We start from the raw sequence: 57223 nt of genomic DNA on the forward strand, positions 1-57223 counted from the left end.
TCAGAACAAGAGGGGTAAAGGGTGTAAGAGGTGTAATGGGGGTAATGGGGGTCATGTGGGCAACCTTAGATCGACTCAACTCCTCGGTGCAATAAGATCTTTGCTCTCGGTGCAATTTCGCCGGGACGGCAATTCGCTTCTGTACGGGGGTACTTGATGGACGACGACTACCGGCGTCTCGCCGACCGCATAGCCGACGACATCGCCAGCGGACGTCTCCGGCCCGGCGAACGGCTGCCGCCGCAGCGGGCGTTCGCGCGGCGGCGCGGGATCGCCGGGTCGACGGCCGGGCGGGTGTACGGCGAACTCGTACGGCGTGGACTGGTCGTCGGCGAGGTCGGACGCGGCACGTTCGTCCGGGCCGCGCCACCCGCGCCGAACGGGCGCGCGCTCGCCGAGCCGGTGGCCGCCACCGCCTTGGCCCCGAGGGTCAACATGGAGCTGAACTACCCTTCCGCGCCTGGCCAGTCGGAGCTGCTCGCGCCGGCCCTCGCGCCTCTCCTGCGGCCCGATGTGCTGACGGAGGCGCTGCGCCCGGCACCCGCCGACGGCACCCCCGAGGCCCGGAAGGCGGTCGCCGGATTGCTGGTCACCCCGGGCTGGCGGCCCGCCCCCGACGGCGTCCTCTTCGCGGGCAACGCCCGGCAGGCGATCGCCGCCACCCTCGCCTCCCTGGTTCGGCCGGGCGGCCGGGTCGGCGTCGAGGCGCTGACGTATCCGCTGGTCAAGGAGATCGCCGCCCGACTGGGCATCGTCCTGGTCCCGCTGGCCATGGACCAGGACGGCGTGCGCCCCGACGCCCTCGTCGCCGCCCACCGCAGCGCTCCCCTGTCCGCCCTGTACGTCCAGCCGACGCTGCACAATCCGACGTCGGTGACCATGGGCGAGGGAAGGAGGCGTGAACTCGCGCGTGTGGTGCGGGAGTTGGGCGTACCGGTGGTGGAGGACCGGATCTGGTCGTTCCTCACCGACAAGGAGGCGGGGGATCCCCTTGCCGCCCACGTCCCCGAACTCGCCCATGTCGTCGACGGGTTGTCCAAGCGGGTCGCGCCCGGGCTCACCGTGGGCTTTCTCGTCGTACCGCCGGACCGGGCGGAGGCCGTCGCGGCGGCCGTGCGGTCGGGTGGGTGGAGCGCGGGCCGGTTCGCGCTGGAGGCCGGGGTGCGGTGGATCGAGGACGGGACCGTCGCACGGCTCGTGGCTGCCAAGCGGCTGGACGCGGCGCGTCGACAGCGGCTGCTGGCACGGGAGTTGGCTGAGTTCGAGGGTGCCGTGCGGTCCGATCCGTACGCCTATTACGCCTGGTGGGAGTTGCCCGCGTCCTGGCGGGCGGACACCTTCACGGCCGCCGTCGCGGCGCACGGGATCGCCGTCACGCCGGGGGACGCCTTCGCCGTGGGGCCGCAGCGGGCGCCGGACGCCGTCAGGCTCGGACTCGCGTCGGCTCCGGAACCGGAGCTGGCCCGGGCGTTGCGGACGCTCGCCGCAGTCGCCCGGCGCGGCCGTACCGGTCGGTGACCCACATGCCCAGGGCGACGGCGAGACCGAGGGCGAGGAGCAGCCAGGAGACCGTGCGGAGGGTGGCCGTCAGGGCGTCGTAGACGGCGCCGGCGGCCGGTGCGGAGACGCCCGGCGGCAGGTCGGAGAGGGTGAGACGGCGGACGATCGCCAGCGCGACGCCGAGCAGCGCCCCGCCGAGAGCCGTACCGAGCGCGGTCGCCGTGATCGCCCGGCGGCGCTGGACGGCGAGCGCGATCCCGGTGACGGCGAGCACGCCGGCCGTCACGGGAAGCCAGAAACCGGCGACTTCGAGCACGCGAAAACCCTTCCGGAGCGGTACGAGATCCTGGGCGGGCAGCACCGCGACCTCGGTGTGCGCGACGGGGATGTGGCTCGCCAACGGCACGTGGTCGTCGGTGAGTTGGCGCTTGACCTGAGCGGTGACCGGCGCGAGGTCGATGGTTACGGCGCCCTCGCCGCCGTAACTGCCGTAGGGGCTCTGTGTGCTGGGGCCGTCGTTGCGCAGGGCGTCCAGGACGGCCTCGTGGGTGGCGCGGTTGGCCGTGTCCCAGGCCGCGCGGAAGGCCTCGGTGCGGGTGAACGAGTGCACCGCGTCCTGCACGAAGTGGCTGGCGCCGCTCTCGAACGGGCCGACATCCATGGTGTGCACGATCTCGGCGCCCAGGCTGTCCGCGATGGCGTCCTGGACGTACGGGTTCTCGGCGAGCGGCGCCATCGTGGTGACGTACCGGCCGGTGTCGGCGAGCCCGTACGCCGCCCAGGCCGAGAGCGCGCCGAAGGGCAGCAGCAGGCACGCGAGGGCGGTGAGCACGGCCGACAGGGCGCTCCGGAGACGGTGAGGCACTCTCCCAGGCAAGGGCCCGGGGGCGGGAAACGCGAGTCGGTTGACTGCATATGGGCGTGCGGGACAAGCCTCCGAGGTGGAGCCTCCGGTGGAGCGTTCACCCGAACGGGTGTTTCCTGGTTTTGGGGGTGCATCAAGCGGTTCGGGGAGCTTCGAGGAGTTCGGAGGCGGAACATGCGCACCACCCCGGCCCTGTTCACGGGCGGAATCCTGGCGGCGGCGGTATCGCTCCTGCCGGTCGGTACGGCGACGGCGGCCACGCCGGCCGGCGCGGACGGCTCCGGGGTCCGGGGCACCGTCGTATCGGCCGGTGACCTGAACCTGCGGAAGCAGCCGACCACCGACTCGGCCGTCGTCGGGCAGCTGTCACCCGGCAGCCACGGCCGTGTCGAGTGCTCGGTCGTCGGACAGACCGTGCGCGGCGACCCGCACTGGTACTGGCTGCCCGGCGTCAACGCCTGGGCGAGCGCCGCCTTCATCGACACCGGGGGCAGGTCGGTGCCCAGCTGCACCGACCCCTGCCCCGAGTGGAAGGACGACGACGGCCAGTGGAGCTTCTCCGGGACGTGGAGCTTCAGCTGGAACGTCACCTTCGGCTGAGATCACGGCTTCGGCTGAGATCACGGGTGGCTGGGACGGGCTCATTCCACCTTGTGACCGGCCGCGTCCTCGTGCGTGTAGTAGCGGTAGAACAGCACCGCCGTGACGAACCCCGCGACCACCAGCGCGTTCCCGCACGACCGCAGCACACTCGCCCCGGTCTGGCTGTACAGGAACCCGAACGCGATCCCGGCGAACGCGCCCCACGCCACCGCGTGCAGCTCGCGCTTCAGCCGCGGCGCCACCGCCCGTACGCCGATGAGCAACGCCATGAACGCCAGCGCGCTGACGAAGCCGAACAGGACGTTCCAGCCGGTGATGGGACCGCCGTCGCGCCGGTTGGCCGCGGCCCAGAAGCCGTAGACCAGGCCGAGCACGACGGGCAGCGCCCACTTCGTGGCCAGGTGGGTCCGGGCGCTGAAGATGTCGGGAAGGTGTGGCCTGCCGGGGCTACCGGGGACACCGGATGTCGTCTGAGCCATGAGAGTGCTCCTCTCGCCTCGCCCCCGCCCTCCAGAGCACACCTGTGAAAGGCCGCTGGCAAGTCGACAGGGGAAGGCGGCCGTGTTTCGCTGAGTTCCATGAAGCCGGTGGGCCGGACGGGCCCGGTGGGCAGGGTGGGCACGGACGAGGAGCCCGCCCTCCCGCCCGTCCCCGCCGGGCGCGGCCTCGGCTGGCTGCCGCCGCTGGTACTGCTCATCGGGATCGCGGTCCTCGACTGGAACACCACCGGCGAGTTCCGGATCATCTCCTGGATCGTGCTGGTGCCCGGGATCGCCGCCGCGCTGTGCGGAGTGATCGGCACGGCCGTCTTCGCGGCCCTCTCCCTCGCCACCTACGTCTTCGTCGACGGCGCCTGGCCGCACCAGTACCAGACCGGGCTGCCCGACTTCATCCTCGTCGCCCTCGGCGGGGTCCTGGCCGTCCTCGCCTGTGCGGTCCGGGTGCGCGGTGAGCGGCGCATGCTGCACATGCGGGACGTCGCCGAGACCACCCGCCGTACGGTGCTGCGCCCGCTGCCGCCCGGCTGGGGCGGCCTCGACCACGCGGCGGTCTATCTCGCCGCCGACGCCGTCGCCCGGGTCGGCGGCGACTTCTACGACATCCAGCCCGGCCCGCAGGGCACGCGGGTCCTCATCGGTGACGTCCAGGGCAAGGGGCTCGGCGCGGTCGAGGCGGCGGCGGCCCTCCTCGGCACGTTCCGGGAGGCCGGGTACCACGAATCGGCGCTCGCGACGGTCGCGGAACGGCTGGAGGTACGGATGCTGCGGCACGTCCGCTATCGGGCGGCGGTCGGGCGTGACGAGGGCGACCGGTTTGCGACGGCCGTGCTCATCGGCTTCCCACTGGAGCTGGAGCCGGCAGGGGCCGAACTCGTCATCGAGGTCGTCAACTTCGGGCACGAGCCCTCCCTGATCGTGTCCGCCGACGGGGTACGGAGTCTGCCGCCGGGGGACGGACTCCCGCTCGGGCTCAGCGAGTTGACGCTCGGCGGCGACGCGCTGCCGTCCGTGGCACGGGTGCCGCTCGCCCTCGGGGAGACCCTGCTGCTCGTCACCGACGGGGTCACCGAGGCCCGGGACGCCGACGGGGTCTTCTTCCCGCTGCGCGAACGTGTCGCCGAGGCCGTCGCCGACGATCCGCGTACCGCCGAGCCGCTGCGGTTGGTGGCGTTCGTACGGGACGGCACGCTGCTGCACTGCGGGGGTCATCTCGCCGACGACACCACGGTGTTCGCGGTGCGGGCCGTACAAGCCGACCAAAGAGGGTGATAGTCCTCCCGGCAATCCCCCTTCGCAGTCGCACCGGTTACGGTGCTGCTTAGGCATGTGACCGATGTGAGGGACGTGAGGGGAGGGACCATGACGGGAACAACCGGTACCGCGTTGTTGCTCGCCGCCTCGCCCGTGGGCAAGGGCTGTCTCGTGGACGCGGCGTCCGTGCTGCCGGTTCTCGCCGCCGTCGCTCCCGCCGTGCTGTCCGGCACCGACACCGCGAACGTCGTCGAACTCGCCGATCCGCTGGAGCCGCAGGCCGTCCTGACCCGGCTGCGCGCGGCTGCGGTGGCCCCCGGGCCGCTCACCGTCTACCTCACCGGCCAGCTCCAGCTGGACCGCAAACAGCACCTTCCGCATCTCGCGCTGGCGCGTACGACGCCTGCGACGGTTCGCTATACGGGGTTTCCGTGGCACTGGATCGGAGAGGAGCTGCGGCTGCGCGCGCCGGGGACGACGACGCTCTTCCTCGACCTGCACGCGGATGCCGCCGCGTGGCAGTACGTCACGGGGCGGCCGTTCGAGGTGGGGCGGGGTGTGAGCGTGTACGGGCGGGTGGCTCCGCCTCCGGGGCGGCGGGTGGTGGCCGCGCCGGCGTACATGCGGACGGTGGCGACGATTCTGCGGAGCGGGTATCGGCCGGATGCGGGGCAGTTGCATCAGCAGGCGCTGGGGCGGTTGTCGTCGGAGGGGGCGGCTTTGGGGGACGTGGTCCTGGCACGGGACGCGGGCGTGAACGGTGGAGTTTCCTCGCCCCCGCCGCCCCTACCCGTCCCATCCGTACCTGGGGGCTTCGCCCCCAGACCCCCAGAACGCGCTGAACGCGCTCGTCCTCAAACGCCGGACGGGCTGGAGAGGCGGGCCGGGGCCCCAAGGGCACCGCACGATCCGAAGCCGCCCACCGGATCCGAAAGGGTGCCCACCGGAGCCGATGAGATCCCGGACGTACTGAAGGTACTGACCGGAGCCGGTGAGGTGCCGGGCGAGCTGGAGGTGCTGGCCGGAGCGGATGGTGTGCCGGGCGGGCTGGAAGTGCTGGCCGGAGCGGATGGTGTGCCGGGCGAGCTGGAGGCGCTGGCCGGAGCGGATGGTGTGCCAGGCGGGCTGGAGGTGCTGGCCGCAGCCGAGAAGGCACCGAGCCGGGGAGACCAGGCACTGAGCCGGGGCGGCAAGGTGCCGGCCGGAGCTGGAATGGTTCCCGGCGGAGCCGATGAGGTGCCGCACGGGCTGAAGGTGCGGGCCGGAGCCGGAACGGCAGCGGGCCGAGGCGACCAGGTGCCGAGCCGGGGCGAAGCCGCAGCAGGCCGTGGCGACACGGTGCCGGGCCGGGGCGGAGTGGTTCCGGGCCGAGTCGAAGACGCACCGGGCCGAGTCGAAGACGCACCGGGCCGAGTCGAAGACGCACCCGGACCGGGCCGCAACGCCCCGCCCGTGCTGGGCAGTGACCCCCACTCCTTCATCACCTCCGCCGTTCAAGCCGGTCGGCACAGTGACGCCGATGCGCTTGCCGCTCAGTGGGAGCAGGCCGCCTATCTCTCTCACGGTGCCGCCTCCGAAGAAGCGCTGCACTGGACCGAGGTCCGGGCCGATCTCGCGATGTTCGCCGGGGATCCGGCCCGGAGTTGCCGGGCCTGGCTGGCCGTTGCCGGGACTCGGCTCAGTGCTGGTCAGGCTCCGGATGCACCCGCCGTCGAGGCGGCCGTCGACCGGGCCCACCACCAGTGGACGAGCCTCGGGGACAGTGCCGACGCTCGTGAACTCGGGCCCGTGGTCGTCGAGTTGAGGCGTCGAGTGCCGGGGCGGCGTGAGGGTGCCGTACGGCACGCTGAGCGGCAGCTGGAGAAACTGGGGTCGGCCCAGCGCGTGCCCGGTTAGGCCACCGTCAACACCGCGTGAGGCGCCTCGTGCCACCACGCCGAGCGCCGTACCGCCCAGCGCGTGCCCGGCGGGCGAGCCGCCGCCGTCGACACCGCTACGTCGCCACCGTCAGTACCGCCAACGCCCCCGACACCAGCGTCCGTACCCCCGGCGCCACCGTCGACAGATCCGGGGCGAACAGTGGGCTGTGGTTGCTCGGGACCGATGCCAGTTTTGCCATCAGGTCGTCGCCCCCCTCCGCCGCGTCCCACACCGCCCCCGGCGTCGTCGTCACGAACCAGTAGCTGTACGGGAGTTGGTCCGCCGCCAGGTGGGCGAAGTCCTCGCTGCCCATTGCCGGGCCGGGGTCGAAGACCGTGCCTGCGCCGAAGACCTCGCGGTGGACCTCCGCCACATGTTCGTCGAGTGTGGCGTCGTTGACCGTCACAGGGAACGTCGCGCCTACCCGGATCTCCGGCTCGGTCGGGCAGCCCGCCGCTACGCACTCGCCCTGCGCGATACGCCTGATCGCGGCCAGCATGCGGTCACGTACGTCGTTCGACTGGGTGCGCAGGTTCAGGGCGATGCGGGCCGTGGTCGGGATGATGTTGTGCCGTGTGCCCGCCTCGATCACGCCGACCGTCAGGACCGCCGAGTCACGGGCCGCCACCTCGCGCGCGACGATCGTCTGGAGGCGGGTGACCAGATAGGCCGCCGTCACCACCGGGTCCACCGTCGTCTCCGGGCGGGAGCCGTGGCCGCCTCTGCCGTGCACCACGATGTCCACGTCCGTCGATGCCGACATGATCAGGCCCGGCACGTGCGGATACAGGCCCGCCGGGCCCGGTGCCGCGTGCTGCGACAGCAGGGCGTCCGGGCGCGGGAAACGCTCGTACAGGCCGTCCGCCAGCATCGTCCGCGCGCCCTCGCCCGTCTCCTCCGCCGGCTGGCCGACCAGGATGAGGGTGCCTTGCCAGGTGTCCCGGCCTGCGGCGAGGGCTTGGGCCGCGCCCGCCAGCCATGTCACGTGCAGGTCGTGGCCGCAGGCGTGCATCACGCCGGGGACCGTGGAGGCGTACGGCAGGGACGTCTCCTCGTGCACCGGGAGCGCGTCCATGTCGGCGCGGAGCAGGACCGTCGGGCCGTCGCCGTTGCGCAGGACGCCCACGACGCCCGTACCACCGACCCCCTCCGTCGTCTCGTACCCCGACTTCCGCAGACTCTCCGCCAGCAGCCCCGCCGTGCGGTGCTCCGCCAGCGACAGTTCCGGGTGGCGGTGCAGGTCGCGGTACATGTCCTCCAGCGCCTGGACCGGGAGGTCGGCTGTCAGGTCGAGCGCTGTGCGGGCCGCGGGCGAGGGAGTCGTCGTCACGGGGGCAGCGTATTCCCCGGATGTGCAGATCCGGTTCACTCGTTCGGCCGCGCATCCACGGCCACCGTCCGCCCCCGCTGATATCCACAAGGAGAGGCGCCCCAAAGGGGCGCGGGGCTGTGACATTTGCGGCTCCGCCGCGTGGGCGCGACCAGCCCCCACCGGGCTGCAGACAGAACACGACGCATCCCGCGGAGCGCACATCACCTAACGAAGGAAGACCACCCCATGGTCACCACCCCCCACGCCACCACCGGCACCAGCACCACGCTCGCCATCGACTTCACCCAGGGCCTCGACGACGCCTGGTCGAAGATCGCCCAGTTCGTGCCGAAACTCATCGGCTTCCTCGTCATCCTCGTCATCGGCTGGTTCGTGTCGAAGCTGATCGCCCGCGTCCTCGACCGTGTCCTGCGCAAGGTCGGCTCCGAACGGCTGTCCGAACGGGCCGGTACGGCACGGTTGTTGCGGGACTCCGCGTACGACATGACCGGCATCGTCTGCCGGATCGTCTACTACGCGCTGATGCTGATCACGCTTCAGCTCGCCCTCGGCGTCTTCGGCGCAAACCCGGTCAGCACGATGATCAACGGCATCGTGGCCTGGCTGCCGCGCGCCATCGTCGCGGTCGTCCTCGTCGTCGTGGCGATGGCCATCGCGAACGCCGTGCGCGACATCGTCGCCGGCGCGCTCTCGTCCGTCTCGTACGGCCGTACGGTCGCCAACATCGTCTGGGGCTGCATCGTGGCGCTGGGCGTCATCGCCGCCCTCGGTCAGGCGGGCATCGCCACCGATGTGACCCGGCCGGTGCTGTACGCCGCTCTCGCCACGGTCGCCGGCATCCTGATCGTCGGGGTCGGCGGCGGCATGATCGGGCCGATGCGCCAGCGCTGGGAGCGGATGCTCACGACGGTCGAGCGCGAGACCGTGAACGCCAAGGGCAGCGTCAGCGCCTACCAGGCCGGCCGCGAGGACGCCCTCGCCAACCAGCCGGTCCGGGAGCGGACCGATCTGCCGCCTACCACGGACATGTAGGGAGTACGGAAGGAATGGGTGCCGCCGGTGGGACGGGGCGGGGGAGCTCTGGTCCCACCGGCGGCTGCTCATACCGGGCCGTGAGTCAGGAGTACGGACGTCACGGGCCCGGGGATCAGAACGCCGGGATCGCGGCCTTGGCCCGGCTGTCGGCCTCGCGGGCCTTGTTGATGTTGGCCTGGAGGTTGCCGGTCAGCGGGAAGTTGGCCTTGCCCCACTTGGAGTTCCACAGGGCGTTGCGCGGCGCGTCGGCCATGTTCTCCATGGTCACCAGGGCCGGGCGGTCCCAGGTGCCGTTGCCCCAGACGACCGGGCTCTCGCCCCACTTGGCGAAGCGGAAGGCGTGGGTGCTCGCGCCGTCCTTGTGGTAGACGATCTCGACGCGGTTGTAGTTCTGCTCGCCGTTCACCCGGCCCATCGGCACCTCGTTGATGGGGTGGGTGCTGTAGCCGCCGTGCCGGGAGGCGGACAGGAAGCGGGGGCTCTCCTCGCCCTGCTTCTGGAAGACGACGACGGACTCCCAGTCGTGGCGGTGGCCGAAGGCGTCGGCGCCGTTCAGCGTCTGGTCCTTCTCGAAGTAGAGGGCGTAGACGTAGGCGCACCAGCCGTTCTTGCACCAGCCCTGCGAGTACGTGTTGGCCTTGCCGGGGTGGCGGCAGCCGCCGGTGATCGACCCGGTGTTGTCGAGGCCGCCGTTGAGCTTTCCGCTCGCGTCGACCGCGGCGACGGGGAAGCAGCTGTCCGAGTCGTAGTCGAAGAGCGGCATGTACTTGTTCTGGAAGGTGCTCGCGTTCCACGGCAGCGGGTTCAGGACGGCGGCGTTGGCGCTGCCGGTCAGTCCGACGGTCAGGCCGGTGGCGCTGAGCGCGACGAGCGCGGCCTTCGCGAAGCGGGACTTCCTGCGGGTCTTGACCGCGGGCACTGCCGTGGCTGTCGTGCCTGCCGTGACTGCCTGGGTTGCCTGAGTTGCCTGAGACATGCGGGTGCTCTCCACTGGCTCGACTTGCTCGGTGAGGGGCGGTGCTGGACCGACACTGGCAAGCGAGAGGTTGACCGGCACCCCGTTTCATCAGGTCAATCAATTCCCGACGGGCCCGGCCCCGTGATTCCGGGGGCGGGCACCGCGTTGTTCGACAGCGCTTTCCATGGCTGTCATCCGTGCCACACCTGCACCACACAGTGTTTACGCCGCACGGGCGCCAAACATAGGTTGACCGCCCCGAACATCGTCGCCGTCCGCTGCGTGGGCGTGACCGAAGCGGACGAAAGTGGGTGGTCCCGTGGGGCGTCCAGAACGGCCCGTCGATCCCGAGGCCGGACCCGTACAACGGCTCGCCCATGAGCTGCGCGAACTGCGCAGGGCCGCGGGCGGACCGTCGTACCGGACGATGGCCGAGGCGGCGGGATTCTCCGCGACGACCCTGTCCGACGCGGCGGCGGGGAAGCGCTTGCCGTCGCTCTCCGTGGTCCAGGGGTACGTACGGGCGTGCGGGGGCGATCCGGGTGAGTGGGAGACCCGGTGGAAGGACGCCGACGCGGAGGCCGCGGGCGCGCTGCGCGAGGAGACGGAGGACACGGCGCCGCCGTACCGGGGGCTGGCCCGTTTCGAACCGGACGACCGCGCGCTGTTCTTCGGCCGGGACCGGCTCGTCGCGGAACTGAAGGAGCTGGTGTGCTCGCACCGGTTCGCGGTGGTGTTCGGGGCGTCGGGCAGTGGCAAGTCGTCGCTGCTGCGGGCCGGGCTGATCCCCCGCCTCCGGGAGGAGATCGCCGACCTCGGCTGCCCGGCCGTGCTGCGGGTGTTCACTCCGGGGGCGAGACCCGCGCAGACGTACGGGCAGCTGCTGACCCCGGCCGAGGGGGAGCCGGAGAGCTGGGTGGTGGTCGACCAGTTCGAGGAGGTCTTCACGCTGTGCCGGGACCGCGCGGAGCGGGACCGGTTCATCGACCTGCTGCTGGCGGCCCGGAACCCGAGGAGCAGGCTCAAGGTCCTCATCGCCGTGCGCGCCGACTTCTACCCCCGCTGCGCCGAACACCGCGACCTCGCGGACGCGTTGTACGGGGCGGGTCTGCTGGTCGGCCCGATGAGCGCGGACGAACTGCGCGAGGCGGTGGTCGGACCGGCGCAGGCGGCCGGGCTGCTGGTAGAACGGGAGCTGACCGCGCGGATCGTGGACGAGGTCCTCGACCAGCCCGGCGCGCTGCCGATGCTCTCCCACGCCCTCCTCGAAACCTGGCGACGGCGCCGCAGCCGCCTCCTCACCCTCAGCGCGTACGAGGCCACGGGCGGGGTGAGCGGCGCGATCGCCGCGACCGCCGAACAGGTGTACGGCCGACTGTCCCCGCCCCAGGCGCGCACCGCCCGCCGGCTCCTCCTCGGGCTGATCGAGCCGGGCCGGGGCACCGCCGACACCCGCCGCCCCCTCACCCGCGCCGAACTCACCGAATGGGCCGACCGGGATGTGCCGGCCGTCGTGGAACAGCTGGCCCGCAACCGCCTCGTCACCGTCGACGAGGACTGCGTCCAGCTGGCCCACGAGGCACTGATGACGTGCTGGCCGAGACTCTGCACCTGGATAGAGGAGGCCCGCGAACGAATCCGCCACCACCGCCGCCTCACGGAAGCCGCCCAAGCCTGGCTGGAACACGACCGAGACCCAGGAGCCCTCTACCGCGGCACCCACCTGACCCGCGCGGAGGAACTTTTCGCGGCGGAGGGGGCTGGGGGGTTCGGGGGAGCTGAGGGGGTCGGGGGAACTGGGGGAGCTGAACGAGCCGAGAGAGCTGAAGGAGCCAAGGAGGCCGGGGGAGCGGCTGAGGGGATCAGGGGAGTCGAGGGGCTCGGGGGAGCCGAGGAGGCCGGGGGAGCGGCTGAGGGGCTAGGGAGGTTCTGGGGAGCCGAGGGGTCCAAGGGAAGGGGCGGCTCTGAGCGGTGGCGGGGAAGGCGGGTGCGCGGTAGCGCCCCGGCAGGGGCGCGGGGAACTGCGCGACCAGCCCCCACCGGCCCGCAGTGGACCACCGAACTGACCGCCCTGGAAAGAGACTTCCTCACCGCCGCGCGAGACGCCCGCGAAGCGGAACACCGGGCCGAGACCCGCACCACCCGCCGCTCCCGCGCCCTCGCCTCCGCGTTCGCGGCAATCCTCTCGGTGTCACTGGTGATCGGCCTGACCGCCTGGCAGCAGAGCCGCGACAACGAACGCCACCGCGTCGACACCGCCGCCCGCCGCGTCGCCGAGGTCGCCGACGCGATGCGGACGACCGACCCGCACACCGCGATGCTCCTCGGCGTCGCCGCCTGGCGCATCTCCCCGCTGCCCGAGGCCCGCCGCGCCCTGCTCGGCTCCCTCGCCCAAGCCGAGCACGCCATCTTCACCGACCCCGCCCCGGGCGACGGCCCCTCCCGCTTCCTCGCCGACTCCGGCCGCACACTGCTCAGCGTCGACGGCCGCACCTGGCGTACCTGGAACGTCCTCAAGGGCCGCAGCACCGCCTCCGGACGCCTCCCGGCCGGGCAGGTCCTCGCGGCCGGCCCCGACGCCCGGGTCCTCGCGATCGCCGGGGACGACGGCATCCGCCTGTGGGACACGACCACCGCCCGCTGGACCGGAGACCCGCGCCCCCTCCCCTTCACCTCCGACGCCGACATCACCACGGGCGGCTACCTCGTGAGCGACATCGACGACGACCGGGTCCGGCTGCGGTCTCTCAAGGACGGCGGTGTGCTGTACGAGGGGCGGGCGGCGGGCCTGGTGACCCCGGCCGTGAGCACCGACGGCCGCCTGGTCGCCGTCTGCCCCGCCGGCGGCTCCCCGCAGGTCTGGGACACCGCCCGCCACCGCGTCCGCCCCGGCCCTTGGGAGCGGGCCCAGGGCCTGTGCGGCGAGGAGGAGGAGACGGCCCTGGTGTTCGGCGGCGCCGCCGGCGACCGACTCGCCGCGCTCTCGAAGTCCGGCGCGAAGGTCTGGAACGTCACGTCCGCCCGCGAGATCGCCGCCATCGACGAACCGGGCGCGGAACGGGCCGCGTTCACCAAGGACGGCACCTTCCTCGCGACCGCCGACGGCGAGGAGATCCGCGTGTGGCGGCTGTCCGACCCGGCGGTCCCCGTGTTCCGGCACCCCCTCAACAACCAGCACCTGTACGGACTTTCCTGGGACCCCGCCCGCCGGAACATCCTGCGGTACCTCGAAGGCGGCGCCGTCCACCGCCTGGAACTGGGCCCGGCGGTCACCCACTCCTGGCACGCGCACCCGCTGACGACGGTACGGATGAGCCCGGACGCCCGTACGTACGCCACCGCCGAACTCGTCGGCGACCGCTACCGTTTCGAACTCCGCGCCACCTCCGACGGCCACCTCCTGCACACCCTCCCGCCCCCGCCCCAGCCGGTCTCGACCGACCCCGCCGACCCGGTGATCCCGGAGCACATGGCGGCCCTCATAGCGTTCAGCCCCGACGCCAAGGCACTCGCGTACGGCGTATCGGCCCCCGGCAGAAATGCGACCCCACAACGCTTCACGCTCTGGGACACCACCCGCGCCCGCCCCCGAACCACCCTGGACCTGTCGACCGCCAAGTCCGCAGCCCCGGCGGTAGCCCTGGCCCTGGGCCCGCGAGGCGACACCCTGTACACGACCCGCCTCCCGGTCCTGGGCGACCCGACGAACGAGGCGTGGACCACCGGGACGAGTCCCCGGCCCACCCCCCTCACCGGCCTGACCAGCACCCACCTGGCCATCAGCCCCGACGGCCGCCTCCTCGTCGGCGACAACCGCACCGCCCGCCTGCCCGCGACGAATACGGGCACCAAGGCCACCGCCATGGCCACCGTCAAGGAGATGGTCCAGGGCGAGCAGATCGGCGCCCTGGCCTTCGCCGCCGACGGTTCACGCCTCGCGGCGGGTGACCAGACCGGCCGAGTCGCCCTGTGGGACGGCGAGTTGAGCCACCGTACGGGCATCCTGCGCAACGTCTTCCCGGCTCCCCTGGGCGAGGAACCGGAGTCGGTCAGCGCGCTGGCGGTCAGCCCCGACGGTGCCACCCTGGCCGTCGGCGGCAGCACCGGCACACTCCAACTCTGGGACATCGCCACCCAACAGCCCCTGGGCGGCCCGCTCACCACACCCGGCGAGCAGATCGACTCCCTCGCCTTCGGCGCCGACAGCGGCACGCTGTACGCGGCAAGCGCACACGCCCCGCTCCAGCGGTACGCGGTGGACGCGGACCGCGCGGCCACCCAGGTGTGCGCCCGGGCGGGCGCCGGCGCCGATCTCTCCCGGGAGCAGTGGGAGACGTACGTGCCGGAGGTGGCGTACCGCAAGGTCTGCGTCAGCTGAACGGGTCGAGCGTGATGTACGCCAGCTTCCGTTTCCCGTTCCGTTTCCCGTTCTCTGTCCTTTCCCTGTCCATTCCCTGTGGCGAGCACGTTCGTCCTCCTGCCGCGGTTTCTCTGAATATTCGATGAGGCCGCGAACTGGACCATTGTCTTCCGTATTCATGAATGGGGAAATGTTGAGGTTCTTCTGAGCCGGAATGGCTGAAAAGTGTCGGACGTAGAAGCGAAGCCGTCTTGTGGAGTCCTGATCGTTGCGGATACGTTCGCTTTCGCGCTGGGCGGCCGGGGAGTCGGGCGCCGGCCGTGGCAACCCATTTCACAGGGCACCATTCATCAGGAACAGGAGATCCGCATGAACCTCAATCACGAGACCGCGCAGGACTTCGACGTCGACGCCCTCCTTGCTCTCGCCGAGGCCGACGAGGCCCTCTCCGTCGAGGCTGTCACTCCGAACCGCCTCAACAGCAAGTACGCCCTTCTGCAGGAGCCCGGCAACAGCTGACCGACGGATTCACGCTTCGGCCTGACCGGCTGAAGCACACCCCGTCCGCGTTCTGATGGCCACACCCGACTCCCCATCCGGCATCGGACCTTCACGAGGGCTCATATGCGGCAGCCGCGAATACTTCTCGTCAACCCGCCCATCTGGAACGTATACGCGCCTCACCTCGCGGTACCACTGCTGGCCGCGGTCATGCGCCGGCACGGCTGGCAGGTGTCATCCCTCGATCTGAGCATTGAGCAGACGGACTGGCTGCTTTCCGCCGAAGGACTGCGGGCGCTGCTTCCTCGGGCCGAGCGCCGCCTGGGCGAGACGGCCCCCGATGAGCGGCGAGCGCATGAGGGGACCCTCGCCGTGTTCGGTGACACAGTGGCGCGCATCGACAGCGCCAGAGCCGCACTCAAATCCCGGGACATTCTGGTGGACCCGTTTGCCTTTACGAATGCGGCCACGGTCGTCCGCAATGGTCTCGCCTGTGTTTCGGCTTCATTTCCAGGTTTGAATTTCGACCTCCGGGGGAATTTCTCCTGCTTCTCTCACCGGCGCTCGGATTCCGTCCTGGAGGCAGCCAGGTCGGCGGACCGTAACGTCTACGGATGGGCGCTGGAACATCGTCCGATCCCTGAACTGGAGGACACCGACCTGGCGGTGGTCGGCATCTCGGTGTCCGCCGACACACAGCTGATCGCGGCCCTCACCGTGGCCCGCCACGTCAAGCGCCGACGGCCGGACGTTCACGTGGTCATGGGCGGCAACCTCACGACGCGCATGGTGAGCCGCTGGCAGGAGGAGCATCCCTTCTTCGAGTACGTGGACTCGTTCGTGTCCTACGAAGGCGAGGACGCTCTGCCCGCGCTGTGCGACCGGATCACCGGTGCCGACGACAGGGCCGTCCCGGGGCTGCTGGAACGCGACGGCCGCGGTGGGCTCCTGCGCACCCCGGCAGCCATGGTCGACGTGGCCGATCTGCCCACGCCGGACTTCGACGGTCTTCCGCTCGACCGGTACTTCGCACCCGGGCCCGTCCTGCCGCTTCAGGCCTCGCGGAGCTGTGCCTGGGACTGTGCCTTCTGCTCGATCCCGTTCGCCAGCAACAAGTTCCGTATCCGGCGCGCGGACCAGGTCGTTCGCGACATGGCCGCTCTCGCTGCCAAGCACGGCAGCGACACCTTCATGTTCGTCGACGAGATCATGACGCTCACCTCGTTGCGCGGGGTGTCACGGCAGCTGATCGACGGCGGGCACAGGCTCTCCTGGTACGGGGAGACCAGGTTCAGCAAGGGGCTTGACGAAGAGCTGGCGAAGGCCTTGCGGGACTCCGGGTGCCGACGTCTCGACCTCGGGCTCGAGTCGTACAACCAGCGCGTGCTGGACCTGATGCGCAAGGGCACCAAAGTCGCCGACATCGAGCCGTCGCTCCAGGCCCTCCTGGGGAACAAGGTGCCCGTCCACCTCTTCTGCATGACCGGGTTCCCCGGGGAGACGGAGGAAGAGGCCCTGCGGACCCAGGAGTTCGCCGCGCAGACACTGCGTCGCTCCACGGAGGAGTTCGGCGTGCCGTACTCCACGGCTGCCAACGGGCCGTTCATCCTGGACGTGCTCTCCCCGGTCGGTGAGCGTCCCGATCTGTTCGGTGTCGAGCTGATTCCGCCCGGCGAGGGCGAGGACCTGGCCTTCGACCTCGACTACACGGTCGCCGAGGGTCTCACTCAGGAGGATGCTGTCCGGCTCACCGCCGGCGGACCGGGTGGGGTCGCGGGAGCCGCGTTCCACCGGGGGACCTGGATCGGGGATGCGGAGGAGTGGTCGTTCCTGTGGGCGATGGCCGAGGCGGAGCTGCCGGCCCGAAGGGTGACCGCCCCTGCTGCCCCGCGCCCCGATGTGGCTGCCGCGACCATGGTGCGGCTCGCGGACGGTGTGCGTGCCCGACCGTCGGCCACCGGGCAGGGCATCCTGCTGCACGTGCCGTCGGGCGATGCCCTGCTGTCGGTACCGCAGGAGTGGAATCCGTTGCTCGACGGGCGGTTCCACGCGGTGGCCGACCTCTGGGAGAACTTCGCTTCGACCGGACCGGCCGCTACTGCTCTGGTGCGGCTCGCCGCCCACGGGGCCGTGACCTTCGAACCGGCCGACGCCTCCGATCAGAGTCGCCCGCTCTGGTACGCCGCTCACCCCCACGAAGTGACGGACAGCCGAGCCGATGGCAGTTGCCTGCTCACCTCTCCGGAGACGGGGAACCGGGTCAGGGTCTCCGCCGCCGGCCGACTCCTCTGGCTGCTTTCGGCCGACGGTGCGACGGCTTCCGGACTGTCGGCCCGGTCCCGGCTGCCGGAACAGCAACTGCGCCCGCTCCTGGAGGATCTGGCCAGGCATCATGTGATCGCAGTGGCCGCACTCCACCCCGAGCTTCTCGGGCCGCCCCTGCCGGCCGCAGCGGCGCAGCGTGTCCGCTGACGGACCGCCCGATGACGGACTGCCCGAGTGCACCGCCGAACTGCCGCGCGTCGCGGCCCGAGTACAGGAGTTCCCCTTTGCCTCACCCGGTCACTGTGGAAGCGGCCGAAACGGACCGCTTCTGGAAGGAGTTCGCCTCCCGTCACTGGGAGCAGCAGCCGCTCTCCCTTCCCGCTGCTCCCGTGCGGCTGGACGTCGGTGCCGAGGAGCTGCTTCGCGCCCTGGTTCGGGCGGCGGACAAGGCCAACCGTCCCAGGGGATCGGGACTTCCGAGGGTCGTGGTGACGGTGGACGGCCGGACGCAGCCGATCGATACGCGGCCCTTCCTCCCGCTGCCCGAGGACCGTTCCCTGGACGACTACACCGCCCGGGTCGACGAGCGGATGCGCGATCACGAGTGGAGCGTCGCCGTGTCCGGCCTGCACGCGGTCGACGCGCCGCTGTGGGACCGGGCCAAGCGACTGTCCGACGACGTCTACCGGTACACGGGAACACGCGTCGCCGGTCGTGTGGACATCGACACCTTCATCGGCCGCTACACCTCCACCAACGTCGGCGTGCACGTCGACCACGCCGGGAACTTCGGTTTCACCCTGCGTGGTCGCAAGACCCTCCTCACCTGGCCGCCGGAGCGCGCCGGACAGGTCCCGCAGCACACCGCCGACTATGCGTCGGCCCGTGACCTGGCCGATGTGCTGGTCGGCGTGCCCGGAGCGCTGACCTACTTCCCCTCAGAACAACTGCATGTGGGCGAATCCCCCGACGCCGTGGCCGTCAACGTCAACATCGCCTTCTTCACCAAGAGCGATCCGGCCGCCCTCGTCGTCGATGCCGTCGGCGGCCTGCTCGCACGGCGACGCGCCGACAATGCCGGCCCCGGCACACACGCCCCGGACGGCATTCCGGCCGCCGCCGCGGCCACGCTCACGGCTCTGGCGGAGCTGTCCGGTGGCGAGATCGAAGACGTCGTCTGGGAGCACCACATGCGTTCGGTGACGTCCGGCGGACTGGGCGTGGGCCGACCGGCCGGAGCACCCGCTCCCGTACCGCGCGACGCCCGGGTCCGGACACACGGAGACATCGTGGTGCGACAGCGGCTGCTCACCGACGGCCGCCGCGCCGTGGCCACACAGGGGCACACCCTGAAAGTCGCCGACCACCCGCAGGTCGAGGCAGCCATGACCACCCTGGCCGCAGGAGACACACTCGACCTCGCGGACTGGGAGCGCCGGGCGGACGGCGCGGCCGTCCCCTTGCTCCATGCCGTGCTGCTGAGGCTGCGCACGTGGCGGGCCATCGATGTCGAGGCCGCCGTTTCCACCCCCGCACATCAGACGGAGCCGCTCCAGTGACATCCCTGCGGCAGGGCAGAGCGGCGACACTCCTGGTGATCGCCGCCCTGCTGGTAAGCACGGTGGGCGACGAGGTCGCCCTGGTGGCCCTCGCTCTGCGAGGTGCCGACCGCACGGGGCTGACATCGGTGGTGTCGGCCCAGATGCTCGCCGGTCTGGTTCCCGGCATCGCCCTGGGCGGCCCCATCGGACGGATCGTCGACCGCTTTCGCGCGGACGCGGTCCTGGGCGTGACCCTGGCCCTGGAGTGCCTGATCGCGGCGGCCGCCGCCGCGATCGCGGACGGCGCGGTGCTGCTCATCGCCACGATGCTGCTGTTGGGTGCTCTGGGGGCCGTCGCACAGACCTGTGTGATGGCACTGGTGCCGCGGCTGTTCCCGGCCTCCGACGCCCAGCTGCGGGTGAACGGTCTCATGGAGTCGGTGCGGAACGCCGGGTACATCGTCGGCCCGCTGCTGGTGGGTCTGCTGACGGCGCGCGGTGGTACCGGGCTGGCACTGGCGGTCGACGCGGGTACCTTCGCCTTCGCCCTGCTGGCCGTACCGGTGATCAGCCGTTGGCTGGTCATGGCGGCCCGGGAGCATGCGCGGACAGCCGACGTTCCTGACGACCCCGCCCCCGCTGCCGGAACGGACGAAGCGGTCACGGACGTACCGCAGACCCCGGGGAAGACCCAAGGAGGTCTGCGGGTCGGCCTGGCTCTGCTCTGGGCGGGGACACAGCGTCGGACCGTGCTCGCCACGATCGTAGTCACCGTCGCGGCGACCTCGGTCGTCAACGTGCTGCTGCCCTTCTTCGCGGACGAGATCCCTGGGGGCACCGCTGCCTACGGCGTGCTGCTGGCGACCTGGAGCGTGGGTCTGGTGCTGGGGCCGTTCGCCCTGCGGGGCCGGCTCGGCCGCCGGCCCACCGCCGTCGTCGCCGTCGGAGCCGCGGCGATCATCGGCCTCAGTTATCTGGTGACCGGCGCCTACCCGGTCGTGCCGCTGATGCTGGCCGCCTTCCTCTGCGGCGGCATGGCCAACGCCGTACAGAACGTGGCGCTCCGCACGCATGTCATGGCCGACTGCCCACCGGACGTGCGGGGCCGTGTCGGCGCGGCGTACGGAGCCACGCTGCAGAGTTCGGTGGCTGTCGGCTTCGCCCTGGCGGGGCTCGTCGCTGCCGACTGGGCCCGCTGGGGCATCCTCGCCGGGGGCGGGGTCGCCTTCCTGGCCGGCTCGATCGGCTGGTTCCGTACGCGCGCGACGGCCCCCTCTCCGGGGCCGACGGAGGACGTGTCGGTGGCCGTCGGGCAGGCGGCGCGGGGAGGCACTCCATGAGCGGCCGGTGGACGGAACTCGATCCGGTCATCCCCCGTTTCTGCGCCCAGACAGGCGCCTCGCTGCCGCTCGCCTGGGAACTCGCCTGGTCGGAGCAGCCCGACGACGGCGCGGTCAGACTGATCCCACCGCCCGGTCCCCGTGCGGTCGACCGCGCCACCTGGCCCCGCTGTCTGTCTCCCGGCATCAGGCTCAGCCTGCCGTCCGGGGTGCGGCTCCAGAACACGCCTGTCCCGTTCCTGCAGGACGGAGGGCCCGTCGCGGTGTTGTTCGGGACGGATCCGCCGGCCTTCGCCGAGGTACCCGAGACGGTCGGTGACCTCCTGCTGCGCGGAGCCTCGGTGGCCGACGTCCGCCAGAAGTGGGGGCAGCCAGCGGAAGCCGTCGACCATGTGCTGGTGGGCATGATGCGATGCGGCCTGCTGAGCGGCGACACACTGCCCATGGCCCAGCAGGAGCCGGAGGGTCCGCGCGTACTGGTCCAGGAGGCGTGGGTGCGGGAAGTGGAGCGGGAATCCGGTGTCCACGTCCTCGCCCACACCGCGACGGGTAACTTCCTCAAGGTCGGCGCGGCCGCTCTCCAGCTGTGGCGGTGGGCAGGGCACGAGGACGGGATCGTCTTCGACCGGCTTCCCGCGAAGCTGCACGAGGTGGCGGACCGGCTGCTGTCCGCCGGCATGCTCCGTGCTGTACGGGCCTGACACCCGGGACGACAGGACAGCAGGACGGCTGAGGAGAGAACAGCCGAAGAGAGAACAGCCGAAGAGAGAACAGCCGAAGAAAGAGGACGATCGATGCACGATCCGGCCGACGAGGCGCTGAGCGCTCTCGCACGTCCCGGCATGGGAACCGAGAACGCCGGACCCGCGCTGCGCGTGCTGGCCAGGATGACGCGTCCGCGCACCGTGGTCGAAGTGGGGGCCGGTTCCTCGACGCTGCACCTGCTCCTCGGGTTGCGCGATGCCCGTTCGGACGCCGCCGAGGACCGGCGGATCGTCTGCGGAGAGGTCGCGGCGGACGAACGCGCGTCGGTCCTGCACCCGCGTTCCGTGCTCGACGACTACGCGCCGAGGCTCCTTGTCGTCGACGACCTCTCCGTGCCGGGCACGTCCGCGCACCAGGTGCGGGAGGCAGCCTGTTCGCTGGGCCTCGACGACATGCTGACCTTCATCGAGCGGGACTTCTTCGATCTGACAGCCCATGAACTCGACGCATGGGGGCCGCTGGACCTGGTGTGGCTCGACGCCGGCACACAGGCCGACGACGCGGGATTCCTCACGTCGCTCTGGCCGCGCGTGGCGCCCGGCGGCACGGTCGTGCTGCACGAGCCGTATCTGGCCACGACGGTCGAGACGCACCCCGGACAGGGCCGCGGCCGGGCGGCGTGCCGGGTGGTCCCCACACCGCTGTTGCAGGAGCTGCGCCGCCAGGCCGCCGTGCCGGCCGGCGAATTCGACGTGCTCGCCCTGGGCGAACCCCACAAGCACCGTCAGACGGGCCTGCTGCTGTTGCGCAAGCACGGTACGGGGGAGCGTGACCGGGGCGTCCCGTTCCCCGAGGAACTCAAGGCCCTGGGCGAGAGGGACTCCGCCGAGGCTCCCCGGCTGGGCCCGGTCCCCGAACGGGCGGCCGACGACACGGCGGACGCCGCGGCCGGGATCCTCGCGGCACTGGCCGATGACACCCGGCGCACCGTCTACAGCGCCGTCGTCCTCCGGGCCGACACCACTCAGGGCATCGCCGAGCGTCTGGGGATGGCTCCCGCGCGCTGCGCGAAGTCCCTCGCGGCGCTGGAACAGGCGGGACTGGTCGCGAACACCGAGCGGCTCTGGTCCACCGTCAACGATCTCTGGCGGCATGCGGCACCTCGCCGTCCGCGACCACGGCCGCAGGCCTCGATCCCCGCGAAGCAGAGCAAGCGCAGGGTGTTCCTGGAAGGGCTGGTACCGCTCTTCGCACTACAACGGCGTTACCCGGAAGCCGAGGTCAACGAAGTCCTGCGTGAGGTCCATCCAGATGTGGCCGCGCTGCGCCGGTATCTGGTGGAGGAGCAGCTGCTCGTGCGAGCCGATGGTCAGTACTGGCGGCCCTGACGGGTTCAGAGAAGGCCGTGCCGCTGGACCAGCCGGCGTGGACGACAGGAACCCCGCCGCTACGGATGGACGTAGGGACGTTGGCGTCGGGGAGGTCGGCCCGGATGACGGGCGCGGCCTCCGCCATGAGTCCGCGTCAGCTGAACGGGTCGAGCGTGATGTACGCCGTCTGCGGGTTGCTGTCGTTGACCAGCGACTCGTGGGCGCCGACATCGTCGAAGGCGAAGGCGTACGCCTTGCCGTCGGCCATCCGGTCGTGGATCGTCCGGGCGTAGTGGTTGGTCACCGAGTCCTGGTAGAAGCCGGCCGAACTCGTGTCGGGCTGGCTGGAGTTGGTCAGCAGGGTCGAGCGGTTGTAGCCGGCGCACAGGGTGCGGGAGATCGGGCCGCGCACCTGGTCGTTCGGGGCGTCCAGGAGCTTGTGGCAGCCGAAGACGCTGTCGGCGTCCGGCTTCTGGAAGGTGGTGACGACCGTGCCGGAGCTGTTGGTGAAGTTCATGACGTTGCCGGAGACCCTGCCGTAGTACTTGGTGCCGGGCTGGTCCGCGAACGGCGTCACCGTCAGCGTGGAGCCGGCGTACTTGCTCCACACCCGGTTGATGTAGTTGTCCATGACGGTGCTCGGGAGGGCGCCCGCCTCGATGCCGTGCCCGGGTGAGAGCGCGCGCAGGATCGTCCCGTCGGACCGGGTCCTGACGAGGCCCGCCCAGCCGCCGGACTGCGCCCGCAGGGCGTTGAAGACCCCGGCGTAGCCGCCCGCCTTCAGATGCCCGGTGTTCTTGACGGCCCCGGACGTGTTCTTGACGCCGACCGCGTACGGCGCCGAGAACATGTCGACCTGCGTGCTGTTGAGCCACAGACCGGCGTCGTTCAGCGTGTACTCGGTCCAGTTGAAGAGGATGTTCGCGTTGGGGTCGGAGGGATTCTGCACGGCGGGCTGCACGAGACCGCCGGTGGTCAGCTTGAAGACCAGTTTCTGGCCGTAGGAGAAGTAGACCCGCCCGGAGAACTTCGGCATCCGGAGCGTCATCGTCTGCCCGTTCGCCGGTCCGGCGATCGACGCGTCGGGCGCGGGGGTCGGCGGGTTTCCGCCGACGGGCCAGGCGTGGAACGTCCCGTTGGCGTCGGCCCAGCCCTGCTGCCCGGTCGAGAGCAGGGTCCCGATGTTGTAGACGTAGATCTGGTCGCCGCGCCCCGAGTTGTTCTTGAAGTCGAGCGGGATGGTCGTGGGCACGGCGGCCTCGGCGCGGGTCACGGGCCCGGCGGCCGTGAGTCCCGTGGCGACGGCCGCCGCGGCGACCAGGGGCACCAGCACCTTCCGAGTGGCAAACACGTTCGTCCTCCTCGTGTCGCGTGCTGCGGTTGCTGTCGCAGTTGCTTGAGAGCGCTCTCAGGCTGCTCCCATGAACGGGACACGTCAAGGTCTAGACCAAGATGGGCTGCTTCTCTACCTCACCCGTATGTCGTAGGGGATCCAGGCCCGCTCGCCCGCGTCGTTCGTGCCGTACCAGAAGTGCGGCATTCCCTCGATGCTCGTGGTGTGGAACGGGCGGCCGTGGTCGTCGACGCGGATCGTGCCGGTGCGGCCCTGGGAGGACCAGTCGAGTTCGAGGTACCAGCGGGCGTCGTACGTCTGTGTCGTCGCGTCGACCAGCAGCACCTCCGGGTCCTCGGCGGACACGCGGTACGGGAACCGCACGGCCGGGACGGTCCGTTCCCTGTCGGTGCCGTCCTTCGGGTGGGCGACGGGGCGGTCGACATCCAGGTTCACGGTGAAGCTGCGGGGCGTGAGGTCGCTGCCGCAGCCCTGGTCCATGGAGTACGCGTTCCCGGCGGCAGGGTTGCCACGGCTGACGACGCGGACGTGGAGCGCCTCCAGGACCACGGCCGTGGACGACCGCCCCTGCACCGAGATCTGGACTCTCGTCCGCCGCCCGTGCACCGCGCCCTGAGCCGCCGCCCATGCCCCGGCGTCCTGTTCCACCGGCGGCGGAGGCACTTGCGCGGGCGGCTTGTCGATGAGGTAGTCGTGGCCGCAGCCCTTGTCCCAGACCAGGGAGTCGGTGCTCCAGGCGAGGGGTGGGGGCAGGTCGGTGGTCGGCGTCGCGGCCGGGGCGGGGGCGGGGGCGCCTTGCTGCCGGGGGCCGGGTGAGGAGTGGTCGTCCGACAGGACGGACGTACTGCTCAGGGTGGCGAGCAGGGCGCAGGCGACAGCGAGGGGTGTCAGGAACCGTCGGCGGCGGTACCAGGGGTGGGGAGTGGGGGCGGGGGTGCCTGTGTCCGGTGCGGGTGCGGGTTCCGGTTCCGACGCCGAAACCGGAACCGCCGCACCCGCCCCCGCCACCCCCTCCTCCGCCGAATCGGCCATAGGCACCCGTTGCCGAGCCGCCACCGCCGACAGCCACAGGCGGTGGAGTTCGAGCCGTTCCTCCGGGGTCGCCCCGCAGAAGGCCGCGAGCCGCTCCACGGGCGCGAAGTCCTGGGGCACCGCCTCGCCCGCGCAGTAGCGGTGCAGCGTGGAGGTGTTCATGTGGACGCGGCGGGCCAGGGAGCCGTAGCTCCGGTCCGTGCGGTCCTTCAGCCGGCGCAGGAGCGCCGCGAGCTCCTGCACCTCGTCCGGAGTCGACACCGTGCTCCTCCCCTGTCGTCGGCCCGCGATCCCGTATCCCAGGCACCCATGTCCCTGCACGTCAGACGGGCCGGGATGGTTCCACCTCCGGCGGCCGTTGTGCCGGGCTCCGATGCCTGCGGATGCTCTTGGTGTCGCACCGACAACGAGCAGTTCCACCTGATCAGAGAAGGCAGACGTACATGAACAGCAAGTCCCCCGCACACCGTCGTCCGGTCCGCCGCGCGGCCGTCGCCGTCGCCGCCGGCCTCGCCCTGGCCGTCGGACTCGGTGTGTCGACACAGATGCAGGCGCAGGCGTCCGTCCAGGGCCCTGTGAAGGTGTCCGCCGCCGCCGTACAGCAGCCGGTCAGTGGTACGCCCGGCCAGGCGGTGACCCGGGTCGCGGACTTCTACGGCGCGTACGTCGACGCGAAGCGCGACTACACGGACCCGGACTCCGCGCTGGCCGCCGCGCTCCGCAAGCACTACCTGACGTCCGACTTCGCCAAGCGGCTGGCGGCCTGGGAGAAGAAGAACGGGGCGGACGGCGTCCTGCGGGCCCAGAACGTCCCGGTGCGCTGGAAGGTGACCGACAACGGCCCCGTGGGTATGGGCCGCGAGGTCATCGTCACCTTGACGTTCGGCAGCGGTCAGACGACCCAGAACATCAAGCTCTTCGTGCTGCTGGAGCGGTACGACCACGTCAGCGCCATCGAGACCACGACGGCCGGCTGACGGGGGAGCCGCCTCAGTCGGCGGGCGCGGCGAGGAGGTCGTGCCGCTGGACCAGCCAGCTGATGGCGGTCAGGCGGCACACCGCGTAGTCGTGCCCGACGGGTTCACGCCAGTCGAGTTCGTCGAGGGCGTCAAGGAACCCGAGGGCGTAGTCGGCGAGGTCCTCGCGGTGCGGTTGCCGGGGGACGAGCCCGGGGTGGTTGGCTTGCAGTCGCTCCCGTATCTCCGCGACGTGCTGGTCCACGGCGGCCGTGAAGGCGGGCTCGAACGCGAACTCCGCGAAACGGGGCGCGAACGCGCTGCTGATCCTGGCCAAGGGGGACATCGCTCCACGGTATGCGGGAGGAGGGGGCCGGAGGAGAGGGATATGTCATGGTTTCCATCACACCGGCTCCTTGCTCTCGCACTCGAACCAGACGGTCTTCCCGGTACGTGTGGGATGTGAGGGCAGGCTGTACCAGCCCCAGCGGTCGGTGACGGCCTCGACGATCAGGAGTCCGCGTCCGCGTTCTTCGTCCACAGCTGTGGAAAACTCCGGGCCGCGCGGCTCCGTGTCGGTGACCTCGACGAGGACTCCGTTGGTCCGCCGGATCATCAGTACGGTGGCACGCCGGTCGGGAACATGCCGTACGACGTTGGCGACCAGCTCGGTCAGGGCGAGCGTGGCGGAGTCGGCGAGGTCGGACATGCCCCAGGTGTTGAGGTACGCCCGCAGGATGCACCGCAGGTGCCGGGCCGAGTGGTCACCGAGGGTGAAGTTCATGCCGTACCTCGGGCCAAGTGGGCTTTCGTCATTCACGTCACCAGAGTGGAGTGTCGTGGTTACGCTGGGCTACGTCGTGAATCCAACGACGCGAAGCGTCTGCTTGGGGGTGGCCCGCTGTGCCCAACATCCGCGAACTCGACCCGAGTGCCTCTCCACTGGACTACTTCGGCTTCGAGCTGAGGAGGAAGAGAGAGGAAGCGGGCCTGAACCAGGGGCAGTTGGGTGCGTGCATCTTCTGTACGGGGTCGCTGGTGGGCCAGATCGAGACGGCGAGGAAGGTTCCGACCAGGGAGTTCGCGGAGCGCGTGGATGTGGCGCTGGGGACGGACGGGGAGTTCGGGCGCTTGGTGGGGCTGGTTCTACGGAGCCAACTCCCGCACTGGTTCCAGGCGTACGCGGAGATGGAGGCGAGGGCCACATTCATCTCCACGTACCAGGCTCAGTTGGTGTACGGCCTTCTACAGACCCCGGAGTACGCGCGGGCGGTGCTCGGCGTACGGAACGAGGCGGACCTCGACGCGAGGGTGGCCGCTCGGATGGAGCGGCAACGGGTCCTGGCGCGGGAGCAACCGCCGGTAGCGTGGGTGGTGTTGGACGAGGCGGTGCTGCACCGGCAGATCGGCAGTCGCGAGATCATGCACAACCAACTCGCGCGCCTGTTGGAACTGCCTGCGGACGGCTGGACCCAGGTGCAGGTGCTTCCCTTCGAGGCTGGTCAACACCCCGGATTGATGGGCTCGTTCAACCTCCTGCGCTTTGACGACGACCCCGACATCGTCTACACCGAGGACTTCGTACAGGGGCACATGACTGCCAACCCGGACACGCTGAGGGAAGGCTTCCTCCGTTACGATCATTTGAAGGCCGCCGCCCTCTCCGTGGAGGCTTCGGCCGAGCTGATCGCTCGTGTGATGGAGGAGCGTTATGGGCACCAGCCAGGACCTGTCGGCAGCGCGTTGGCGTAAGTCGTCATACAGCGGCGACACCGGCGGCGACTGCGTCGAAGTAGCCGCAATAGCCCCCCGTACTCCCCTGACCCCCCACATCGCGATCCGCGACTCAAAGGCCCCCGACCTGGGCGCTCTCACGCTCACGCCGGAGGCCTTCGCCGCGTTCGTCAATGGGTGCTGCTGAGGACGACGAGTTGCTGCGTCGCCCGAGTCATCGCGACGTAGCGATCCACCGCTCCCTCGATCCCCTCGCCGAACGACTCCGGGTCGATGACGACCACGAGGTCGAATTCGAGCCCCTTGGACAGCTCCGGGGTGAGTGACCGCACCCGGGACGTCGCTTCGTACCCGGGGTCACCGATGACGCACGCGATGCCGTCCGCGTGTGAGTCGAGCCAGGTGTCGAGGACCCCGTCCAGGTCGGACACCGAACCGTGGACGACAGGAACCCCGCCGCTACGGATGGACGTAGGCACATTGGCGTCGGGGAGGGCGGCCCGGATGACAGGCTCGGCCTCCGCCATGATCTCTTCAGGCGTCCGGTAGTTGATGCTGAGCGAGGCCATCGTGACGCGGTCAAGACCAACCCGTTCGAGCCGCTCCTCCCACGACTCCCTGAACCCGTGCCGGGCCTGCGCGCGGTCCCCGACGATCGTGAAACTCCGCGACGGGCACCGCAGAAGCAGCATCTGCCACTCCGCGTCGGTCAGTTCCTGCGCCTCGTCCACGACGATGTGCGCGAACGGACCGGCGAGCAGGTCCGGGTCGGCGGTGAGCAGTTCGGACTCGTCGACGAGGCTGACCTTGGCATCCTGGCCGCGCAACATCCGCACCAGGCCGACCCCCTCGTCCCCGTCGGCGCCGGAGGCGGACGCCGCGTCGATGAGGTTGTCGACGACCTGGTCCATACGCTCACGCTGGGCGGCGAGGACGGTGTCGTGGCGCCGCTTGCGCCGGGCCGCCTCGGGGTCGCCGAGCCGCTGCCGGGCCGCGTCGAGGTACGGCAGGTCGGACACCGTCCAGGCGTGGGCGTCCGCGCGCTGGAGGGTCCGTACGTCATCGGGGCTGAGCCAGGGCGCGCACATCCGCAGATAGGCGGGGACCGACCACAGGTCCCCGACCACATCGCTCGCTTCGAGGAGTGGCCACGCGCGATTGAAAGCGGCGAGCAACTCACCGTCCCCCGCAAGGGACTTGCGCAGCTGGGCGGGCGAGACGCCGAGGTCGTTGTCCGGGTCGGCCTCCTCGTGCTTCTCGGCGAGGATCGTGAGGAGTTCCTCCCAGACCTGGTCGCGGGCCTCGTTGTGGGGCACACCGGGCGCCGATTCGAAGGCGACGGCCCAGTCACCGGCGGTCAGCCGGATGTCGGACCAGGGGGTCGAGACCGTGAGTCCCCGGGTCGGCGGCTCCTCGTAGAAGGTGACCGCCTTCTCGATGGCCCTCACCAACTCCACGGACGACTTCAGCCGGGCCACGTCCGGATCGGCCTCGACCGCCGCCGACGCCCCCTCGTCGACGAGATCCCGCAGCGTGCAGGTCTGTACGCCCTCCTCGCCGAGGCTGGGCAGGACATCGGCGACGTACGCGAGGTAGGGCCGATGCGGACCGACGAAGAGAACCCCGCCGCCACGGCGCTGATGACCGAGACGGGGATCGGCGTAGAGGAGATAGGCGGACCGGTGCAGCGCGACGACCGTCTTACCAGTGCCCGGCCCACCGTCGACGACGAGCGCACCGCGCGACCCGGCGCGGATGATGGCGTCCTGGTCGGCCTGGATCGTGCCGAGGACATCACGCATGCGCGGCGAACGATTCCCGCCGAGACTGGCGATGAAGGCGGACTGGTCGTCGAGGGCGGCGGAGTGCTCGTCGAACTCGCCCGCCGCGAACACCTCGTCCCAGTAGTCGCTGATCCGGCCGTCGGTCCAGCGGTACCGGCGCCGGCTGGCCAGCCCCATCGGGTTGCCATGGGTGGCCCCGAAGAACGGCTCGGCGGCGGGCGAACGCCAGTCGAGCAGCAGCCGACGCCCGCTGCTGTCGGTGAGGCCGAGCCGTCCGACGTACAGGGGCTGCTCGGGATCGTCCGCACTGACCATGTTGCCGAGGCAGAGGTCGAGCCCGAAGCGGCGCAACGCGCGCAGCCGACTGGTGAGTTGATGGATCTCGGTGTCCCGGTCCATGGCCTCGCGCCCGGTGCCGCCGGGCGCCCGACGCACGATGTCGAGCCGATCGGAAAGCTCGGCGATCGTCTGCGCCAGACACTCCGCGACGGCGGCGAAGTGCCGCTCGTCGCGGGAGATCAGCTTCGGGTCGGCTTTGGCGGAGAGACGCTCGGGAAGGTCGAAAGCACTGGTGGCGGCGGTCAGAGGTGTCACTGGATCAGCTCCGATCCGAGTCGAGCAGCAGCTTCGCGGCGACGGCCGCGCCGTCGGTACGGACGGTGGGGGCGAGGGCGGTGGCCCGCGTACGGGTCTCGGGGTCGAGGGCGATGCGGAGCGCGGCGGACAGGGACTCGAAGGTCGGCGTGGGACCGTCGTGCACGGCCCCGATGCCCAACTCGGCGATCCGGGCGCCCCAGTAGGGCTGGTCGACGAGCTGCGGCACGATCACCTGGGGCGCACCGGCCCGCGCGGCCGTGGTCGTCGTACCGGCGCCACCGTGGTGCACGACGGCGGCCGTACGGGGGAACAGGGCTTGGTGGTTGACATCGCCGACGACGAAACAGTCGTCCTGCTCGTCGATGAGCCCGAGGTCGGCCCACCCGCGCCCCACGAGCACACGCCGCCCCTGCGCACGCACGGCCTCGACGGCGACGCGGCCGACATCGCTCGCACCCCGCATGGGCATGCTGCCGAACCCGACGTACACGGGCGGTTCACCACCATCGAGGAACGCCAACAGGTCGTCGGACAGGGGCCGTTCGTCGGGAAGAAGCCACGCACCGGTCTGCACGACGTCGAGGTCGGAGGGCCCCTTTTGCTGCTGTGGCCAAGGGGCGAGCACCGGATCGGCGGCGAGCAACGGCCGCCCGGTGAAGACATGCCGGACGATGTCGTCGACGACGGCCTGCCCGACCGCCCGCCGATGGGAGTTGATACCCGGCCCGTACAGAAGGCCGAAGTTCTCGGAGTTGATCTCCCAGAGCACCCGGTTGTCGGTCTCGTCGGCCGGGAAGGGCCGCCCGGGCAGCGCGTGCGGCCTGTGGTGGAGGGACGGCAGCATGGTCGGAAAGTAGGCCACGTACGAGAAGGGAACGCCGAGCTTCTCGGCCACGGACCGGGCGGCGGCCACCGCCGGAACGAGCCCGGTGGCCACGACGGCGTCGCACCCCTCAGCCCCCGCGAGTACCGCCTCGTACTGTGCGACGGTCAACGCGGCGGCGCGCTGGGGCAGGCCCTCCGGCGCCATGGGAGCCGCCCCGGTCACCACGGCACGCACGGGATCGGCGGCCGGCACGAACTCCACCCCGACCCCGGCCAGCAACTTCGCGAACTCCTCGTCGGAGGGCGCACACACCCGAACCTCGGCACCGAGCGCGCGCAGCGCGACGGCGAGCGCGGCCATCGGCTGGACATCCCCGCGAGACCCATAGGTGGACAGCAATACACGCACTTCGAGACTCCCCGTTTCCGCAGTTCCACGGCTTAGACCGGAGATTCTGCGGGACAACGGGGGCCTTGCCGCAAGCCCCCCTGTGCGCTATACCTTGAGTATGGCAAGGGGTTCAGAACTCCTTGCCTTTGCTTTTTTCCCGCCCCCTCGACCGGAAGCGGGCGAAGATCCAAAGCAGCCCGCAGGAGAAGAGCACGCCCCCGACCAGGTCGAGCAGGGCATCCGCCGGCTTCTCGACGGAGAACCCGAAGCAGAGCGCGATCAACGCGAACACGAACCTCAGAACCGCGCTGCCGAGAAGCATGAAGGCCACGAACGCGAGCGGGACCTCGTGCCAACTCGTGCGCGCCCTTGGCCACTTCATGTCCCGCCGCTCCTCGTCGTCGTCTTCGTCTTCAGCCATGGCGTTCCTGGCCCAACCTTTTCCTGATCGCGTCCCCGTGGCGATGTAGCAGGGTACGACGACCGGGCGTCGATCGATACGACCCCGTTTCGTTCAGCGGAAAAGAACTTCCGTTGACGGGTCGGTTACGTCTGCGGCATTTGGGAGAAACACCCTGCACGTTCTCTTTACGCCATCCGGCGCCATCGTGGCGACCCGCGCAGGAAGAGAACGCGATGACGGACACGGACAGAGACGCGGAGGGCACGGACACCAAGTCCGCGCCGATCGCGACGCCGCTCCCGGAGGGCTACTCCCCCCGGCTCTACAACGAGGACCTCGCCCCGGCCACCGAGCGCAAGTGGGGCGCGTTCAGCATCTTCAACGTGTGGACCTCGGACGTCCACAGTCTGTACGGGTACTTCCTCGCCGCGAGCCTGTTCCTGGTCGCCGGTAACACCTTCAAGTTCCTGATCGGCATCGGTGTCGGATCGCTGGTCATCTACTACCTGATGACGCTGATCGGAAAGGCGGGCGTGAGGACGGGCGTCCCGTACCCCGTCCTGGCCCGCGCTTCGTTCGGCACCTTCGGCGCCAACGTGCCCGCGCTCGTCCGGGCCGTGGTCGCCACCTTCTGGTACGGCGCCCAGACCAGCGCGGCGGCGGGCGCGATCGTGGCCTTCCTGATCCGCTACGACGGCCCGAAGGACCTGCACGAGACGACCCGCCTGTTCGACCACAGCGGCCTGGAGGTGATCTGCTACCTGGCGGTCTGGGCAGCCCAGTTGCTGATCATCAGCAAGGGGATGGAGACGGTCCGCCGGTTCCAGGACTTCGCGGGCCCGGCGGTCTGGCTGATGATGCTGGTCCTGGCCGTCGCACTGTCCGTCAAAGCCGGAACCCTCTCCTTCTCGGTGGACATGCCGGCCAAGGACCTGGCCGCGCTGGCGAAGAACGCGACGGGCCTGGACGTGACGCCGGGTTCGTTCGCCGCGATCGCGGCCATCGCGGCGACCTGGGTGACGTACTTCGCCGCGCTGTTCCTGAACTTCGGCGACTTCGCCCGCTTCACGCCGGACGAGAAGACCCTCAAGAAGGGCAACGTCTGGGGCCTGCCGGTCAACCTGATCCTGTTCTCCCTCGTAGCGGCGCTGACAACGGCCTCCGCCAGCAAGGTGTACGGCGAGGTCATCCTCGAACCGGCCGCGATCTCCGCGAAGTTCGACAGCGCGTTCCTGGTCCTCCTGGCCGCCCTGACCTTCGCGGTGGCAACGCTCGGTATCAACGTCGTCGCCAACTTCGTGAGCCCGGCCTTCGACTTCGCGAACGTGGCGCCGAAGCACATCAGTTTCAAGCGAGGCGGCCTGATAGCAGCAGTGATCGCCCTGCTCCTCTACCCCCTCCACCCCTGGGACAACGCCCCGAGCTTCGTCAACGCCATCGGCTCGACGATGGGCCCGATCTTCGGCGTGGTCGTCGTCGACTACTACCTCCTCCGCAAGGCCCAGCTGAACGTCCCCGACCTCTACAAGGAGGACGGCGAGTTCCGCTTCCAGGGCGGCTGGAACATACGCGCCTTCGCGGCGGCGGCAGTGGGCGCGATCTTCTCCAGCATCCTCCCGACGTACGGCCCGTCCGGCTACGGGGCGGCACTCGGCCCGTACTCCTGGTTCATCGGGGTGCTGGTCGCGGGGACGATCTACTTCGGGGCGAGCGGAGGGAAGAGCCCGCTGACGGGTGCGCGCTCGTCCGAGTGACGGTTCCGAATTCCGTATCCGACCCATCGCTCAACTCTGGGACAGTCGCGCTGAACGAGGGCGAAGGAGACCTGTGCCATGGTGACGGCGGAGCCGGGCATCGCGCAGGCCTTCGAGCTGTTCAGCGCGGCGGCCCCAGAGGGCTGGCGCGTGGAACTGGTCGAGGGGGAGATCTGCGTGTCGCCGCCCGACAAAGGGGTGCACGCGGAGATCGTGTCGGAGCTCACCGGGCAGGTCATCGACCGCCGGGTCGACCCGTCTCTGCGTACGTACACGGGCATTGGCCTGAAGATCCCCGAAGTCGCTGGCGGTGGCCGTGTCCTCCCGGACCTGACCGTCGCTCCCAAGAGCAGCTTCGACAACGAGGACGTATGGCAGGACCCCTCTGCCGTCCTCCTCGTCGCCGAGGTCACCTCGACCTCGACCGCCGCGCGTGACCGTGACAAGAAGATCCTTGGGTACGCCCGTGCCGGTATCCCCGTCTACCTGCTGATCGATCGGGAGGAGGGCGAGGTCCTGGTGTACTCCGAGCCCTCGGGCGACGACTACGCCAAGAGTCTGAAGCACAAGCTGGGCTTGACCGTGCCCTTGCCCGCGCCCCTGGGGTTCGAGCTGGACACGGCGGAGTTCTGAGTGCGGGCGCGGTGCCGTTGCCGCTCCGCTCGCCGCCTTCAATCAGCGGACCAATCAACCCAGTTATGGAGTTGCGCCTCCGGCGGATGCTCTCATTGGTCTCATGCGCAGATGGGGGGCCAGCCGCGCCGGCTGGTGGCTGCTTGTCATGGTTGCCGTCGGTGTGTCGGCGGTGTCCTGGGCGGCCCGCCTGCTCCCGGACTGGGTGGGAGCGGCGCTGATCGCTCTGGGGGCGGCGGTCGGTGCGGTGTTGTCGCAACGCGGCAGGCAACTCGTCGACGAGGGCGCACAACATGCCCTGGAGATGAGAGAGAAGCTGCTGCGCGACCGGCGTGGCCGGGTGCCGAGGACCCGTGACGTCGATGACTTGATCGCGATCGGCGTTCACCCCGTGGCTCCTGGCGGGGACTCCCGTACGAACGCTGCAAGGGTCACTCCGTTCGTACGCCGGGACCGGAGTGACGAGATCGAGGTCGCGCTCCGCACGCACGACTTCGTACTGATCGTCGGAGAGTCGACCGCAGGCAAGTCACGAGCGGCTTTCGAAGCCGCGCAAGCGGTACTTCCCCAGTACGCGTTCATCGCGCCCGATCCCGCCGATCGGACGTCGCTGCGGGCCGCGACCGCCGCGATCCAGGGAGAGCGCAGTTCCGTTGTCTGGCTCGACGACATCGAGCGGTATCTCGGGGCCGACGGCCTGACCCCGCATGCTCTGCGAAAGATGACACGGCCGGGAACAGGGCGCCAGATCGTCGTTCTCGGAACGATCAGAGCGCAGGAACGAGCACGGTACAGCGGTATGCAGGACATGGCGACGGAATCAACCGGCCACTTCGATCAACGGTCCGGAAGAGACGTCCTCTTGCTGGCGCATGAAATCCGACTCGATCGGAAGTGGACGGCCGGTGAGGTGGAACGAGCACGCGGGCTCAGGCGGGACGGACGCATCGCTCAGGCGATCGGCAGCTCCGGGCGATACGGCATCGCGGAGTTCCTCACCGCAGGTCCTCAGCTGCTGACGGCCTGGCAAGACGCGTGGGCTCCGGAAGGACGGCACGCACGCGGAGCCGCGCTCGTCGCCGCGGCGGTCGAAGCACGTCGCGCGGGGTGGACCCAGCCGCTCCCCATGGCACTCCTGCGCGACCTCCACGAACGGCATCTCGCGGCGCGCGGCGGGCCCGCACTGCGGCCGGAAAGCTGGGAAGAGGCGGTGACGTGGGCGACCACCCCGCTGTACGCCACCAGCAGTCTGCTCATCCCCACGGATGGGTCCGGGGACTCCCACTACGTGTTCGACTATCTGCCGGACGCGGTCGGCGCCGCCTCTCAGGAGATCCCCATTCGGGAGGACACCTGGGCGCGGCTGATCGCAGAGGCCGATCCGGACACATGTGAGGCCATCGGCTGGGAGGCGATCAACCACGCGAGACACGCGGCTGCCCAAGACGCTTTTCAAAGGGCGCTCGACGCAGGCGTGATCACTGCCGCGATCGGACTCGCCGCAGTTCTGGGCCAGGCGAGGCAGATGGCGGAGGCGTGCCGAATCCTGCGCACAGCTTTGCAGTCCGTCCCGTCCGATGCCGACCCTGAGGTCCCCTTGTCACTCCGGTGGGAGCTGTCTTGGTGGACCGGAGGGGCCGGCAACGAGGAGGAGGCCCTCGCCCTGACGAGAGCCATCCATATGGAGTGCCGGAGCAGGTATGGGGATGAGCACAGAGATACTCTCCGCGCCGCGCTGAGCGTCGCTCGATGGACCGGCCACACCGGCCGGACGGCCGAGGCACTGAGATTGGCACTCGAAGCGCAGCAGCTCTCCTCGCGGTTGCTCGGACCCGACCACAGCATGACCCTGGGCTGCCGGTTCGAGGTCGCGGCATGGACGTCGGACAACAGCCGGGCGGCTGAGGCCGCTCGGCTCTGGGGCGAGCTGGACCGCGATGCGCACAGGCTGCTGGGAGCCCACAACAGACTCGCGAACGACACTCGCTGGAACCGTGCCGCCGCGGTGGCGAAAGTTGGCGATACCGCACTCGGGCTGCGCCTTCTCGCCAGTGTCGTCGAAGGCCGGGCTGCCATTTACGGTGATGACCACCCGTGGACCTTGGCCGGCCGCCTTCAACTGTCCGGACGGACCGGCGAGACCCAACAGTGGGATGCGGCGCTGGAACTCTCCGTCGCCGTCACCTCGGACAGCGCGTGCGTACTGGGGCACGGCCACGTGCTCACCCTCGCCGGGAGGCATCAGCAAGCTCTCTGGACTGCTCGGTCGGGTCGACCTGACGACGCGGCCGAGCAGTTTGCGGCGTTGCTCACCGACTGCGAGCAGTTCCTTGAGCCGAACCACGCACTGACCGAGGACTGCCGGGCGCAGATTGTCCGGCCAGGACACTCAGTCTGGTACTACGTACCGCCGTCATGGTGATGATTCCGCTGGCGAGGCAGCGCTCCAAGGAGCGCCCACAGCCGGCTCACGCGGCTCCGCCGCCCGTGCCGGGCCCGCGTTCGCTGCGATGATGAGTGTGGCGGCGGCGACGATCGCCGCGCAGATCGCTCTGGTGTGTGAGAGCACGGCAACCTCGCAACAACAGCGATGACAGCGGTAACCAGCGATAACAGCGCTGTATTAAGCGCGTTTAATCTGTGGCTTAACGTAGAGCTTGACGGACCTCAACGGCAAGTAGGCGCAGGGGAGTTGGGCGATGGCGGAGCGCGACGACCCGGAAGTCATCGGGCGCAGGGTGCAGCGGCTGCGTATCGAGCAGGGGCTGACGCAGAGGCAGTTGGCGGAGCCCGCCTACACCCCCGCGTACATCTCCACGCTGGAGGCGGGACGCGTGCGGGCCTCCGACGAGGCGCTGCGGCACATCGCCGAGCGGCTCGGGGTGGCGTACGAGGAGCTGGTGACCGGGCGTCCGGCCCATCTGGCCACGGATGTTCGGCTCCGGCTGACCGACGCCCAGCGCACCCTCGCCACCGGCGAGACCGAGGCGGCGGCCAAGCAGTACGGGGAGCTGAGGGAGGAGGCCGTGCGGCTCGGGCTGCTTCCCGAGGAGGCCGCCGCGCTGCTCGGGCTCGGCGAGTGCGGGGTGGAGACCGGTGATCTCGCCGCCGCCCAGGAGTACTTCGAGCTGGCCGAGCGGTGTCTGGCCGATGGGCCGCTCACCGGGAGGGTGCCTGCCTTGCGAGGGCGGGCCGTCGCCCACTATCTCGCCGGTGAACTCCGTTATTCCGTATACCTTCTTGAGTCCACCATCGATGAGTTGAATCGAAGTGGGCTGCACGACCCGGATGCGTTGCTGCCGCTCTACGCCAGCTCCATCGCCCCCTACATGGACATGGGCGCCCATGCCCGGGCCGCCCAGGCCGCCGAACTCGCCCTCGCGCTCGCCCCGCAGGTGAGCGACCCGGCGCTGATCGCCCGTATGCACCGGCAGGTCGCCCGGACGATGCTCGCCGAGGGGCGGTACGCGGAGGCCGACGCCTCGCTCGCGAAGGCCTCCGAGCTGTACCGGCAGCTCCAGATCCGTACCGAGCTGGCCAACTGCCACTGGATGCGTGGGTATTTGTACGCCCAGCAGGGCGAACTCGCCCGCGCGGAGAGCGAGTTGCGGGAGGCGCAGGCCATGCTCTCCGCCAAGCGCGCCGCCCTCTACAGCAGCCAGGTCGCGGTCGAGCTGGCCGACGTACTCCACCGGCGCGGCAAGTCCGACGAGGCGGCGGCGCTGCTGCACGACGTACTCGGGGACTTCTCGTCGGAGCGCGGCGCCATGCACTCCGCCGCCGCCCACCGGCTCCTCGGCATCATCGCCGAGGACGCCCGGGACACCGAGAAGGCGGAGGAGCACTACGTCCGCGCCCTGAGCGTGCTGGAGCGGGCGGGCGCCGCCGGTGACCTCGCCGACCTGTGCCGGCTGCTCGGCGATCTGCTGCGCCGCACGGGGCGCGTCGAGGCCGCGCTCGACGCCTATCGGACGGGACTGGGCCACCGTACGGCCCCCGGGACGACCACCCTCGGGCCCGCGCCCGCACAGCCTCCTCTTTGACGAAGACTGGGTGGCGCACAGTCCCGGGGGTTAGCCTGCGGCCGGACCTCTGCACATTTCACCGGGACGGTACGAGCGCGTGGACAGCGAGCACGGCGGCGGGTACGGCCAGTACGGCGGCGGGACCCGTGTGGTCGACGGGCTGCGGTTCGCCGTCCGCGCGCTCGCGTACGCCGTCGTCGCCGGGCTCGCGCTGATCGTCATCGCGACCGTCGCCTCCGTCCTCGGACCGACCCTCGCCCTCGACCTGTACACACCCGCCGTGGCCGCCTGGTGGACGGTGTTCACGGCGGTCGTCGTCCAGGCGGTGCCCTTCCTGCTGCTCGGCACGGTGGTGTCGGCGGCGATCGCGGCCTTCGTACCGGAGAAGGTGTTCACCCGGCTGCTCCCGCGCAACCAGGCGCTCGCCGTGCCCATCGCGGGCGCCGCCGGGGTCGTACTCCCGGGGTGCGAGTGCGCGTCCGTGCCGGTCGCGGGGAGTCTGATGCGGAGGGGCGTGGCTCCGGCCGCGGCACTCGCCTTTCTGCTCTCCGCCCCGGCCATCAATCCCGTGGTGCTCGTGGCGACCTCCATCGCCTTCCCCGGCCAGCCGGACATGGTGCTCGGACGGCTCGTCGCCTCCCTCGCCACGTCGGTGATCATGGGCTGGCTGTGGGCGCGCTTCGGGCGCGACGAATGGCTGCGGAAGCCGACCTCGGCCGGCGGGTCGGCGGACTCCGGCTGGCGGGGCTTCCTGCCCGGACTCCAGCACGACTTCCTGCACGCGGGCGGCTTCCTGGTGCTGGGCGCGGGCGCGGCGGCGACCTTCAACATCGTCGTACCGAGATCCGTGCTCGACGTGTTCACCGGCTCGCCCTGGCTGTCCGTACTGCTGCTCGCCGTACTGGCGGTGGTGCTGTGCGTGTGCAGCGAGGCGGACGCCTTCGTGGCGGCCTCGCTCAGCGGCTTCTCGCCCACGGCCCGGCTCGCCTTCATGGTGGTCGGCCCGATGGTCGACCTGAAGCTGTTCGCCCTCCAGGCGGGCACCTTCGGCCGGTCCTTCGCCGTCCGGTTCTCCTCGGCGACGTGGGTGGTCGCGGTCGCCAGCAGTGTCGTCGTCGGGTGGTGGTTGCTGTGAGGCGGTACGGGGCTGCCGTGCTGTTGCTGCTCACGGGCGGGGCGGTGCTGCGGATCTCGCTGTTCAGCGAGCTGTATCTGCGGTACGTGCAGGTGGGGTTGCGGCCTTACCTGGTGGTGTCCGGGGTTGTGCTGGTGGTGTTGGGGGTCGTGGCCGCGGCTGCCGTGGCTCGGGGGCGCGGCGAGGACGAGCACGACCAGGATCACGATGAAGACGACCACGGACACAGCCACGGGTATGGCCACGGGCCCCGGATCGCCTGGCTGCTCACCCTCCCCGCCCTCGCACTGCTCCTCTTCCCGCCCCCCGCCCTGGGCTCGTACAGCGCGGACCGGGAGGCGGCGCGGCAGGCCGCGCAGGGCGTGGGCGCGTTCCCCGCGCTGCCCGCCGGGAATCCGCTGCCGCTGACGGTCGGCGAGTTCAGCTCGCGCGCGATCTTCGACAGCGGGCGGTCACTGACGGGCCGTACCGTCAGCCTGACCGGCTTCGTCACCCACGGGGACGACGGCACCTGGTACGTCACCCGCCTCCTCGTCTCCTGCTGCGCGGCCGACGCGGCGGCGGGCAAGGTCGAGATCCGCGACGCCGACGCCCCGGTGACGGACACCTGGGTCACGGTCACCGGGACGTGGGTGCCGAAGGGCAAGCTGGGCTCGGACGCGGCGTGGCCGCCGGTGCTGGACGCGGGGTCGGTGAAGAAGGTCGCGGAGCCGTCGAACCCGTACGAGAAACGGTGACTGTCACTTGGAACCGACACCGACGTAACTGAGCGACGGTGAAAGGATTCCACGGGTGCCGGACAAGGCAGGTCGTGGAATCCATGACGGAGACGGAACAGAGGGCGGCCCGGGACCAGCGGGCCCGCTTCGAGGCGCTGGCGCATGTCGTGACGGAGCCGCTGCACCGCTATCTGCTGCGGCGCGCCGACGCCGACCAGGTCGACGACATCCTCTCGGAGACGCTGCTGGTGCTCTGGCGCAGGATCGAGGACGTACCGGGGCTGGAGGCGCCGGGGCACGCCCTTGACCCGGACGCCGTACTGCCCTGGTGCTACGGCGTGGCCCGTGGCTGCCTCGCCAACGCCCGCCGCGCGGACCGGCGCAGACGCTCACTCCTGGAACGCCTGACGTGGACGGCGTCGGGCACGGCGAGGGAGCGAGGGGAGACAGGGGACCCCGACCACACCGCGCTGCACGCGGCGCTCGCCCAACTCCGCGCGCTGGACCGGGAGGTGGTCCTCCTGTGGGCGTACGAGGAGCTGACCCCGAGCCGGATCGCCGAGGTGACCGGCCTGAGCGCGAACGCAGTGAGCATCCGACTGCACCGCGCGAAAAAGAGACTGGCGGCCCAACTGGAGCGAAAGACCGCCCCACGCCCCGGACATGAGACGGACGAAGGACAAGAAACCGGAACCGGAAACGGAAGGAGCAGTCGATGAACGACGACGAGTTGCTGGCCCACCTGAAGGCCACGGACCCGGCACTGACCTCGAAGGCTCCGCGACCCGACGTCCCCCGTCTTGTGGAGGCCACGATGAGTACGAGTACAAGTACAAAGGCGACTGAGGCCAAGAGCCCGGTACGAGGAGTGCCGCGCCGCCGCCTCGTACCGGCGATGGCGTTCACCGCACTGCTGCTGATGGTGGGAGGCGGTGTGACCTGGGGCGTCGCGCGGGGCGGAGAGGGTACGGCGGACAAGGCGGGGGCAGGTGCGGCGGCGGAGGGCGGTCAAGTGCCCGGGCTTCAGCCCCAGACCCTGATCCTCGCGGACGGCGACTCGGCGGCGGTGAAGTGCGCGGCGCCCACGCCCGACCTCCTGCGCCGCCACGACCTCGCCTTCGAGGGCACGGTGACGGCCGAACAGGGCGACCTCGTCGTCCTCCGGGTCGACCACTGGTACCGCCTCGACCCCAACCTGGCCAACCCTTCCCACGAGGTCCGCCTCAGCAGCGACAGCGGCAACTCGGAGGCACCGGACTTCCCGCTCGGCGCCCACTACCTCGTCACCGCCGACAGCATGAACGGAATCGTCCCGATCTGCGGCGGCACGACCGAGGCGACGGACGAGGCGAGGGCCATGTTCCGAGAGGCTTTCGAGAAGTAGGGGATAGCGGCCTCTTCCTGTCATTTGGGGTCGTTGGTCGCTGTACGGCGCTAGGGTTCCCTTGATGCGCGATGTGTGGTGCGCGTCACATGTCACTGCGGTGCATCCGGGGGGCCTCATGCACGAGATGGTCAAGGGCGCCAACGTCGGTCTGTCGGCGCTGAGTGATGACGTCGGCTCGGTGATGGTGCGGCTGAGTTGGAGCAGTCCGTCCGGGGAGGGCGACGCGGATGTGTCCGTCCTGCTGCTGACCGCCGACGGCAAGGTGCGTGGCGACGGGGACTTCTACTTCTACAACAACCCCGTCGCCGCCGACGGCAGTGTGCAGTTGCTGGGCAAGGCGCCCACGGCAGACGGCAACGAGGACCGCATCACCTTCGATCTGACGGCGATCGCGGACGACGCCGAGCGGATCGTCGTCGCGGCCAGCCGCTACGAGGGCGCCCGCTTCTCCGACCTGCACGACCTGTGCCTGACGCTCGCGGACGGCGCCGGGGAGAGCCTGCTGCGCTTCTCCGTCGAGAATCCCGGCGAGGTGAGCGCCCTGCTCTTCGGCGAGTTGTACCGGCGGGGCGGGGACTGGAAGTTCCGGGCGATCGGCCAGGGCTACGAGTCCGGACTCGCGGGCCTGGCAACGGACTTCGGGGTCGACATCGACGACGAGGCGGAGGCGGACGCGGAGGCACGCGCGGAGGTGGAGGCGGAGGTGCAGGGTGGCGAGCCCCTGCCCGCCGCCATCCCCACGCAGGCGACGAGCGAGCGTCCCGCGGAGTCCGTACCGGCGGATCGACCGGTACCGCCCGTGTCCTCCGTACCGCCGGATCAGCCGGTCGCCAAGGCCGCCGCCCGCCCCCGTACCGCGAAGAAGAAGGTCACCCTGCCCAAGGTGGCCAAGAAGTCCCTCGCCGAGAACGACTCCTGGCGGGTGGCGCGGCTCTTCCCCGCCTCCGCCCTCAAGAGCGACCGCGAGCGCGAGACCCGGGCGACCTCCGTGCTGCTGTCGGTGATGACCCAAGTACCGGAGTTCGGGCGGCGGTTGACGGCGGCGTTCGGGGCGCCGTCCGGCCGGATGGAGACGTTCACGGAGGTCTCGCTTCCCCACGGCGACACCCCGCGCCGCCCCGACGGTGTGATCCGGGTCGAGCGGGCCGGCAAGCTGTGGACCGCGCTCGTCGAGACGAAGACGAACGGCAACTCCCTCAAGCCGGACCAGGTGCAGGCCTACGCGGACATCGCCACCCGGCGCGGCTACGAGGCCGTCATCACCCTGTCCAACGACGTCGAACTCGACGGCAGCCCGCTGGTCGAGGTCAAGATGGACGGCCGGCGCAAGCACAAGGTCGCCCTCTGGCACCTCTCCTGGGCCGAAGTCGCCCACCAGGCCCAGATGTTGATCCGCCACGAGGGCGTCGGCAACGCGGCGCACGCCTGGCTGCTCCAGGAACTGCTGCACTACCTCCAGCACGAGAACTCCGGCTGCCACGGCTTCCAGAACATGGGCCCCGCCTGGGTCCCCGTACGCAACGGCATCGACGACGAGACCCTCTGCCAGGGCGACTCGCGCGCGGTCGACGTCGTCGAGAGCTGGGAACGGCTCGTCCGACAGGTGTGCCTGCGGCTCGGCGGCGAACTCGGCCAGAAGGTACTGCCCGTGCAGCGCGCGAAACGCGGCAGCGACCCGCGCACCCGCCGCGCCGCCCTCGCCGACCGGCTGTGCGCGGAGGGCCGGCTGGAGGCCGAACTCCGGATCGACGGCACCCCCGGCATCCTCGCCCTCTGCGCCGATCTGCGCACCGGCAAGCTGCGTACGTCCATCGAGATCGCGGCGCCCGAACAGGGCTACCCGCTCACCTGGTCCAAGCGGCTCGTACGCCAACTGTCCGACGCCCCGGCCGACTTGCACGTCGAGGCACTGCTCGTCGGCCAGGCGCCCGGCCCACGCGGCACCCTCGAACGCCTCCGCCCGGAACCGGCCGACCTGCTGCCCAAGGAGGGCACACCGATCACCGGCTTCCGTCTGTCCCTCTTCCGCGGCATGGGCAACACCCGAGGCAACGCCGAGTCCGGCTTCATCCGCAGCGTCGACGAATCCGTGGACCGCTTCCACGCCCACGTCGTCGTCCACCTGGACCGCCGTACGGCGTCTTCCTCCTCCGCGTCCCGTGCGCGGGAAGCGGTCGCCGCCGGCTGAGCGACGGTTCTGCAACGTACGGTAATGGTCTTGATGCTGCGTGTACGTGGCGTAAAGGTGCCGTCCTGGGTACTCGGAACCTCCGAAAGGCCCAGGGAGGCGATGGCCGTGCGATTCGGGGACGGTCGGAGCGGTGGACCGGGTGACGGTCGGAGCGACGGCCGGGCCGCCGAGACCATCGTCGAGCGTGTGCGGGACTCCCGGCCCGGGGAGATTCCCGCGCGGCTGTGCGCCGTGGCCGTCGAACTGCTGCCGGTGACCGGCGCGAGCGTGTCGCTGCGCGCCGACGGCGTGCCCCTGCGGCTGACCGCAACCGACGACCTCGCCGCCCAACTCGCCGACATCCAGGTCACCTTGGGCGACGGCCCCTGCCCCTGCGCCGGCGCCTCCGGTACCCCCGTGCTCGCGTCCGACCTGACCTCCGGCCGGGACGCGCGCCGCTGGCCGGTCTTCGCCCAGCAGGCGACGGCGGCGGGCGTCCGCGCGGTGTACGCGCTCCCGCTCGGCAGCGACCGGGTCTGCGTGGGCACCCTGGACCTCTACCGCGACACCGCCGGCGAGCTGACCTCCGACGAGCTGCGGACGGCCGGATGCGTGGCGAGGCTGGTGACGGTGTCGCTGACGGACCTGTCCCGGACCGCCCGGCTCGACGGACGGGACGGGCTGGTGGATCTGGCCGACCACGACGAGATCCACCAGGCCGCCGGGATGATCATGGCCCAGCTGGGCATCGGCGCGGACGACGCCCTGGCCCGCCTCCGCGGCCACGCCTTCGCCCACGGCCGCACGGTCCTGGTCGTGGCCCGGGAGGTACTGGGGCGACGGAGGCGCCTCGACAGGGAGTGAGGAGGAGTAAGAGGAGTCAGGGGACGCGGGTCAGTACACGTCCTGGTCCTCCGCGTCCTGGTCCGTCTCTGTGTCCGTCTCGGGCTCCTGTACGTCCTCCTGAGCCTGCTCCCGGTCCGGCGTCTGTGTCGGTGTCGGAGTCGGGCTCTGGCCCTGCACCGGGGTCTGCGGCGGGGTCGACGTCTCGTTCCTGGTCTGCTTCAGGCGTTCGGCGCCCACCTGGAGCGCGTGGACCGTGTACTCCGTGCGGGGCTCGGTCAGGCCGCCGTTGGTGACGAGGATCGCGTCGTCGCCGACCCGTACGGCGGCCAGATCCAGGGTGAGCGTCGCCGGGGCGCCGTCCAGCTCGCCCCTCGTCGCCAGCCGCAGGCCCTGCCTGGCCTCCCCCGCCTCCGGCAGCCCGACCTCGGTGACCCGCACCTCCTGCTTGGCGCCGCGCGGGCTCGTCGCCGTGAACCGCGCGCACTTCTGCGGCATCGTCTTCAGCCAGGCGAGCCCCTTGTCCACGTCGGCGCGATGGGCGGCGGTGACCTGGTAGCGGAGCTGGCCGCCCTCGTCGTAGTCGTCGAACCCGGCGACGGCCCGGGCGCCCGTCGGTTCGCCCAGCAGCTCCTCCGTGTACACGGCGTCGAGGAGGCGTCCGCAGTCGGCGTTGTCCGTCGTCGCCTTGAGCAGCGCGTCCCGCCAGAGCGCCGCGCCCTCGGTACGGGTCCACGGCGCCCCGAGATCGGCGTCGGTGAGGAGCGCGCTCTGCGCCTGGACGTCGGTGAGGGCCGGGGGAGCGGTCGCCGCCTTCGCGATCGGGGCCGAGGCCTTCGGGGAGGCGGCGGCGGGTCGGGCCTGCCGGCGTTCCGTGGTGTCCCCGGCACCGCCGTTCCCGTCGTCGTGCATGCACGCGGCCATCGTGAGCAGGGTGACCGTCCCGAGGACCGAGGCGAGCAGACGTACCGCACGGGGAGAGGGCCGACGGGTCATCAAGGGGTTCCTCCAGAAGGGCCGGTACGTCGGATTCCTCCTCCGACGGCACCATCGCCCGCGCACTCCCACCAGCGGGCCGGGCCGTACGGGTGACTCGCCCCAAGGGCCACGTGGCAGCCTGTGCAGCCGGGAAAGGAGCCCTCACAGTGACGACCGCCCAGCCCATCCACCTTGCCGAGCAATCAAGTTCAGCCGAGCCCATCCCAGTCATCATCGACTGCGACACCGGCGTCGACGACGCCCTGGCCCTGCTCTTCGCCGTACGCCACCCGGGACTCGACCTCCGCGCGGTCACCTGCGTCGCCGGGAACACGGACGTCGACCAGGTCGTACGCAACACCCTCACCGTCCTCGACCGGGCCGGCGCCCCCGACCTGCCCGTCGCGCGCGGCGCCGAACGGCCGCTGATCGAGCCCGCGCGGCCCGCCTCGCATGTGCACGGACGGGACGGCATGGGCGATCTCGGCCTGCCCGCGCCCACCACCCGTACCGCCGTCGACGTGGACGCGGTGACCCTGCTGCGCCGCGAGATACTCGGCTCGCCCCGCCCGGTCACCCTCATACCGACCGCGCCGCTCACCAACATCGCCCTGCTGCTGCGTACACACCCCGAGGTGACCCGCAACATCGAGCGGATCGTCTTCATGGGCGGCGCGGTGGCCACCGGCAACGCCACGCCGGTCGCCGAGTTCAACGTGTGGCACGACCCGGAGGCCGCCGCCGTCCTGCTCACCGCCGGGGTGCCGATCACCATGTACGGCCTGGACGTCTTCCAACGCGTCGTCGTACCGGCCGCCGACGTCCAGCGACTGCGCACGAGCACGGAACCCGGCGCGAGCCTCGCCGGCGAACTGCTCGCCCACCGAGACCCGGCCGCCTCCGGCGACCCCACCCCCACCGGCGGCCTCGGCGACGCGGGAGCCGTCTGCGCGGTAGCCGACCCACCGGGCCTGACCACCAGCCTCCTCCCGGTAGAGGTCTCCCTCACCCCCGGCCCAACCCGAGGCCAGACGGTCGTAGACCGCAGGCGCCGCCACGGAGAGTCCGAGATCCACCAAGGCACCCGTGAACAGGCCCTGGTGGACGTGGGGTTGGACGTCGATGTGAACCGCTACGTGAAGCTATACCTGCAGACGATCGAGACCCGATAGGGCGGGGCGGCAGCCCCCGCCCTAGGGGCGCGGGGAACTGCGCGACCAGCCCCCACCAACCCGCAGACACCCACCCACGTTTCCCCCCACCCCCCGACCCCACCCACTCACCGCCACCGAAAACGACACCGGCCCTGGCACCGCTCACGAGGAGCGGCACCAGGGCCGACGTACTCAACCACTACCAAGTCGGACTAGGCACCGGCGCGAGCCGACTTCCGCCGCTTCGTCGCGACGACAATCGCCGCCCCACCGATCAGCAGCGCAGCCGCACCCCCCGCGATCGGCCCGGTCGCACTGCCACCGCCCGTCTCGGCCAGCGGCGGCTCGGAGGCGTCCGGGCTCGTCGGCGTGGCCGGCGGGGTGGACTCCGGCACCGACTCGGACGGCGTCGGCGTCGACGGCGTCTCGGAGGCGGGCGGGGGCGTCTCGGACGCAGGCTCGGAGGGAGTCGGCGTACCCGGGGTCTCCTCGGCCGGAGGCGTCGGCGTCGGGCTGCCCGGGGTCTCCTCGGCCGGCGGAGGCGTGCTCGTGGTCGTGCAGTCCTTCGTACCGCCGTTCCAGGCGGCGATCAGCAGGTCCTTGATGACCGGACGGTCCGGACCCTTGGGCAGCTCGCCGTGCTCGAAGCCGTCGTTGGCGCCGATCTTGCCGTCGAACTTGGTCTTGCCCCGGTACAGGTCGATCTGCGCGTAGCAGCCCGCGTCCGGCACCGCGATGTCGAGCGAGTCGGTCTGGCCCTGCTTGACCGTCACGGTGTCGAAGTCGACGAAGACCTGCTCGCCGGAGGTGCCGAAGGTGGCGCCGTGGGCGAGGTAGGAGGCGAGGGAGGCGGTGCAGGTGCTGGCGTCACCGGCGGTGCGGACCTGGATGTGGACCTTGCCGTCGTCGGTCGGCTTGAGGTTCTGGTCGTCGACACGGACCGAGTCGAAGAAGTTCTTCCCGTCGAGGGAGAACTGGCAGCGGTCGGTCTCGGTCTTCGTGCCCGCGCCGGCGCCGGGCTTGTAGCCGCCGGTCTTGGCACCCCAGCCGTCACCGCCGGGCGTACCGGTGGCCCAGGCCCCCGAGGCCGAGGCCGCGCACAGGGCGAGCGCCGCTGCGCCCGTCCCCAGCAGGCGCAGGGCGGTGACACGTCTCGCTATGGACATGCGGATCCCGTTCTTCGCGTGGGCGAGAACCCGGGCACGGCGAGAGGGCAGCACGTTGCGGCCGGGCCGTACCGGGGGAGTGTGGTCGTAGGAACGCCGGGCCCATTGGTCAAATGCGCCACAGCGTTCGCACATCGTCGATCTTGCGGACCGGAGTGTCAACTCAGGGAACTGCAAAGGGCGTTCGCGGGTCATCACAAATCCACCACACAAGGAAGGATGTGTTCCGGGGGCGCGTGCGTTCACCTTCCCGGCGAATTGGACAGGGTTGGGCTTGTCGTGGTCCGCCCATGGACCACCGGTCACATCAAGCCGCAGCAAGGAGACAACGAGTGCCCGAACCGACTCCGGACCTTTCCTCCCGGGACCCCGACTGGTGGCGCCAGGCCGTCGTCTACCAGGTGTATCCGCGCAGCTTCGCCGACGCCGACGGCGACGGACTGGGTGACCTGAAGGGCATCACCCAGCGCCTCACCCACCTCGCCGCCCTGGGCGTGGACGCCCTCTGGCTCAGCCCCTTCTACCCCTCCGAACTCGCCGACGGCGGCTACGACGTCGCCGACTACCGCGATGTCGACGCCCGCCTGGGCACCCTCGACGACTTCGACGCCATGGTCGCCGAGGCCCACCGGCTCGCCCTCAAGGTCATGGTCGACATCGTCCCCAACCACACCTCGCGCCGGCACGTGTGGTTCGAGGAGGCCCTGCGCTCGGCGCCCGGCTCCCCGGCCCGCGACCGCTACGTCTTCCGCGACGGAAGGGGCGAACACGGCGAACTCCCGCCCACGGACTGGCAGTCGGTGTTCGGCGGCAGCGCGTGGAAACGGGTGGAGCCGGACCAGGCCCCCGACGGCCAGTGGTATCTGCACCTCTTCACGCCCGAACAGCCCGACCTGAACTGGGCCAACGAAGAGATCCGGGCCGACTTCCGCACCACGCTCCGCTTCTGGTCCGACCGGGGCGTAGACGGCTTCCGCATCGACGTCGCCCACGCCCTGGCGAAGGACCTGGACGTCCCGCTGCGCGACCTGGGCGCCCCGGAGCTGAGCGGCGAGGCGGCCCTCGCCACCCTCCCGCCCGGCACCCACCCCTTCTTCGACCGCGACGAGGTCCACGAGATCTACCGCGACTGGCGCAAGATCCTCGACGCCTACACCCCGCCCCGCATGGCGGTCGCCGAGGCCTGGGTCCCGGGCGCCCGCCGCGCCCTGTACGCCCGCCCGGACGAACTCGGTCAGGCCTTCAACTTCGAGTACCTACAGGCAAGTTGGGATGCGACCGAGCTGAAGCAGGTGATCACGGACTCCCTCGCCACGGCCCGTTCGGCGGGCGCGTCGGCCACCTGGGTCCTCTCCAACCACGACGTCGTACGCCACGCCTCCCGCCTGTCGCTCCCCCCGGGCACCGACCCCAACACCTGGCTCCTGTCGAACGGCACCGCCCCACCGGTCGACGAGCGGGCAGGCCTGCGCCGCGCCCGAGCGGCCACACTCCTGATGCTGGCGCTGCCCGGTTCGTCGTACGTCTACCAGGGCGAGGAACTGGGCCTCCCCGAGGTCGCCGACCTGCCCGCCGAGGCCCTCCAGGACCCGATCTGGGAACAGACGGCGCACACCAGCAAGGGCCGCGACGGCTGCCGGGTGCCGCTCCCCTGGACGACCACCGGCCCGTCGTACGGCTTCGGCGCGGGCGCGGCCTGGTTGCCGCAGCCGCCGCACTTCGCGTCGTACGCCGTCCAGGCACAGGACGGGATCGAGGGCTCGACCCTGGAGCTGTACCGCACGGCCCTGACCCTGCGCCGCCGCCTGCTGGACGGCGAGGACCTGATCTGGTCGGCGGAACCGGCGCCCGGCGTCCTGGACTTCACACGCACGGACGGCTGGCGCTGCGTGACGAACCTGTCGGACGCGCCGGTCCCGCTTCCGCCGGGCGAGGTGCTGCTGAGCAGCGCACCGCTGGAGCCGGACGGTGGCCTGGGCCCGGACACGACGGTCTGGCTCGGTCAGGAGTAGGGGGCCTCACCCCGCTGTCGGACTCGGGGAAGCGTTCGGCGGCGGGGTGAGGACGACCGTCGGGGCGCCCGGCACCGGGACGGGCGGGGTGACGTCGGAGGCGGGCAGTTTCGGCGGGGTGGTCTCCTGGAAGAGCACCTGGTCGAAGTTGACGAGCCCGGTCTTCTCCATGACCGTGATGTGGTCCAGGACGGTGGTGTTGGCCTGGTCGGCGAGGGCGCGCACCAGCGTGTTCTTGGTGGTGGACCGAATCTTGGCGACGGTGTTGAAGATCGACCCATGGGTGACGCGCAGGATGTTGGCGAAGTCGGTGTCGAACTGCTTCCCCCTGCTGTCCGCGTTGAGTGTGTTGATGAACCCCTGCTGCTGCGGACTGGGCAGGTTGGGAATGGTGACCCCGAGTTGCGGAGCGATCTGCCGTACGGTCGCGTCGAGGGCGGCGTGTCCGGCGACGAGATGCTGTCCGGCGGTGACGACGGCCGGCGAGGTCCCCTTCGCGATGGCCATCTGCCCGACCGGGTACTCCCAGAGGCCCGCCGCCCGTACCTTCACGACGAAGTCCCGGTCGGCCTCCGTCAGTGGTCCTGTGGAGGTCTGGGCGATGATCCGCGAGGGCGAGCTGGACACGGTCTGGACGCCGAGCATCGCGGGATAGGCGAGCGCGGCCAGCGTCAGGCCCAGCGCGCCACCCACGACGAGGGTGCCGGTCGAGCTCCGGTTCAAGCGCACGTTGCCTCCTGTTGCGACGGGGGTCGTCGAGGAGGAGTACGGCTGTGGGGCCGCCCGGAACCTTTGCTCTCCGTAAGGCCTGCGCAAAAGGTGCGCCATGGCTGGCAGGATGTCGCGGGTCGTAGATGGAGGGGAAGAACATGACGATAGTTGTGCTGAGCGGCATTCTGGTGCTGGTCGTCGGGGGATGCGTGTGTGTCGTGTGGGCGGCCAGGGGTGGGCCGCGGTGGGTCCGGGTGGTGGCTCGCGTGACGTTGTTCGCGGGGGAGGTGGCCCGCAAGTCCGACTCGGGCCGGAAGTCGAACGACCAGACGGCGTCGACCGACAGCTCGTGAAGCTTTTTCGCCCCCGCCGCCCCTACCCGTCCCATCCTCGGGGGCTCCGCCCCCAGAAGGATGGGAACGGGTAGGGGCGGCGGGGGCGAGGAGAAGTCGGTGCGGGCTACGTCAGCAGGCGGCCCAGCGTTGTCATCACCGTTGGCTCGACGCGGTAGTACACCCACGTCCCGCGTCGCTCGGACGACAGCAGACCCGCCTCCCTGAGCTTCTTCAGGTGGTGCGAGACCGTCGGCTGCGAGACACCCACGTCGGAGATGTCGCACACGCACGCCTCACCCCCCTCGTGCGAGGCGACCAGCGAGAACAGCCGCAGTCGGACGGGGTCGCCGAGCGCCTTGAACATCACCGCCGTCCGCTCGGCCTCCTCGGCGGTGAGCGGGCGCTCCGTCAACGGCGGACAGCAGAGCGCGACCGTCACCGCACCCCCGGTACTCGGCATATTCGACATACGTCTATGTTCACACACGTCGAATCAGAGTTCAGGGCCCCGCCCGCCCAGACTCTCCGTGATCGCCGCCGTCGCAGCCGCCAGCAGCGCCCCCAGCTCGGGCAGCCGCTCGCGGCTGACACGGGCCGCCGGGCCCGAGATGCTCACCGCGGTCGTGACCTCGCCCTTGTGGTCGTACACGGGCGCCGCCACACACCGGATGTCCTGCTCGTTCTCGACGTCGTCGACGGCGTAGCCGCGCGCACGGATGAGGTCCAGCTCCTCGTGCAGACGCTCCGCGGTCGTGATCGTGGCCGGGGTACGGGCGGGCATGCCCGCGGCGATCACCCGCTCCACCGTGTCCTCCGTACCGTGGGCCAGGAACACCTTGCCGGTGGCGGTGCAGTACGCGGGCTGCCGGCTGCCCACGCGCGAGTGCATCCGTACCGCCTGCGGGCTCTCGACCTTGTCGATGTAGACGATCTCCGGCGGGTCGAAGGTGACGAGGTGCACGGTCTCGCCGCTGTCCTCGGCGAGCCGGTGCAGGACCGGTGACGTGATCTGCCGGGTGTCGCGGCGCTCCAGATACGCCTGGCCGAGCAGCGCGTTCTGCGGGCCCAGCCGGTAGCGGCCCGACTCGGGGTCCTGGTCCACGAGCCGCGCGTCCCGCAGCGGGGCGACCAGCCGCAGCACGGTGGACTTGCTCAGCTCAAGCCCGGCGGCGAGGTCGGTCAGCGTGACGCCGTGCGGATGGCCCCGGTCCTCGGCGAGGTGCATCAGGATGCCCAGCGCGCGCCGCAGGGAGGACGAGGCGTTGCGGCGGGCCGGGGATGTCTCGGAGGGGCCTGGTGTGTCGGTCACTCCCGCATCCTAGCGTGCTGCATAGCAAAACGGTATGTCACATATTGAAATCGCCCATTGACGATCGCGAATCCTCGGGGCTAACTTCTGCCCAACGTTCCGCATTCTGCGAAATGACGTTTTGCATAGCAAAACAAACTCATCGCTCAGCCCCACTTCTGGTGACCGTCGACGTTCGCCGCCCTCTTCGCTCTCCCCTGCCTCCCCCGTGCAGCCCTCCCCGAAGGGAACCCCGATGAGCCTTCGTCACCGTACCCGCCCGCTGATGGTGATTTGTGCCGGTGTGACCGGCGCCGCATTCCTCACCGCGTGCAGCTCCGCCTCCGGCTCCACCGGATCCAGTGCGGCCTCGTCCACACTCCAGACGGTCATCAAGCGCGGCACGCTGAACGTCGCCAGCTGTCTGACGTTCCCGCCGTTCGGCTCGCTCAGCCAGGACAACAAGCCCCAGGGCTTCGACGTCGACGTGGCCACCGCCATGGCCAAGGCGCTCGACGTCAAGGTGAAGATCGTCGACACGACGTCCGCCAACCGCATCCCCAACCTCCAGACCAAGAAGGTCGACGCGGTGGTCTGCAACTTCACCACCACCGCCGAACGCGCCAAGCAGGTCGCCTTCAGCGATCCCTACATCGTCGCGGGCGAGGTCATGCTGGTGAAGAAGAGCAGCGGCATCTCGACGCTCGCCGACCTCACCGGCAAGAAGGTCGCCGTCACCAAGGGCTCCACCAACGGCGACGCGGTCAAGGCCGGCAACGCCAAGGCCACCATCCAGGAGTACGACACCTCCGCCGCCGCCGTCCTCGCGGTCAAGCAGGGCCAGGCGGACGCCATGGTCGAGGACTCCAACTTCCTCAACTACCAGGCCAAGACCGACCCCTCCCTCAAGGTCACCAAGGACTCGGTCGTACCGCTGGAGTACAACGGCATCGGCGTCCAGGCGGGCGACCCGACCTGGCTCCAGTGGGTCAACACCTGGCTGCGCGAGTTCAACACCTCCGGCGAGGCCGCCACCCTCTACAAGAAGTGGTTCGGCGTAGAGCGCCCGTACCCCCTCAACCCCTCCTACTGAAGCCACCGCTGACCCGTTGACTCGTTGAGGAGGACCCCGACGTGCTCACCGACTGGAACTACGCCCTCCAGGACTGGCCCACCTACCTCGACGCGGCCTGGCTCTCCCTGCGCCTCTCCCTGGCCGCGTTCGCCCTGGCCTGCGTCCTGGGCCTGCTGGGCGCCCTCGCCCGTCGATCCCGGTACGCCGTCCTGCGCGCACCGGCGGCCGTGTACGTCGAGGTCATCCGCAACACCCCCGTCCTGCTCCAGATGTTCGTCGCCTACTTCGCCCTGCCCTCGGCGGGCCTGCGCCTGAGCCCCGTACAGGCGGGCGTCCTCGCGCTCGGCGTCAACGTGGGCGCGTATCTCACCGAGATCTTCCGGGCCGGTATCCAGGCCGTACCGCGCGGCCAGAGCGAGGCGGCCCGCGTGCTCGCCCTCGGCCCGGTCCGCACCTTCGCGCACGTCGTCCTGCCCCAGGCGCTGCGCAACGTCTACCCGGCGGTCGTCAACCAGCTCGTGCAGATCATCCTCGGCTCGTCCCTCCTCTCCGCGATCTCCGTCCCCGAACTCACCGGCACGGCCACGGTCATCAACTCCCGCACCCTCCTCACGATCGAGGTCTTCGGCATCGCGGCCGTCCTCTACCTCGTTCTCACCAACCTGGTGGTCCTCGTGGCCGGCCTGATCGGCCGCGCGGCCTTCAAGCCCCCGCTGCGCCCGGCCGCCGTACGACCCCGCCCACTGGACGCCGTACGACGGCTGCTGCCCGTGCGTGTGCGAAAGGAGGCCTGAGCCGCATGGACTGGTCGGTCATCTGGTCGAACCGCGAACTGTTCACCTCGGGCCTGTGGGCCACCGTGCAACTGTCCGCCGCCGCGATTGCCACGGGAACCCTCACCGGGCTGGTCGTGGCCGCCGTACGGACCAGCCGGGTGCCCGTGCTGGCGCAGCTCGCCCGCGTCTATCTGGAGGTCTTCCGGGGCACCCCGCTCCTCATCCAGATGCTGTTCATCTACTTCGGCGCGGCCTATCTCAACCTCGCCGGGATCACCGTCTTCGGCGCCGCGCTGCTCGCCCTGACCCTCTACCAGGGCGCCTACATCGCGGAGATCTTCCGCTCGGGCATCGAGGCGGTGCCGAAGGGGCAGTGGGAGGCGGCCAGGGTCCTCGGGCTCGGGCGGGCGAGGAGCTTCGTCTCGGTGATCCTTCCGCAGACCCGGGCGATCGTGCTGCCGCCGCTGGTCGGGCAGTACCTGTCCCTCGTCAAGGACACATCGATCGCCGTCGTCATCGGCTATGTCGAACTGCTGCGCCAGGGGCAGGCGGTCATCGACCGCGCCGGCGACCCGGCCACCACCTATCTCGCGGTCGCCGTCCTCTACTTCGTCATCTGCTACCCGCTGTCGCTCGTCGTGCGGCGGATGGAACGAAAGGCTGTCCTCGCATGACGACCGCTTCCCCTACGGGCATCTCCCTCACCGGCGTCCACAAGCGCTTCGGCTCGCTGGACGTCCTCAAGGGCGTCGACATCGACGTCGGGGCCGGTGAGGTCGTCGTCCTCATCGGCGCGAGTGGTTCCGGCAAGTCGACGCTGCTGCGGATCATGTGCGATCTGGAGCGCGCGGACGCGGGAGAGGTGTGGGTGAACGGCGTTCCCCTGCACGACGCCAAGCGGGCGCCGGAGATCTTCGGGCATGTCGGGATGGTCTTCCAGCAGTTCAACCTCTTCCCGCACAGGACGGCGCTCGGGAATGTGACGCTGGCGCTGCGGAAGGTCCGGAAGCTGGAGAAGGGGGAGGCGGAGGAGCGCGGTCGGGCGGTCCTGGAACGGGTCGGGCTGTCGGAGAAGGCCGACTCCTACCCCGCCCAGCTCTCCGGCGGCCAGCAGCAGCGTGTCGCCATCGCTCGCGCGCTCGCCATGGACCCCGCCGTGATGTTCTTCGACGAGCCGACCTCGGCGCTCGATCCGGAGCTGGTGGGTGAGGTGACCGGTGTCATGCGGTCCCTTGCGGAGGACGGCATGACGATGGTCGTCGTCACGCACGAGATGCGCTTCGCGAAGGACACGGCCGATCGGGTGGTTTTCATGGACGGGGGCGTCGTCCTCGAACAGGGACCACCGGAGCAGGTCTTCGGCAGCCCTGCCGAGGCCCGCACCCAGCAGTTCCTGCACCGGGTGCTGGAGGTGTAGTTCTCCGCCCCCGCCGCCCCTACCCGTTCCCATCCCTGGGGGCTGCGCCCCCAGACCCCCGCTGTCGGCCTGAACGGCCTCGTCCTCAAACGCCGGACGGGCTGGGGGGTGGTGGCAGGCGGGTGGGTGGGAAAGTTGCCCTGAACGGCCTTGTCCTCAAACGCCGGACGGGCTGAAAGATCAAGCCCCGGCCGGCACCATCCAGCCCCTCCGGCGTTTGAGGAGCGGGGGTTCGGGGGCAGCGCCCCCGAGGATGGGACGGGTAGGGGCGGCGGGGGCGAAAAACCGCTCGGTCTGGGCAGTGGCCGCATGGGTTCTGGGTGGGGTGACCTGGGGGGACTATTCCCGTCGGACGTGTGACATTGCCGCACGTCCGTGGGGGCGTGTTCTGTGCTAGCGTGGTTTTCAGTTGCAGTTGTGGTTCCCAAAGATTTCCGGTGTTAGTTCCGGCGGGGCAATCATTGCGGCGACGCGGGGTCCGCACGGTGCGGGCCCCCGAGCATGCCCCAAGGAGATTTGACATGGCCACCGGTACCGTTAAGTGGTTCAACGCGGAAAAGGGCTTCGGCTTCATCGAGCAGGACGGCGGCGGCGCCGACGTCTTCGCCCACTACTCGAACATCGCCACCCAGGGCTTCCGTGAGCTCCACGAGGGCCAGAAGGTGACGTTCGACGTCACGCAGGGCCAGAAGGGCCCGCAGGCGGAGAACATCCTCCCCGCCTGATCCGCGTGAACCTGCCGGTCCACTAGTCAGCTAGTCAACCTAGTCAGCTGGTAGATCGACAACACACGTGATTGTGGCCGGGGCCCGCACCTAGGGGTGTGGGCCCCGGCTCACAGTTTTTTCGGGACGGTTCCGCATCGGACTCCACCGGACTCCGTTCGCCGCCGTCCCTGATTCTTGGGGTGTCTCAGAAACCCCTTCACCGCTCGTTTCCTTTCGGCCCGTCCCCACGGCCTTTCTGTCCTGTGTGCCGCCGCTGTCGCGGCGGACGCTGAGCGCTGCCGTGTTCTCTGCCGACGTGCCGCATTGAGGAAGGTTCTGCATGAACCGGTCGTTCGCCGACCTGGGCCTGCCGCCCTCGCTGCTGGCCTCCCTCACCGCCGAGGGCATCACCGTCCCCTTCCCGATCCAGGCGGCCACGCTGCCGGACACCCTCGCGGGCCACGACGTCATGGGCCGCGGCCAGACAGGCTCGGGCAAGACCCTGGCCTTCGGCCTGGCCATGCTGGCCCGGCTCGCCGGACAACGCGCAGAAGCGGGACGCCCGCTGGCTCTCGTCCTCGTACCGACCCGTGAACTCGCCCAGCAGGTCGTGGACGCGCTCACCCCCCACGCCCGCGCCATGAAGCTGAAGATGACCACGGTCGTCGGCGGGCTGCCCATCTCCCGTCAGGCCCGTGCGCTCGGCGCCGGCACCGAGGTCGTCATCGCGACGCCCGGCCGGCTCCGCGACCTCGTCGACCGGCGCGACTGCCGTCTCGACCGGGTCTCCGTGACCGTCCTCGACGAGGCCGACCAGATGGTCGACATGGGCTTCCTGCCGCAGGTCACGTACCTGCTCGACCAGGTGCCGCGCAAGGGACAGCGCATGCTGTTCTCCGCCACGCTCGACGCGGACGTCGGCCGGCTGGCCCGCCGCTATCTGCACGAGCCCGTGGTGCACCAGACCGACCCGCACGCCGGCGCCGTCACGACGATGGAGCACCACGTGCTCTACGTCGACGACGTCGACAAGAAGACGGTCGCCACCGAGATCGCCGCCCGCGACGGGCGCGTCCTGATGTTCATGGACACCCGGCGCAGCGTGGACCGTCTCACCAAGCACCTGCTGAAGAGCGGTGTCCGTGCGGCGGCCCTGCACGGTGGCCGTTCACAGCCCCAACGCACGCGCACCCTCGCCCAGTTCAAGACCGGCGAGGTGACCGTGCTGGTCGCCTCCGACGTCGCCGCCCGGGGCATCCACATCGACGACCTCGACCTGGTCGTCAACGTGGACCCGCCCGGCGGTGCCAAGGACTACCTCCACCGCGGCGGCCGTACGGCCCGTGCCGGAGCCTCCGGCAGCGTCGTCACCCTGGTCCTGCCCGAGCAGCGCCGTGAGATGCGGAGCCTGACCAGGGCGGCGGGCGTCAACCCGAACACCGCCAAGGTCGGCCCCGGCGCCGCCGAACTGACCCGTATCACCGGCGCCCGTACGCCTTCGGGCATACCCGTCGTCATCCCGGTCCCGGCCCCGACCCCGCCGTCCCCGTCGAAGGGCGACGGCTCCGGCCGGTCCAGGTCCTCGCGGTCCCGGTCCGGCTCCCGCTCGGGTTCCGGCACGGGCACGGGCGCGGCCTCGTCGGGCTCGCGGTCACGCCGTGGGGGTGCGGAGGGTGCCGGTGGCGGTGCCGGATCTCGTACGTCGGGTGGCGGCAGCGGCAAGAAGGCGTCGCGTCCGACCGGTGGCGGCGCCAAGCCGCCGCGTACGCCGGGTGGGAGCACGTCCGCCCGTACGGAGCAGGACGGCTCCGGAGA

At 70.5% G+C, this 57223-nt stretch carries 51 protein-coding genes and 1 pseudogene (2 of these 52 only partly in view); 34 read left to right on the top strand and 18 right to left on the bottom strand.

Annotated elements, in window-relative coordinates:
* On the bottom strand, window positions 1-55 hold the 5' end (the start) of the coding sequence (locus ACFYXF_RS11980) for an alpha/beta fold hydrolase (protein ID WP_389349397.1). 728 nt of this gene lie to the left of the window's left edge; 55 of the gene's 783 nt are visible here — the first part of the coding sequence; it begins with the start codon at window positions 53-55; its stop codon lies off the left edge, out of view.
* A 101-nt stretch (window positions 56-156) separates the two neighbouring features.
* Between ACFYXF_RS11980 and ACFYXF_RS11985 the strand changes: the two genes are divergently transcribed.
* Window positions 157-1518 (top strand): PLP-dependent aminotransferase family protein, encoded by a 1362-nt coding sequence (locus tag ACFYXF_RS11985; protein ID WP_389349398.1) that lies wholly within the window; start codon window positions 157-159, stop codon window positions 1516-1518.
* On the opposite strand, the gene ACFYXF_RS11990 is transcribed toward ACFYXF_RS11985, so the two are convergent.
* Complete coding sequence (locus tag ACFYXF_RS11990; RefSeq protein WP_389349399.1) at window positions 1424-2365, bottom strand: hypothetical protein; 942 nt, start codon at window positions 2363-2365, stop codon at window positions 1424-1426. The genes ACFYXF_RS11985 and ACFYXF_RS11990 overlap by 95 nt on opposite strands.
* A 174-nt stretch (window positions 2366-2539) precedes the next feature.
* On the opposite strand from ACFYXF_RS11990, the gene ACFYXF_RS11995 reads away from it, so the two are divergent.
* Window positions 2540-2965, top strand: coding sequence for an SH3 domain-containing protein (locus ACFYXF_RS11995; protein ID WP_389349400.1), 426 nt, complete (start codon window positions 2540-2542; stop codon window positions 2963-2965).
* Window positions 2966-3006: 41 nt separating this feature from the next.
* Here the strand turns inward: ACFYXF_RS11995 and ACFYXF_RS12000 are convergent, their stop codons facing one another.
* A complete protein-coding gene (locus tag ACFYXF_RS12000; protein WP_389349401.1) occupies window positions 3007-3447 on the bottom strand; it encodes a hypothetical protein in 441 nt (146 codons plus the stop codon).
* A gap of 99 nt (window positions 3448-3546) precedes the next feature.
* On the opposite strand from ACFYXF_RS12000, the gene ACFYXF_RS12005 reads away from it, so the two are divergent.
* Entirely contained in the window at window positions 3547-4737 is a 1191-nt protein-coding gene (locus ACFYXF_RS12005; protein ID WP_389349402.1) for a PP2C family protein-serine/threonine phosphatase, read from the top strand.
* A 90-nt stretch (window positions 4738-4827) separates the two neighbouring features.
* A pseudogene (locus ACFYXF_RS12010) lies at window positions 4828-5589 on the top strand (hypothetical protein); the annotation flags it as partial.
* Window positions 5590-6712: 1123 nt separating this feature from the next.
* On the opposite strand, the gene ACFYXF_RS12015 reads toward ACFYXF_RS12010, so the two are convergent.
* Window positions 6713-7969, bottom strand: a complete 1257-nt coding sequence (locus ACFYXF_RS12015) for an amidohydrolase (protein WP_389349403.1) — start codon at window positions 7967-7969, stop codon at window positions 6713-6715.
* Between the two features lie 228 nt (window positions 7970-8197).
* Between ACFYXF_RS12015 and ACFYXF_RS12020 the strand changes: the two genes are divergently transcribed.
* Entirely contained in the window at window positions 8198-9004 is an 807-nt protein-coding gene (locus ACFYXF_RS12020; RefSeq protein ID WP_389349404.1) for a hypothetical protein, read from the top strand.
* A gap of 115 nt (window positions 9005-9119) precedes the next feature.
* On the opposite strand, the gene ACFYXF_RS12025 is transcribed toward ACFYXF_RS12020, so the two are convergent.
* Window positions 9120-9983, bottom strand: coding sequence for an NPP1 family protein (locus ACFYXF_RS12025; protein WP_389349405.1), 864 nt, complete (start codon window positions 9981-9983; stop codon window positions 9120-9122).
* Between the two features lie 301 nt (window positions 9984-10284).
* Between ACFYXF_RS12025 and ACFYXF_RS12030 the strand changes: the two genes are divergently transcribed.
* On the top strand, window positions 10285-14343 hold the full coding sequence (locus ACFYXF_RS12030) for a hypothetical protein (protein ID WP_389349406.1): 4059 nt from the start codon (window positions 10285-10287) through the stop codon (window positions 14341-14343).
* A gap of 351 nt (window positions 14344-14694) precedes the next feature.
* Window positions 14695-14844, top strand: a complete 150-nt coding sequence (locus ACFYXF_RS12035; protein WP_389349407.1) for a hypothetical protein — start codon at window positions 14695-14697, stop codon at window positions 14842-14844.
* 216 nt (window positions 14845-15060) lie between these two features.
* On the opposite strand, the gene ACFYXF_RS12040 is transcribed toward ACFYXF_RS12035, so the two are convergent.
* Window positions 15061-15183 (bottom strand): hypothetical protein, encoded by a 123-nt coding sequence (locus ACFYXF_RS12040; protein WP_389349408.1) that lies wholly within the window; start codon window positions 15181-15183, stop codon window positions 15061-15063.
* Between the two features lie 159 nt (window positions 15184-15342).
* On the opposite strand from ACFYXF_RS12040, the gene ACFYXF_RS12045 reads away from it, so the two are divergent.
* From ACFYXF_RS12045 to ACFYXF_RS12065, 5 genes are all read left to right on the top strand, one after another.
* Window positions 15343-17298 (top strand): B12-binding domain-containing radical SAM protein, encoded by a 1956-nt coding sequence (locus tag ACFYXF_RS12045; RefSeq protein WP_389349409.1) that lies wholly within the window; start codon window positions 15343-15345, stop codon window positions 17296-17298.
* Between the two features lie 95 nt (window positions 17299-17393).
* Complete coding sequence (locus ACFYXF_RS12050; RefSeq protein WP_389349410.1) at window positions 17394-18650, top strand: hypothetical protein; 1257 nt, start codon at window positions 17394-17396, stop codon at window positions 18648-18650.
* On the top strand, window positions 18647-19972 hold the full coding sequence (locus tag ACFYXF_RS12055) for an MFS transporter (RefSeq protein ID WP_389349411.1): 1326 nt from the start codon (window positions 18647-18649) through the stop codon (window positions 19970-19972). Before ACFYXF_RS12050 ends, ACFYXF_RS12055 begins: the two co-directional genes overlap by 4 nt.
* On the top strand, window positions 19969-20673 hold the full coding sequence (locus ACFYXF_RS12060; RefSeq protein ID WP_389349412.1) for a hypothetical protein: 705 nt from the start codon (window positions 19969-19971) through the stop codon (window positions 20671-20673). Before ACFYXF_RS12055 ends, ACFYXF_RS12060 begins: the two co-directional genes overlap by 4 nt.
* A gap of 93 nt (window positions 20674-20766) precedes the next feature.
* The gene (locus ACFYXF_RS12065) at window positions 20767-22065 is read left to right on the top strand and encodes a DUF2087 domain-containing protein (RefSeq protein ID WP_389349413.1); all 1299 of its coding nucleotides are present in this window, start codon (window positions 20767-20769) and stop codon (window positions 22063-22065) included.
* A gap of 136 nt (window positions 22066-22201) precedes the next feature.
* Here ACFYXF_RS12065 and ACFYXF_RS12070 read toward each other — a convergent pair whose 3' ends face one another.
* Complete coding sequence (locus ACFYXF_RS12070) at window positions 22202-23398, bottom strand: glycoside hydrolase family 64 protein (RefSeq protein ID WP_389349414.1); 1197 nt, start codon at window positions 23396-23398, stop codon at window positions 22202-22204.
* Between the two features lie 114 nt (window positions 23399-23512).
* Complete coding sequence (locus ACFYXF_RS12075; RefSeq protein WP_389349469.1) at window positions 23513-24646, bottom strand: helix-turn-helix domain-containing protein; 1134 nt, start codon at window positions 24644-24646, stop codon at window positions 23513-23515.
* A 230-nt stretch (window positions 24647-24876) separates the two neighbouring features.
* On the opposite strand from ACFYXF_RS12075, the gene ACFYXF_RS12080 reads away from it, so the two are divergent.
* The gene (locus ACFYXF_RS12080; RefSeq protein WP_389349415.1) at window positions 24877-25410 is read left to right on the top strand and encodes a hypothetical protein; all 534 of its coding nucleotides are present in this window, start codon (window positions 24877-24879) and stop codon (window positions 25408-25410) included.
* A gap of 13 nt (window positions 25411-25423) precedes the next feature.
* Here ACFYXF_RS12080 and ACFYXF_RS12085 read toward each other — a convergent pair whose 3' ends face one another.
* Both ACFYXF_RS12085 and ACFYXF_RS12090 read right to left on the bottom strand, forming a co-directional pair.
* Complete coding sequence (locus ACFYXF_RS12085) at window positions 25424-25735, bottom strand: DUF6401 family natural product biosynthesis protein (protein ID WP_389349416.1); 312 nt, start codon at window positions 25733-25735, stop codon at window positions 25424-25426.
* 57 nt (window positions 25736-25792) lie between these two features.
* Window positions 25793-26173, bottom strand: coding sequence for an ATP-binding protein (locus ACFYXF_RS12090; protein ID WP_389349417.1), 381 nt, complete (start codon window positions 26171-26173; stop codon window positions 25793-25795).
* A gap of 119 nt (window positions 26174-26292) precedes the next feature.
* On the opposite strand from ACFYXF_RS12090, the gene ACFYXF_RS12095 reads away from it, so the two are divergent.
* Complete coding sequence (locus ACFYXF_RS12095) at window positions 26293-27141, top strand: helix-turn-helix transcriptional regulator (RefSeq protein ID WP_389349418.1); 849 nt, start codon at window positions 26293-26295, stop codon at window positions 27139-27141.
* Window positions 27101-27310, top strand: a complete 210-nt coding sequence (locus ACFYXF_RS12100) for a DUF397 domain-containing protein (protein WP_389349419.1) — start codon at window positions 27101-27103, stop codon at window positions 27308-27310. The genes ACFYXF_RS12095 and ACFYXF_RS12100 overlap by 41 nt, the downstream gene beginning before the upstream one ends.
* Here the strand turns inward: ACFYXF_RS12100 and helR are convergent.
* The 3 genes from helR to ACFYXF_RS12115 form a co-directional block, all read right to left on the bottom strand.
* On the bottom strand, window positions 27294-29501 hold the full coding sequence (helR, locus tag ACFYXF_RS12105; protein ID WP_389349420.1) for an RNA polymerase recycling motor ATPase HelR: 2208 nt from the start codon (window positions 29499-29501) through the stop codon (window positions 27294-27296). The two genes, ACFYXF_RS12100 and helR, sit on opposite strands and share 17 nt — an antisense overlap.
* A 4-nt stretch (window positions 29502-29505) precedes the next feature.
* Complete coding sequence (locus ACFYXF_RS12110; RefSeq protein ID WP_389349421.1) at window positions 29506-30738, bottom strand: glycosyltransferase; 1233 nt, start codon at window positions 30736-30738, stop codon at window positions 29506-29508.
* 112 nt (window positions 30739-30850) lie between these two features.
* A complete protein-coding gene (locus tag ACFYXF_RS12115; protein WP_389349422.1) occupies window positions 30851-31141 on the bottom strand; it encodes a hypothetical protein in 291 nt (96 codons plus the stop codon).
* 215 nt (window positions 31142-31356) lie between these two features.
* On the opposite strand from ACFYXF_RS12115, the gene ACFYXF_RS12120 reads away from it, so the two are divergent.
* From ACFYXF_RS12120 to ACFYXF_RS12165, 10 genes are all read left to right on the top strand, one after another.
* A complete protein-coding gene (locus tag ACFYXF_RS12120) occupies window positions 31357-32877 on the top strand; it encodes an NCS1 family nucleobase:cation symporter-1 (RefSeq protein WP_389349423.1) in 1521 nt (506 codons plus the stop codon).
* 78 nt (window positions 32878-32955) lie between these two features.
* The gene (locus ACFYXF_RS12125) at window positions 32956-33510 is read left to right on the top strand and encodes a Uma2 family endonuclease (protein WP_389349424.1); all 555 of its coding nucleotides are present in this window, start codon (window positions 32956-32958) and stop codon (window positions 33508-33510) included.
* Between the two features lie 163 nt (window positions 33511-33673).
* Window positions 33674-35932, top strand: coding sequence for a hypothetical protein (locus ACFYXF_RS12130; RefSeq protein WP_389349425.1), 2259 nt, complete (start codon window positions 33674-33676; stop codon window positions 35930-35932).
* 277 nt (window positions 35933-36209) lie between these two features.
* Window positions 36210-37553 carry a tetratricopeptide repeat protein gene (locus ACFYXF_RS12135; RefSeq protein ID WP_389349426.1) on the top strand — a complete coding sequence of 448 codons (1344 nt, stop codon included), beginning with the start codon at window positions 36210-36212 and terminating at the stop codon, window positions 37551-37553.
* 79 nt (window positions 37554-37632) lie between these two features.
* Complete coding sequence (locus ACFYXF_RS12140) at window positions 37633-38670, top strand: permease (protein WP_389349427.1); 1038 nt, start codon at window positions 37633-37635, stop codon at window positions 38668-38670.
* Complete coding sequence (locus ACFYXF_RS12145) at window positions 38667-39407, top strand: TIGR03943 family putative permease subunit (protein ID WP_389349428.1); 741 nt, start codon at window positions 38667-38669, stop codon at window positions 39405-39407. The genes ACFYXF_RS12140 and ACFYXF_RS12145 overlap by 4 nt, the downstream gene beginning before the upstream one ends.
* 83 nt (window positions 39408-39490) lie before the next feature.
* The gene (locus tag ACFYXF_RS12150) at window positions 39491-40108 is read left to right on the top strand and encodes an RNA polymerase sigma factor (RefSeq protein ID WP_389349429.1); all 618 of its coding nucleotides are present in this window, start codon (window positions 39491-39493) and stop codon (window positions 40106-40108) included.
* Complete coding sequence (locus tag ACFYXF_RS12155; RefSeq protein WP_389349430.1) at window positions 40105-40773, top strand: hypothetical protein; 669 nt, start codon at window positions 40105-40107, stop codon at window positions 40771-40773. Before ACFYXF_RS12150 ends, ACFYXF_RS12155 begins: the two co-directional genes overlap by 4 nt.
* Window positions 40774-40900: 127 nt before the next feature.
* On the top strand, window positions 40901-42964 hold the full coding sequence (locus tag ACFYXF_RS12160; protein WP_389349470.1) for a TerD family protein: 2064 nt from the start codon (window positions 40901-40903) through the stop codon (window positions 42962-42964).
* Window positions 42965-43066: 102 nt separating this feature from the next.
* Window positions 43067-43810, top strand: a complete 744-nt coding sequence (locus ACFYXF_RS12165; protein WP_389349431.1) for a GAF domain-containing protein — start codon at window positions 43067-43069, stop codon at window positions 43808-43810.
* A gap of 30 nt (window positions 43811-43840) precedes the next feature.
* Here ACFYXF_RS12165 and ACFYXF_RS12170 read toward each other — a convergent pair whose 3' ends face one another.
* Complete coding sequence (locus ACFYXF_RS12170) at window positions 43841-44785, bottom strand: hypothetical protein (RefSeq protein WP_389349432.1); 945 nt, start codon at window positions 44783-44785, stop codon at window positions 43841-43843.
* A 149-nt stretch (window positions 44786-44934) separates the two neighbouring features.
* Between ACFYXF_RS12170 and ACFYXF_RS12175 the strand changes: the two genes are divergently transcribed.
* The gene (locus ACFYXF_RS12175) at window positions 44935-45939 is read left to right on the top strand and encodes a nucleoside hydrolase (RefSeq protein ID WP_389349433.1); all 1005 of its coding nucleotides are present in this window, start codon (window positions 44935-44937) and stop codon (window positions 45937-45939) included.
* A 194-nt stretch (window positions 45940-46133) separates the two neighbouring features.
* Here ACFYXF_RS12175 and ACFYXF_RS12180 read toward each other — a convergent pair whose 3' ends face one another.
* Entirely contained in the window at window positions 46134-47087 is a 954-nt protein-coding gene (locus ACFYXF_RS12180; protein WP_389349434.1) for an LAETG motif-containing sortase-dependent surface protein, read from the bottom strand.
* A 290-nt stretch (window positions 47088-47377) separates the two neighbouring features.
* Here ACFYXF_RS12180 and ACFYXF_RS12185 point away from each other — a divergent pair, with 290 nt between their 5' ends.
* Entirely contained in the window at window positions 47378-49099 is a 1722-nt protein-coding gene (locus tag ACFYXF_RS12185; protein ID WP_389349435.1) for an alpha-amylase family glycosyl hydrolase, read from the top strand.
* Window positions 49100-49105: 6 nt separating this feature from the next.
* On the opposite strand, the gene ACFYXF_RS12190 is transcribed toward ACFYXF_RS12185, so the two are convergent.
* Window positions 49106-49792: a DUF4142 domain-containing protein gene (locus tag ACFYXF_RS12190; RefSeq protein ID WP_389349471.1), complete on the bottom strand. Its 687-nt coding sequence runs from the start codon at window positions 49790-49792 to the stop codon at window positions 49106-49108.
* 176 nt (window positions 49793-49968) lie between these two features.
* Here ACFYXF_RS12190 and ACFYXF_RS12195 point away from each other — a divergent pair, with 176 nt between their 5' ends.
* Window positions 49969-50163 carry a hypothetical protein gene (locus ACFYXF_RS12195; RefSeq protein WP_389349436.1) on the top strand — a complete coding sequence of 65 codons (195 nt, stop codon included), beginning with the start codon at window positions 49969-49971 and terminating at the stop codon, window positions 50161-50163.
* A gap of 106 nt (window positions 50164-50269) precedes the next feature.
* Here the strand turns inward: ACFYXF_RS12195 and ACFYXF_RS12200 are convergent, their stop codons facing one another.
* Together ACFYXF_RS12200 and ACFYXF_RS12205 are read right to left on the bottom strand one after the other, a co-directional pair.
* Window positions 50270-50614, bottom strand: coding sequence for an ArsR/SmtB family transcription factor (locus ACFYXF_RS12200; RefSeq protein WP_389349437.1), 345 nt, complete (start codon window positions 50612-50614; stop codon window positions 50270-50272).
* Window positions 50615-50638: 24 nt separating this feature from the next.
* The gene (locus tag ACFYXF_RS12205; protein ID WP_389349438.1) at window positions 50639-51454 is read right to left on the bottom strand and encodes an IclR family transcriptional regulator; all 816 of its coding nucleotides are present in this window, start codon (window positions 51452-51454) and stop codon (window positions 50639-50641) included.
* A gap of 235 nt (window positions 51455-51689) precedes the next feature.
* Here ACFYXF_RS12205 and ACFYXF_RS12210 point away from each other — a divergent pair, with 235 nt between their 5' ends.
* From ACFYXF_RS12210 to ACFYXF_RS12235, 6 genes are all read left to right on the top strand, one after another.
* Window positions 51690-52526, top strand: coding sequence for a transporter substrate-binding domain-containing protein (locus ACFYXF_RS12210; protein WP_389349439.1), 837 nt, complete (start codon window positions 51690-51692; stop codon window positions 52524-52526).
* A 41-nt stretch (window positions 52527-52567) separates the two neighbouring features.
* Complete coding sequence (locus tag ACFYXF_RS12215; RefSeq protein ID WP_389349440.1) at window positions 52568-53302, top strand: amino acid ABC transporter permease; 735 nt, start codon at window positions 52568-52570, stop codon at window positions 53300-53302.
* Window positions 53303-53307: 5 nt separating this feature from the next.
* Window positions 53308-53958, top strand: a complete 651-nt coding sequence (locus ACFYXF_RS12220; protein ID WP_389349441.1) for an amino acid ABC transporter permease — start codon at window positions 53308-53310, stop codon at window positions 53956-53958.
* Window positions 53955-54701 carry an amino acid ABC transporter ATP-binding protein gene (locus ACFYXF_RS12225; protein WP_389349442.1) on the top strand — a complete coding sequence of 249 codons (747 nt, stop codon included), beginning with the start codon at window positions 53955-53957 and terminating at the stop codon, window positions 54699-54701. The genes ACFYXF_RS12220 and ACFYXF_RS12225 overlap by 4 nt, the downstream gene beginning before the upstream one ends.
* 521 nt (window positions 54702-55222) lie before the next feature.
* Window positions 55223-55426, top strand: a complete 204-nt coding sequence (locus ACFYXF_RS12230; protein WP_006373337.1) for a cold-shock protein — start codon at window positions 55223-55225, stop codon at window positions 55424-55426.
* A 322-nt stretch (window positions 55427-55748) separates the two neighbouring features.
* Window positions 55749-57223, top strand: the 5' portion of a protein-coding gene (locus ACFYXF_RS12235; protein WP_389349443.1) for a DEAD/DEAH box helicase. It continues 70 nt past the right edge of the window; only the first 1475 of its 1545 coding nucleotides appear in the window; the start codon lies at window positions 55749-55751; the stop codon falls past the right edge of the window.

It is taken from the genome of Streptomyces sp. NPDC002680, from assembly GCF_042889145.1.
Lineage (GTDB): Bacteria > Actinomycetota > Actinomycetes > Streptomycetales > Streptomycetaceae > Streptomyces > Streptomyces adonidis.

Coding starts and splice junctions, on each gene's coding strand:
- ACFYXF_RS11985 (WP_389349398.1), top strand. CDS start 157: ATGGACGACGACTACCGGCGTCTCGCCGACCGCATAGCCGACGACATC.
- ACFYXF_RS11995 (WP_389349400.1), top strand. CDS start 2,540: ATGCGCACCACCCCGGCCCTGTTCACGGGCGGAATCCTGGCGGCGGCG.
- ACFYXF_RS12000 (WP_389349401.1), bottom strand. CDS start 3,447: ATGGCTCAGACGACATCCGGTGTCCCCGGTAGCCCCGGCAGGCCACAC.
- ACFYXF_RS12005 (WP_389349402.1), top strand. CDS start 3,547: ATGAAGCCGGTGGGCCGGACGGGCCCGGTGGGCAGGGTGGGCACGGAC.
- ACFYXF_RS12020 (WP_389349404.1), top strand. CDS start 8,198: ATGGTCACCACCCCCCACGCCACCACCGGCACCAGCACCACGCTCGCC.
- ACFYXF_RS12025 (WP_389349405.1), bottom strand. CDS start 9,983: ATGTCTCAGGCAACTCAGGCAACCCAGGCAGTCACGGCAGGCACGACA.
- ACFYXF_RS12035 (WP_389349407.1), top strand. CDS start 14,695: ATGAACCTCAATCACGAGACCGCGCAGGACTTCGACGTCGACGCCCTC.
- ACFYXF_RS12040 (WP_389349408.1), bottom strand. CDS start 15,183: ATGCGCTCGCCGCTCATCGGGGGCCGTCTCGCCCAGGCGGCGCTCGGC.
- ACFYXF_RS12060 (WP_389349412.1), top strand. CDS start 19,969: ATGAGCGGCCGGTGGACGGAACTCGATCCGGTCATCCCCCGTTTCTGC.
- ACFYXF_RS12065 (WP_389349413.1), top strand. CDS start 20,767: ATGCACGATCCGGCCGACGAGGCGCTGAGCGCTCTCGCACGTCCCGGC.
- ACFYXF_RS12080 (WP_389349415.1), top strand. CDS start 24,877: ATGAACAGCAAGTCCCCCGCACACCGTCGTCCGGTCCGCCGCGCGGCC.
- ACFYXF_RS12085 (WP_389349416.1), bottom strand. CDS start 25,735: ATGTCCCCCTTGGCCAGGATCAGCAGCGCGTTCGCGCCCCGTTTCGCG.
- ACFYXF_RS12090 (WP_389349417.1), bottom strand. CDS start 26,173: ATGAACTTCACCCTCGGTGACCACTCGGCCCGGCACCTGCGGTGCATC.
- ACFYXF_RS12100 (WP_389349419.1), top strand. CDS start 27,101: ATGGGCACCAGCCAGGACCTGTCGGCAGCGCGTTGGCGTAAGTCGTCA.
- ACFYXF_RS12115 (WP_389349422.1), bottom strand. CDS start 31,141: ATGGCTGAAGACGAAGACGACGACGAGGAGCGGCGGGACATGAAGTGG.
- ACFYXF_RS12120 (WP_389349423.1), top strand. CDS start 31,357: ATGACGGACACGGACAGAGACGCGGAGGGCACGGACACCAAGTCCGCG.
- ACFYXF_RS12125 (WP_389349424.1), top strand. CDS start 32,956: ATGGTGACGGCGGAGCCGGGCATCGCGCAGGCCTTCGAGCTGTTCAGC.
- ACFYXF_RS12135 (WP_389349426.1), top strand. CDS start 36,210: ATGGCGGAGCGCGACGACCCGGAAGTCATCGGGCGCAGGGTGCAGCGG.
- ACFYXF_RS12150 (WP_389349429.1), top strand. CDS start 39,491: ATGACGGAGACGGAACAGAGGGCGGCCCGGGACCAGCGGGCCCGCTTC.
- ACFYXF_RS12155 (WP_389349430.1), top strand. CDS start 40,105: ATGAACGACGACGAGTTGCTGGCCCACCTGAAGGCCACGGACCCGGCA.
- ACFYXF_RS12160 (WP_389349470.1), top strand. CDS start 40,901: ATGGTCAAGGGCGCCAACGTCGGTCTGTCGGCGCTGAGTGATGACGTC.
- ACFYXF_RS12165 (WP_389349431.1), top strand. CDS start 43,067: ATGGCCGTGCGATTCGGGGACGGTCGGAGCGGTGGACCGGGTGACGGT.
- ACFYXF_RS12170 (WP_389349432.1), bottom strand. CDS start 44,785: ATGACCCGTCGGCCCTCTCCCCGTGCGGTACGTCTGCTCGCCTCGGTC.
- ACFYXF_RS12180 (WP_389349434.1), bottom strand. CDS start 47,087: ATGTCCATAGCGAGACGTGTCACCGCCCTGCGCCTGCTGGGGACGGGC.
- ACFYXF_RS12185 (WP_389349435.1), top strand. CDS start 47,378: ATGGACCACCGGTCACATCAAGCCGCAGCAAGGAGACAACGAGTGCCC.
- ACFYXF_RS12195 (WP_389349436.1), top strand. CDS start 49,969: ATGACGATAGTTGTGCTGAGCGGCATTCTGGTGCTGGTCGTCGGGGGA.
- ACFYXF_RS12200 (WP_389349437.1), bottom strand. CDS start 50,614: ATGTCGAATATGCCGAGTACCGGGGGTGCGGTGACGGTCGCGCTCTGC.
- ACFYXF_RS12210 (WP_389349439.1), top strand. CDS start 51,690: ATGAGCCTTCGTCACCGTACCCGCCCGCTGATGGTGATTTGTGCCGGT.
- ACFYXF_RS12220 (WP_389349441.1), top strand. CDS start 53,308: ATGGACTGGTCGGTCATCTGGTCGAACCGCGAACTGTTCACCTCGGGC.
- ACFYXF_RS12225 (WP_389349442.1), top strand. CDS start 53,955: ATGACGACCGCTTCCCCTACGGGCATCTCCCTCACCGGCGTCCACAAG.
- ACFYXF_RS12230 (WP_006373337.1), top strand. CDS start 55,223: ATGGCCACCGGTACCGTTAAGTGGTTCAACGCGGAAAAGGGCTTCGGC.